Source organism: Micromonospora sp. ATLC16 (genome assembly GCF_057196645.1).
The window spans coordinates 55,938-113,322 of the sequence record NZ_JBXUOW010000008.1 but is presented as its reverse complement, the minus strand read 5'-3'; the positions used below and the strand labels follow the sequence as shown (position 1 = coordinate 113,322).

Sequence of the window (57,385 nt, the reverse complement as noted above, 5' to 3'; positions counted from 1 at the left end):
CCCGGACGGGGGGCCCCGCCCCCCCCCCCCCCCCCCCCCCCCCCCCCCCCCCCCCCCCCCCCCCCCCCCCCCCCCCCCCCCCCGGGGCGGTGGCCGGCTCTGCGGGCCACCGCCGTGGTGCCGGGCCCCGGCCCGGCCGCGGCGGTTCGCGGGCCGAGCGCTTCGCCCCTTACGTCCTGGTCGCACCCGCCATCCTGATCATCGTGGTGCTGCGGCTGTACCCGTTGCTGCTCGGGGTCGACTTCTCCTTCACCGGAGACGGCGAGCGCAACGGTCAGACGGTGGGTCTCGACAACTACCTTGAGTTGATCGAGGACCCGTTGTTCCGCACCGCGTTGGGCAACGTCGGGTTGCTGGTGCTGTTGCTCCCGGTGGCGGTGGCGATTCCCGGGCTGCTGGCGACGTTCATCTACCTTCGGGTGCCCGGCCATCGCCTCTACCGCAGCGTCTACTTCTTCCCGGCGGTGCTCTCCCCGGTCATCGTCGGCGCGATCTTCAATCTCTTGCTCGCCTTCGACGGCCCGGTCAACGCCGTGTTCGAGGCGGCCGGCATCAGCCCGGTGGACTGGCTCGGGAATCCCGACGTCGCGATGTTCGTGGTGGTCGGCGTACACATCTGGGCCACCTTCGGAATGGCGCTTGTGGTGTTCCTGGCCGGGTTCGCGACCCTGGACGCCGCGCTGTTGGACGCGGCGCGGGTCGACGGTGCCTCGCTGCCCCAGGTCATCCGGCACGTGATCATCCCGGGCCTGTCCCGCACCATCGCGTTCGTCGCCGTGACCACCATGGTCGGGATGCTGACCTCGATGTTCGGCCTGCTCTATGTGATGACCAGCGGTGGGCCGGCAGGGTCCACCTATCTCCCGGAGTACTACATCTGGATCCAGCAGGGCCAGATGAACCGGCCCGCCCTTGCCTCGGCCGCGTCGACGGTGCTCTTCGTGATCATGCTCGTCGTGGGGCTGCTCCAGGTGAAGCTGCTCCGGCGGGCGGGAGGGGAGGACTGATGTCCCGGGTACGACTCAGCCGGTGGCTGCTGGCCATCCCGATGTCGCTGCTTGCGCTGGCGACGATCTACCCGCTGCTGTTCACCGTCAACGTGGCGATGAAGACCCGGCGTGACTACATCCTCGACCGGTTCTCCCTGACCGACACCCTGCGCTGGGACAACATCAGCGCGGCGTGGAACAGCGTCGGCATGGACCGGTACTTCGTCAACTCCCTGATCGTGGTGACGTCGTCGGTCGTCCTGCTGCTGCTGCTCGGGTCGATGGCCGGCTTCGCCCTGAGCCAGCTTCGGTTCCGCGGCTCCTCGGCGCTGTTCCTGGGCTGCCTCGCGGGCCTGTTCGTGCCGTTCCAGGTGATCATGGTGCCGCTCGCCCGGATCATGGCCGACACCGCCCTCATCGACACGTACCCCGGACTGGTCCTGGTCTTCGTGGCGCAGTTCCTGCCCTTCACCGTCTTCCTGATGACGAGCTACTACAAGACCATTCCGCGGGAGGTCATCGACGCGGCCCGGATCGACGGCAACAGCGTCTACGGCGTGTACCGCCGGATCATGCTGCCGTTGGGTACCCCGGCCCTGCTGTCAGTCGGCATCCTCAACGCGCTGTTCTGCTGGAACGACGTCCTGATGTCGCTGGTGATGATGCCGTCGGCGGATCACCGCACACTCATGGTCGGCGTGACCTCGCTGCGTGGCCAGTACTCCGACGACATTCCCACCTTCGCCTCGGGAGTCCTGATCGCCGCGATACCGGTCCTGGTGGTCTACCTCTTCCTCCAGCGCCAGATCGCCGACGGCGTCGCCGCCGGCTCCACGAAGGGCTGAAATGCGCATCACCGGTTATCGGACGCTCACCACGGTCCAGGAATGGGGGCGCCCGGTCGGCGACGCCAACGGCGTCTTCGCCGACGGGAGGGTCCCGGTGCCGATCGTCGTCGTGGAGACCGACGAGGGGCTGTCGGGCGTCGGCATCGGCCCGCACGTCGAGATCGAACGGATCTTCGCGGCCATCGACGGTGAAGATCCCCGTGCGGTGACGGCGCTCTACGACCGCATGCTGCGACACACCTTCAAGGCCGGTCACGCCGGCCCGGTGTTCGGCACCATCGGCGCGCTCGACACGGCACTGTGGGACATCAAGGCGCAGGCGGCCGGCCAGCCGCTGTGGCGGTTGCTGGGCGGCCGCGACCGCCGGGTCCCGGCGTACGCGTCCGGGCTGGACATCGCCCTGAGCGACGAGGAACTCGTCTCGGCGTACACCCGTTACGCCGAGCACGGGCTGCGGGCCGCCAAGCTCAAGGGTGGTCTCGACATCGAGCATGACCGACACCGGCTCCACCTGGTCAAGGAGATCCTGGCCGAGGCCGGCCACGGACTGCGGCCGGGCCTGATGCTCGACGTCAACGAGGCGTGGACCCGCAAGCAGGCGGTCCGGCACGTCTGCGAACTCGAACGCACTCTCGACCTCATCTGGATCGAGGAGCCGGTGCGACGCTGGGACGCCGAAGGGCTCGCCGCCGTCGGCCGGGGGGTGCGCGCCTCCGTCGCCACCGGGGAGAACCTCACCGGCCTGGAGCAGTACCGTCCGCTGATCGCCGCCGGCGCGGTCGACGTCGTCCAGACGTCCGCGGTCGGGGGAGTCACCCATTTCCTGCGGGTGTCCGCCCTGGCGCACGCCTACGACCTGCCGGTCAGCCCGATCGGCAACAGCCCGCTCGGGTTGCTGCACGCCGCCACCTCGGTGCCGAACCACCTGACCAGCGAGTTGCAGGATCTCTGGTCGCCGGTCGGCGTCTCCGTCGACGTGCACGTCGAGGACGGCTTCTTCGTCCTGGGTGACTCTCCCGGACTCGGCCTCCGGGTGGACGAGCAGCGGATCCGGGCCGTGGACCGGCACCCCCAGGCGCCGGCGGTCGACGGCCCGAACGTCCGGCCGGAGCAGGCAGGGCGGCGGCTGCTGGCGGCGACGGGCGGCGTCCTTACCGCCACCGCTGGCTTCCCGCTGGCCCGGGCTGTCACCCCGGCACACAACAGCAACCAGGTGTCGCCGACCGGAAGTCACTGAACCGGAACCGACGGTGTGTGGCCGGCGGCACGAGCGGCGTGCGGCGTTGAGACGGAGGATCGATGAAGGCAGTGGTCTACCGGGGAGCACGGCATCTCGGTGTCGAGGAACGTGAGCCGGCGGCACCCGGGCCGGGCGAATTGGGGATCTCGGTGGCCTACACCGGGATCTGCGGCACCGACCTGCACATCTACCACGGGGACATGGACTCCCGGGTCGGTGCCGCCGCGATCATCGGGCACGAGATGTCCGGGCGGATCGCGGCGCTGGGCGAGGGCGTGAGCGGTTGGTCCGTCGGCCAGCCGGTGACGGTGCTGCCGACCAGATGGTGCGGGCGGTGTGCCGCCTGTCGGCGCGGCAACTCGCACATCTGCCACGCCATGAACTTCCTCGGCATCGACTCGCCCGGCGCCATGCAGTCCGCCTGGAACGTGCCGGCGGAACTGGTCCTGCCGCTGCCCGAGGAACTGCCGCTCGACCAGGGCGCACTCGTCGAACCGGTCGCCGTCGCCGTGCACGACGTACGGCGTGGCAAGGTGGCCTCGGGCGATCACGTGGTCGTCGTGGGCGGAGGGCCGATCGGGGTGCTCATCGGCACCGTCGCCCAGGGGCGCGGTGCGCAGGTGCTGCTCGTCGAGCCGGACCCGGCTCGACGTGCCGTGGCGGGCGACGTCGGCATCGAGGCGGTCGATCCGGCCGCGCTCGACGTGGCGGCGTTGGTCGCCGACCGGACCGACGGTGCGGGTGCCGACGTCGCCTTCGAGGTTTCCGGTGCCGCGGCGGGTGTCGCCACCGCAGTCGAGGTGCTGACCGCCCGAGGCCGGCTGGTGATGGTGGCGATCCATCCCAGGCCTCGGGAGGTGAACCTGCACCGGTTCTTCTGGCGCGAGTTGGAACTGCTCGGTGCCCGGCTCTACCAGCGCGACGACATGGCCGAGGCGATCAGCCTGGTCGCCTCCGGCGAGATTCCGGCACGGCAGCTGATCTCCCGGGTCGAGTCGCCCGAGGCGGCGACCGCGGCGTTCACCGCGCTGGAGGGTGGCGGTGTGATGAAGGTGCTGCTGGACTGGCGGGAGGGCAACCGGTGACGAATCCGTTCGACCTGTCCGGACGAACCGCCGTGGTGACCGGTGCCCGGCGGGGCATCGGCCTGGCCATGGCCGAGGCGCTGGCCCGGGCCGGTGCCGACGTGGTGGGTGTCTCCGCGCACCTGGAACCGCAGGAGAGCGAGGTGGAGCGTCGGGTGCGGGCCGCCGGTCGACGGTTCACCGCGCTGCGCGCCGATCTGGCCGATCGCCCGGCCGTGCGCCGGCTGGCCGGGGAGCTTGTCGCGCTCGGACCGATCGACATCCTGGTCAACAACGGCGGTACGATCGCCCGCGCCCCGGCCGTCGATCATTCCGACGAGATCTGGGACCACGTGATCCAGGTGAACCTGAACAGCCAGTTCGTGCTGAGTCGGGAGATCGGTCGGACGATGGTGGAACGCGGCCACGGAAAGATCATCTTTACCGCGTCCCTGCTCAGTTTCCAGGGCGGCATCACGGTTCCCGGGTACGCCGCCTCGAAGTCGGCCGTGGCCGGTCTCACCAAGGCCCTGGCGAACGAGTGGGCGGCGCACGGGGTGAACGTGAACGCCATCGCCCCTGGCTACATCGCCACTGACAACACCCGGGCATTGCGTGAGGACCCCGAGCGGGACAAGGCGATTCTCGCTCGGATACCGGCCGGTAGGTGGGGCGTCGCCGACGACCTCGGTGGTGCCACGGTGTTTCTGGCGTCGGCGGCCTCCGACTACGTCAACGGAATCGTACTGCCGGTCGACGGGGGATGGTTGGGCCGATGACTGACGCAGCTCCGGAGGCGGCCGGCGTCGTCGACGCCCACCACCACCTGTGGGTCCGGGCGCGGCATCCACAGCCGTGGATCGACCCGGTTACCATGGCGGCCATCGACGCCGACTTCGAAATGGCCGACCTGGCCCCGCTGGCCCAGTCGGCGGGGGTCACCAGCACCGTCGTCGTACAGTCGATCGCCTCGGCGAGGGAGACCGTGGATCTGCTCCGCGTCGCGGCCGACGACGTCCTGGTCGGCGGCGTCGTCGGCTGGGTCGACCTGACGGCCGACGACGTCGCCGACCGTCTCGACCGGCTACGCGCGTCGCCCGGCGGGCAGCGCCTGGTCGGCATCCGTCACCTCGTGCAGAGCGAGACCGACCCGGCCTACCTCGACCGCCCGGACGTCCGCCGGGGCATCGCCGCGGTGGGGGCCGCCGGACTGGTCTTCGACCTGCTCGTCCGGCAACACCAACTGCCGATGGCCGCTCGGTTGGCCCATGACCTGCCCGAGGTGCGCTTCGTCCTGGACCACCTCGGCAAGCCCGCGCTGGGCACCCCGGAATTCGACAACTGGAAGCGTGACGTGAGAGTACTGGCCGAAGCAGCCAACACGACGGCGAAGGTTTCCGGCCTGACGACCGAGGTGCCCCGGTCACCCTGGGCGCTGGCCGACCTCCGACCCGCCGTCGACCATGCACTCGACGTGTTCGGGCCGCAGCGACTGATGTTCGGCTCGGACTGGCCGGTGTCCCTGCTCGCCACCTCGTACCTCCGCTGGATCGAGGCGGTGACGGAACTGCTGGGCGACCTCGACTCGATCGACCGTGCAGCGTTCTGGGAAGGTACCGCCCGGCGTTCTTACCGACTGGGGGCGTGATGAGGTCACACGCGCTGCCGCGCCGTCCGGCGATCGGCCTCACCGAGCTGGGCTTCGGCGCGGCCCAGGGCGGCAACCTGTACCGGGCGACCACGGACGAGGAGTTCGTCGCCGCCGTCGACACCGCCTGGGCCGCTGGCGTGCGCTACTTCGACACGGCGCCGCACTACGGCCTCGGGCTGTCCGAACGTCGCCTGGGCAGCGCACTGCGGCACAGACCACGCGACGAGTACGTGGTGTCGACGAAGGTGGGGCGACTCCTGGAACCGTCGCCGCAGAACACGCACCTGCGCGACTCCGAGGGGTTCGACGTGCCCGCGAGCCATCGCCGGGTCTGGGACTTCAGCCGCGACGGGGTACGCCGAAGCATCGAGGCCAGCCTGGCGCGCACCGGCCTGGACCGGATCGACATCGCCTACCTGCACGACCCCGACGATCACTGGGAGCAGGCCGCCGCCGAGGCCGTGCCCGCCCTGGTCGAACTGCGCGAGCAGGGCGTGGTCGGTGCGATCGGGGCCGGCATGAACCAGTCGGCGATGCTCGCCCGCTTCGTCCGCGAAACCGACGTGGACGTGATGATGTGTGCCGGTCGGTACACCCTGCTCGAACAGGGCGCGGCCGGTGACCTGTTGCCGCTCGCGCAGCGCCAGGGCGTGGGCGTGGTGATCGCGGGCGTCTACAACTCGGGACTGCTGTCCCGGGACCACCCGCCCGCCGACGCGTTCTACAACTACCAGCAGGCACCGCCGGAGCTGATCGAGCGGGCGCGTCGGATCGCCGAGATCTGCGGTGGGCACCGTGTCACCCTGCCGCAGGCGGCGCTGGCCTTCGTCCGCCGGCACCCGGCCGTGGTCTCGACGGTGGTCGGTGTCCGCAACGACGCGCAGATGGCCGAGACCGCACGGCGCTCGGCCGCGGTGGTGCCCGACGAACTCTGGGAGTCGCTGGCCGCCGCCGGGCTGCTCGCCCCGACGTGAGGACCACTAGCGAGTAGGTATGACACGCCTATGAGCATCTCGCGTTGGCGGGCGTGACCGTGCCGGCGTGGGACCGGCCGGCGCACGGTGGCACCGCACGTCCCGGGTCGGGACCGGCTCCTCCCCGGAGACCGGTCCCGACCGAGACCTCACTGGCCAGCGCGATGGTCGCGACGGTCAGGCCAGGCCGAACCGCCACTGCTGGTTGGTGCCGCTGTGGCAGGTCCACTGCAACAGGCGGGCGCCGTCGGTGGTGGCACCGCCGTCGACGTCGAGGCAGAGCCCGCTCAGCACGCTCTTCACCGTGTAGACCCCGGTGGTACCGGTGGACGCGACGGTGAACTTCTGCTGGTTGCCGTTGTTGCAGGTGGCTTGCTGGAGGAAGGCACCGGGGGTGGTGGAGCCACCGGTGATCTCCGCGCACTTGTTGCTGTGCACGGCCCGGAGATAGACGGCGCCGCCGCCGGCGTCGACCGCCTGCCACTTCTGGTTGTTGCCACCGGTCGACGCCCACTGGTGGATCTGCGCGCCGTCGGCGGTGGAGACGCCGCTGACGTCCATCAGCTTGTTGCTGTGTTGTGCGGTGAGCGTCCACGTCCGGCCGGCTATCCCACCACCGGTGTCACCGACGCCCACGCCCGGACCACCGAAGGTGTGCGAGTCGAGGTCGAACCAGTTGTTGGCGCTGTTCTTGAACACCAGGTACAGGGTGTGGGTACCGGCGAGGGGGGTGACGTTCACCGGCGGCGTGGACTGGTAGTTGTCCCAGCCGCCGGTGCTCGGCACCGGGGTGGTGGCCAGCAGCGTGCCGGTCGGCGACCCGGCCCGCAGCTCGATCGATCCGCCGCCGGAGGGCGACGACAGTCGGTAGCTCACGGTGTTGATTCCGGACAGGCTCATCGGGGTGAACGCCACCCAGTCGTTGTTGGAGATGTCCCCGATGCGCTTGCCGCTCTCCGCGCCGGCCTGGTCGATGGTCCGGGTGCCGGACTGACTGCTGTAGTACTCGGCCTGCTTGTGCTTGGGTTGGAGGATCACCTGGGCACGGCCGGTGAGTGGGGCGGCGCCGCCCGCGCCACCGTTGTCGGTGTACCGCGCGTTGAGCACGTAGAACAGGTTGGCCCCGTCCGGGTGCCCGCCGAGCAGGCCGGTGGGGATGGTCCCGGAACAGCCGGCGTAGTCGGTGGTCTCGTGCGCGTGGTCGTCGTGCCCGAGCGCCGGGTTGAGCAGGACCTTGCTGCAGTCGATCGCGGCGCCGCCCGGGTCGGTGACGGTGATCTGGTACGACACCCGGTCGCCGAAGGTGAGCATGCCACCGTTGGCCGGCGTGGTGATGGTGACCACCGGAGCGGTGTTGCCGACGGTGATCTGCACGTTGGCGAAGCCGGTCTTGCCCGAGCTGTCGGTGACCTTCAACTGCGCCGTGTAGTTGCCGTTGCTGGTGTAGACCTTCGACGGGTTGGCCGCCGTCGAGGTGGTGCCGTCGCCGAACGTCCACTGGTAGCTGATCGTGTCACCGGGGTCGGGATCGGCCGACCCGGCGCTGGAGAACTGCACGGTCAACGGGGCGGTGCCGCTGGTCGGCGTGCCGGTGGCTTTGGCGATCGGGGACCGGCCGCCCTGGACGTAGTCGATCCGGTAGAGACCGGAGTCGCTGTTGCCGCCACCGAAGTTGGTGCCCCACTCCAGCAGGTAGAGCGAGCCGTCCGGGCCGAACTCGACGTCCATCGGGCTGTTGAACCGGGTGCCGGGCAGGAACGGGTTGATCCGGGTGACCGCCGACGCCGAGTCGAAGTGCATCTCCTTGATGTAGTCACGCGACCACTCGTAGAAGAAGTGCACGCCGTCGTAGTACGGCGGGAACTTGGTCGCCGACGGGTTCTCCGGGTCGTAGCGGTAGACCGGTCCGCCCATCGGCGCCGATCCACCCGAACCCACCTCCGGGAAGTTCTGGGAGGCACCGTATCCGTACCACATGTTCGGCGCGACGACCGGCCGGAGGTTGGTCAGGCCGGTGTTGTTGGGCGAGTTGTTGACCGGTGCGGCGCAGTTGAACTTGGCACCCACCGCGCCGGTGTCCGGGTTGTACGGCGCGTACGGCTGGTTGTCGCCGTGGCAGAACGGCCAGCCGTAGTTGCCGGGCGTCTTGATCACGTTCAGCTCGACCAGACCCTCCGGGCCACGGTTGGTGGTCGGTGGGTTCCGGTCCGGTCCGTAGTCGGCCAGGTAGACCCAGCCGTTGGCCGGGTCGATCGAGAAGCGGAACGGGTTGCGGAAGCCCATCGCGTAGATCTCGGGCCGGGTCTGCGCCGTCCCCTGGGGGTAGAGGTTGCCCGAGGGCACGGTGTAGCCGCCGCTGGCGGAGGGGCGGATACGCAGCAGCTTGCCGCGCAGGTCGTTGGTGTTGCCGGCGGTACGCGCCGAATCGAGCATGTGCTTGCCCGGACGCCAGTCCAGCGGGGCGTAGCCCTGCCAGTTGGGGTCGAGGTTCGGCGCGACGTCGTCGCCGGTGCCGATGTAGAGGTTGCCGTCGGGCCCGAAGGCGATGTACCCGCCGGTGTGGCCGGGCTCGGGGTACGTCCGGTCGCGGTAGGCCGGGATGTCGATGATGGTCACCCCGCTGGACATGTTGAGCGTGTCGCCGTTGAGCGTGTAGCGGGAGACCCGGTTGACGTCGGTGGAGCTGCTGGCCGGCGCGTGGTACAGGTAGACGTACCCGTTGCTGGCGAAGTTCGGGTCAAGGGCCAGCCCGGTCAGCCCGTCCTCACCTCCGGTGTAGACGCTGAGCGTGCCGGCGGTCACCGTGCTGCTGGTGCTCGGCTTGAAGATCTTGACCTGGCCGCCGCGCTGGACGTAGAGCACCCGTCCGTCGGGTGCCACGGCCAGCGCCATCGGGTCGACGGTGTTGCTGTCGAGGGTCCGCTTCTCGAAGTTGCCCCAGACGGTGCCACCACAGTCGCCCGGCTCGTTGCCGGCGGCCCACTTCACGCCGCCGAGGACGTGATTGCGGAAGTGGGTCTCGCTGTAGGACGCCGCGGCGTGCCCCATCGCGGTGGCCCAGACCCGGCCACCGCCGGTGTTGCGGCACCAGGAGATCGGGTGATCGGAGCCCATCGCCCGGGGGCCCGGGTTGTACGTGCGTTCGTCGGCGGTGACCAGGACGTGCACCTCACCGCGCGGGTTCTTGTCGAAGTTGTACCACTCCTCGCTGCGGTTCCAGCGATCCGGCAGGCTGGCCGTCGAGGGGTGCTTCTTGTCGGCGACGATGGCGGTGCCGGGCAGGACGCCGGGGGAGTGCTCCGGCATGTGGGCGCCCGCGTTGATGGTCTGGTCCCACCAGGGGTACTCGCCCTCGATCCCCATGTCGGTGGCGTTGTGGATGGCCACGATGCCCTTGCCGCTGGCGAGGTAGCCCTCCACGGCCTGGCGCTGAGTGGCCGAGGTCCACACCATGCCGGACGTCTGGAACATGATCAGGACATCGAAGGTGGCGAGATTGGCTGCGGTGAAGACGCTGGAGTCCTCACTGTGCACCAGCTCGAAGTTGTTGGCCGCGGCCTGCTGCTGAAACATCGAGACCCCGGCTGGGATCGAATCATGTCGATAGCCGGTGGTCTTGGTGAACAACAGGGCGCGGAAGGCCGGAGCCGCTGATGCCGGCTGGACCAGCGCGAGCGCCAGTAACAGACCGGTGATCAGTCCGATGATGGCTGTCGTACGACGCATGCCGTCTCCTCGTCGGGGCGGAGCAACAGGGGGCGCGACCACGAGTCCGGTCACCTCCCACGGCACGTCGGGTGGTGCCTGGTGTGGCAAGACGAGGTGCGTGCGGGGTCGTCGTCGCACGGTTCGTCGTACCTGCGTGACACTGCGAGATGTGACGCAGAGTCACGACCCGGGTGGGTTCCGGGCTCCATGGCGGCTAGGAGCCTGAGTAGTGTCAATATGGACATAAATCGATGTTAGCGACAACATGGATGGGACTGATCATCGGCGCCCACGTTCCCCAGTGGACCTGACACGGCGTCTTTGCCTGTCATGGGCACGGTCGGTAGTCCGGGAAGATCGGGGATTGCGTACCCATCCCCGAGCATCTATCTTCATACGTGTGATGTTTCGGTCATGTCAAGCGAAAGTTTGAGCACGACAACAGGAAGCTTCGCTTCCGATAAATAAAGCCAGGTGACCGGCCGGTCCCAGGGGAATTCCGAGGTGGCGCACCGATGCCCTTGGTGATTACTATCCGTAAGGATTCTTGATGTCAGATCGACCCCCGGCGCTGCTGACTCTGCGGGGCATAAGCAAGTCCTTCTTCGGGGTGCGCGTCCTCGACGGTGTCGACCTCGACGTCGCCCCGGGCGAGGTGCACGCCGTGGTGGGTGAGAACGGTGCCGGCAAATCCACTCTGATGAAGATCGTTTCGGGCGGGTACGCCCCGGACCGCGGCACCGTCGAGTTCGCCGGGCGATCACGCGTGTTCGGCGGCCCACGTGACGCTCAGCGCGCCGGCATCGGCATCATCCACCAGGAGTTCAACCTCCTGCCGGAGCGCACCGTCGCCGAGAACGTGTACCTGGGCCATGAGCCGAAGCGGCGCGGCCTGGTCGACCGGCGACAGCTGCTCAGCCGCACCGCGGAGCTGCTGGCCACCATCGGGGAGACGGAACTGCCCGCCGATGCCGTGGTCGGCCGCCTCGGGGTCGCCCAGCAGCAGGTGGTCGAGATCGCCAAGGCGCTCGCGTTGGACGCACGCCTGCTCATCATGGACGAGCCCACCGCGGCGCTGGCCGACCACGAGGTCGAACTGCTCTATGGCCTGGTACGACGGCTGCAACAGCAGGACATCGGCCTGCTGTACGTCTCGCACCGGTTGACCGAGGTCTTCGACCTGTCCGACCGGATCACGGTCCTCAAGGACGGCCGGCTGGTGCGGACGATGCGCACCGCCGACGCCACACCGGAGGACCTGGTACGCCAGATGGTCGGCCGGGAACTGTCCAGCTACTACCCGGATCGGGCCGTTGCCGGGGACGTCGGTGCGGTCCGGCTGGCCGTGCGGGGCGGCGGGAACCGGAAACTACGCGACGTCGACCTGGAGCTGCGCGCCGGTGAGGTGCTGGGGATCGGTGGCCTACAGGGCTCCGGACGCTCGGCGCTGGCCCGCGCGTTGTTCGGGGTCGAGCCGTTCACCACCGGCGTGGTCACGATCGACGGTAGGCCGATCCGGCTGCGTTCCCCGCGCGCGGCGACGCGGGCCGGCCTCGCGTACGTCACCGAGGACCGCAAGGGCGAGGGCATCGTCGCCCGGCAGTCGGTGCTCGACAACGCGCTGCTCGCGAGCCGGGCGGTCTTCCCGGCCCGCGCGGGCCGGGCCGCGCGCACCGTGCGTGTCCGTGAGCTGCTCGCCGCAGTGGAGGTCCGGGCCGCCGGTGACGACCAGGAGATCCGATTTCTGTCCGGCGGCAACCAGCAGAAGGTGGTGCTGGCCAGGTGGCTCGCGCTCGACCCGCTGATCCTGCTCTTCGACGAACCCACCAGGGGCATCGACGTGGGTGCCAAGTCGGCCATCCACGATCTCGTCCGTCGGCTCGCCCGGGCGGGCGCGGCGGTGCTGATGATCTCGTCCGAGCTGCCGGAGCTGCTCGGCATGAGTGACCGGATGCTCGTCATGCGCGACGGCCGCGTCGCCGGTGAGCTGCCCGCCGGCGCCACCGAGGAGGACGTCGTCGCCCTGGCGGTCGGGACGGTACGGGAGGCGGCGTGAGTGAGCGGAGCGAGCGAACCATCAGGTTCAGCAGTCTGGCGCCTCGCGCCGCCGGTGAGCGAAGCGAGGCGGCGGCGTGAGTCTGCTGTCGCTGCGGCCGGCGCGACGGCCGATACCTGGCGTGTTCGTGGCACTGACCATCACGCTGGCGCTCGGTTGGCTGATCGTCATGATCGACGGCGGCCAGCTGTTCAATCAGTCGACGACGGTGAGCCTGTTGCACGTCGCCGCCGGACTTGGCCTCGTCGCGGTCGGTCAGACCCTGGTCATCCTCGGTGGTTCGCTCGACCTCTCGGTGGCCTACGTGATCAGCCTGAGCACCCTGGTCGCGGCCGAGACGATGAACGGCCGCGACGGCGCACTGCTGCCCGCACTCGGTCTGGCGCTCACGGTCAGCGCCGCGGTCGGGCTGCTCAACGGGCTGCTCGTCACCCGGCTGCGGATCAACGCCTTCATCGCCACCCTCGGCGTCGGGTTGCTGCTCAAGGGGTACCTCGACAACGGGTACGACGGTCCGGCCGGCAGCACCTCACCCGGGCTCGTGCAGAGCCTCGGCTACCAACGCATCGGCCCCGTACCACTGTCGTTCGTGCTGCTGCTCGCCGTGACCGCGGCGTGCTGGTTCGCTCTGGCGCGGACCCGGTTCGGCCACCATCTGGTCGCCGTCGGCGGTGATCCGGAGGTCGCCCGGCTATCCGGCGTCCGCAACGACCGGGTCCTGGTCACCGCCCACGTGCTCTGCTCGCTCTGCGCCGGACTCGCCGGGATCTACCTGGCCAGTCGGCTCGGCTCGGGTGCCCCCCGGGTGGGCACCGAGGGCCTCTACGACCTTGAGTCGATCGCCGCCGTGGTGATCGGTGGCACCGCTCTCGCCGGTGGCAAGGGTGGCGTCGTCGGCACGCTCGGCGGCGTGCTGCTGCTCGCCAGCATCGACGCCATCTTCAACCAGCTCGAAGTGGACGCCTTCTTCAAGCAGGTCATCCGGGGGGCCATCATCATCGCCGCCGTGGCCGTCTACGCCCGTCGGGCCATGCGAAAGGCGGCCGTCTGACATGCAACTCGTCCAGCGTCGGCCGCTGCCGCCCCAGCTGACCCGGGTACGCACCGGCGGCCTGCTGCCTCTGCTCGCGATACTCGCGGTGCTGCTGGTTCTGGTCGCCGTGCGTCAGCCCAACTTCCTGGCGCCGGCCTCCCTGATGTCGTTCCTCGGCCGGTCGGCGCCGATCATCCTGCTCGCCGCCGGTCAGTACTTCGTGATCGTGTCCGGCGAGTTCGACCTGTCCGTCGGCTCGCTGGTCACCGCGCAGGTCGTGGTCGCCGCCCGGCTGATCGACAGCGACCCGTCGCGGACCTGGCCGGTGGTGCTGGTGCTGCTCGCCGGTGGGGTGCTCGTCGGGTTGGTCAACGGCCTGATCACGACGCGGCTGCGGGTGCCCTCGTTCATCACCACCCTCGGCATGTTCCTGATCCTCGTAGGAGCGGTCTATCTCTGGTCCAATGGTGCGCCAAAGGGCGGGCTCTCCGAGGAGTTCCGTCGGTTCGGCCGGCGTGCCTTCGAGGACGTGCCGGTGCTCGGCCGCATCCCGTACGCCCTGCTGGTGCTGCTGGTCGTCGCGACGCTCGCGGTGCTGCTGACGCGTTCCGACTTCGGCCGGATCCTGGTCGCGGTCGGGGACAACTCGCGCACGGCGGAGCTGAGCGGCGCCCGGGTACGCCGTACCCGGACCATCGCCTTCATGCTGAGTGGCCTCGCCGCCGCCGTCGCGGCCATCCTGATCGGCGGCTACAGCGGCGTGTCCTTCCAGGCCGGTGCCGGCCTGGAATTCGGCGCCATCACCGCAGTCGTCCTGGGCGGGGTCGCCCTCGGCGGCGGACGTGGCTCGGTCATCGGCGCGATGCTCGGCGCGCTGACCCTCGAACTGCTCTTCACGCTCATGAATTTCTACGGCGTCTCCGGCGCCCTCAGACCGACCGTCCAGGGCGCCATCATCCTGTTCGCCGTGGCGGTCTCGAGCCGACGCTCCGCGTCGAGATAAGGGAATCTCAATGAAACGACGCATGGCGGCCACGGCCGCGCTTCTCCTGGTGTCCCTCGTCGGCTGTGCCACCGACGAGCCCGTAGCGGACCCTTCGGACGGCGCTTCCGCGCCTCCTGCCGGTGCCGGCACCGGCGAGCAGTCGAAATTCTTCGTGCAGGCCGACTACGACAACGAACTCGCGCTGCTCGACGCCGCACCGACCGGCCCGGCCGACAAGCCGTGGGAACAGGTGCTCAACCCGAAGATGGTGGACACCGCCAAGTTCAAGAAGGACGGCCCCCACAAGATCTGCTTCTCGAATGCGGCGTTGAACAACCCGTGGCGGCAGGTCGGCTTCAAGACGATGCAGGCCGAGGTCGAGGCGCAGGGCGACCGGGTCAAGGAGTTCGTCCACGTCGACGCCGAAGGCAAGGACCAGAAGCAGATCGCCGACATCAACGACCTGCTGGGCAAGGGCTGTGACGCCCTCATCGTCTCACCGAACACCACCGCCACGCTCACGCCAGCCGTGACCGCGGCCTGCGACGCCGGCCTGCCGGTCATCGTCTTCGACCGCGGCGTCGACACCGACTGCCCGGTGACGTTCATCAACCCGATCGGTGGGTACGGGTTCGGTCACGTCGGCGCGGAGTTCGTCAGCCAGCAGATGAAGCCCGGCGGCAAGGTTCTCGCGCTGCGTATCCTGCCCGGCGTCGACGTGCTGGAGACCCGGTGGTCCGCCGCGAAGGTCGCGTTCGACAAGGCGCAGGTCGACGTGGTCGGGGTCGAGTTCACCGATGGCGACCCGGCCAAGACCAAGAAGATCGTCAACGACTACATCCAGCGGCACGGCACGATCGACGGCGTCTGGATGGATGCGGGCGCGGTCGCCGTCGCGGCGGTGGAGGCGTTCCAGGACGCCGGTCAGCCGGTGCCGCCGATCAACGGCGAGGACCAGCTCGACTTCCTGAAGATGTGGAAGGACGAGGGGCTCACCGCGATCGCGCCGACGTACCCGACGTACCAGTGGCGTACGCCGATCATCGCGGCGCTGCGGATCCTCGACGGCCAGCAGGTGTCCGACCCGTGGAAGCTACCCCAGCCGACGATCACCCAGGAGAACCTGGACAGCTATCTCGACCCGAACATGCCGCCGCTGCACTACGCGATGTGCGGCTGCACCGACCTGCCGGGTTACCCGCAGCGCTGGAAGTAGGCGTCCGTTGCGTGCCGTCGGTGTCAATCCCTGGGTGTGGACCTCGCCGGTCGACGACGAGGCCCTGACCGCCTTGATCCCGCGGATCGCGGCGCTCGGCTTCGACGCGGTCGAACTGCCGATCGAGCAGCCGGGTGACTGGGATCCGTACCGCGTCCGTGACCTGCTCGCCAGGTACGGACTGGACGCGGCCGGCGTCTGTGCGGTCACCCCGCCCGGGCGGGAACTCGTCAATGCCGCCCCCGCCGTGGTGGAGGGCACGGTGGCGTACCTGGACAGCTGCGTGGACAGCGCGGCGATCATCGGTGCGCCGTGCGTCGGTGGTCCGGTCTACGCGTCGGTGGGCCGGACCTGGCCGATGACGCCGACGGAACGCGCGACCTGCTACTCCGATTTCCGTCGGGCGCTGGTGCCGGTCGCCGACCGGGCCGCCGAACGGGGGGTGTCCATCGGAGTGGAGGCGCTCAACCGGTACGAGACCAGCGTGGTCAACACGATCGAACAGACCGTGGAGATGATCGACGGTCTGCCGTCGAACGTTGGCCTCATGATCGACACCTATCACATGAACATCGAGGAGGCGAACCCGTACGCGGCGCTGGCCGCGGCGGGCCCGCACATCAAGCACGTACAGGTCAGCGGCACCAACCGGGGCGCACCCGGGTCGGATCACCTGGACTGGCCCCGGCTACTCGCCGCCCTGGCCGCCACCGGCTACTGGGGTGCCATCTGCATCGAGTCGTTCACCCCGGACAACGCGACGATCGCGACCGCCGCCTCGATCTGGCGTCCGCTCGCCCCGTCACCGGACCGGCTCGCCGGGGACGGGCTGGCCTATCTCCGGAGCATCCTCGGCTGAGCTGCGCCGCCATCACGCCGGCAGCGGGTCGCCGACGTGATCTCAGTCGAAACTTACGCAGACTGAACTGTTCCACGAGGCCACTGTATCGACCGGCGCCGCGGTCGCGGCCCGGCGAAACCCGGTGTCGGCGTACGGGCCCGGGGAAATATGCTCCGCTTCGACATCCCTCGACGACAGGAGCTGAGATGCGCTTCGACCTGGTCACGGCCCCAGCTCCGGCGCGAGAGCTCACCGTGCGCTGACCCGTGCGACTCGCCGTCGGTGCACCGACGGCGCGGTGCTCCTCGCTGCGGAGCGGTCCCCTGCTGGCCGTTTCCCCTTCCAGTTCGAGGAGCAATCTTGCGTGCCCTGATATCCGCGCGTCTGGGCGCGGACTTCGCAAAACTCTGGACCGCCTCGGCGGTGTCCAACATCGGCGACGGCGTCATCATGGCGGCCGGCCCACTGCTGGTCGCCTCCATCACCGACAGCCCGGCGCTGATAGCCGGTGCAGTCTTCGTACAGCAGCTGCCCTGGTTGTTGTTCGCCCTGCTCAGCGGTGCCTACGTGGACCGGCTCGACCGGCGTCGTCTGGTGGTGGCGGTGAACCAGGTGCGGGCCGTCGCGCTCGCCACGCTGACCGTCACCATCGCCACCGACACCGTCACGGTGGTCGTCTTCTACGCGGTGCTCTTCCTGCTCGGTACGGGGGAGACGCTGGCCGACACCGCCATGGGTGCGCTGTTGCCATCCGTGGTCGCCACCGACCGGCTGCCGAGCGCGAACGCGCGGCTCTACGCCACCTTCACGATCGGCAACCAGTTCGTGGCCAAGCCGTTGGGTGCCGGGCTGTTCGTGATCGCCGCGGCGGCACCGTTCGGCCTCAACGCACTCACGTTCACCGTCGCTGCGGTGCTGCTGGCGAGGCTGCGGCCGGCCCCGGCACCGGCGGCCACGACGCACGCGTCGGTGGTCCGCTCGATCGGCGAGGGGGTGCGGTGGCTGTGGCGACACCGGCTGCTACGGACGCTGGCCCTGAGCATGGGCGTGGGCAACGTCGCCTTCTGCGCGGCGTTCGCGGTGTTCGTGCTCTACTGCCGGCAGCGGCTGGGCGTTTCCGACATCGGTTACGGCTTCCTGCTCACCGCGTTCGCGGTCGGCGGGCTGGCCGGCACGGCGGTGGCGAGCCGACTCGTCCGGACGGTGGGACGAACCGTGGTGCTGCGGGGCGGGCTGGTCATCGAGGTGCTCACGCACCTGGTTCTGGCGACCACGACCGCGGTATGGGTCGTGGTGGTCGTCCTGGTCGTGTTCAGCGCGCACGGCATGGTCTGGGGAGTCACCGTCGCGTCGCTGCGGCAACGGCTGGTGCCGTCCCGGCTGCTCGGCCGGGTCGGCAGCGCGTACGCCGTGCTCGATCTGGGTGGGGCGGCGGTCGGCTCCCTCCTCGGTGGTCTGATCGCCGGCATCTGGGGCGTCACGGCCCCGTTCTGGGTCGCCGGGGTGACGATGGCGGTTGTCGCTCTCGCCGCCTGGCGGCCGCTGAAACAGAGTCCAAACCGGTCGGAGACTATCGAAGAGAGCTGATTACCGTACCATCGGGCTGTTCTTCCCTGGGCGGGTGCGGAGGAGACCGCATGGACGATGTGACCCTCCGAGCCCTGCGGCTGCTGGAGGAGGCGCAGGCCGGTGGCGCGGCCCAGGTGCTGGCGGAGGCGGTCGTGGCGCTACGGGAACCGACCGGGGAACTGCGCGACGGCCCGGCGGCGATGCATTTCGCCCGCGTCGTGGCGCTGACCCGGCTCGGTGACCTGCGTGCCGCGATCGCCGCCGCCGATCTGATGCTTGTCGCCGCCGAGCGGGAGAACAGCGCCGGGTGGCGTTCCTGCGCGCTGTCGCTGCGCGCCGACCGGCGGCTCCGCCTCGGCGACCAGGACATCGCCGAGTACGACATCGAAGCCGTCCTGCGGGACCTCGTCCGCGCGGAGACGGCCCTGCTGGCCGGCGAACCGGATCCGGTGATCGAGGGCAACGCCCGCACCGGGCTGGCGATCGGGTACGCGAAGCTGCGCCTCTACGAGCTGGCGGCGCCACAGTTCCAGGCGGCATACGAGACGACCTGCCGACCCGGATACCCGGGCAACGGCAACCGGGCGATGTGGCTGTGCAACCTCGCGGAACTCAACCTCATGTGGGCCCTGGAGCTGTACCAGGTGGGTCAGGTGGCCGAGGCGGAGAAGCACACCACGGTGGCTGAGGAGCACGCGGCGCGGGCGATGACGGAAGCCTCCGGCCCCAAGGCGGAGGTGTGGCGGCTCTCGGCGGCGCTGTTCGCGGCGTGCGCCCGCGCCGACCGCCAGGACCCCGCCGGTGCGGCGGAGGACATCCCCCGGGTGCTGGCGTCGTTGCGGGAGCACGGCGTCGAACAGCGACACCAGGAGCAACTGCTGTGCCGGCCGTTCCACGCCGTCGCGCTCAGCCGGTCCGGACGGCCGGGTGAGGCGCTGCGGGTCATCGAGGAGGCGGTGACCGGCCTCTCTCCCGACAACGACTGGTTGATCACGGCGGCGCTGCACCGTACGCACGCGGTGCTGCTGGCCAAGACCGGGGCACGCGACGCGTTGCCGGGCCTCACCTACGGCGACGCGCTCGCGGAACTCCTGTGGCGTCAGCGACACCGCTGGCTGCACGCGGCGGTGACCATGCAGTCGTACGACGTGCTGCGGTGGCAGCACGAGCGGGCCGAACGGGCCGCGCGGATCGACCCGCTCACCGGGGTGGCCAACCGGCGTGGTCTGGACAGCTTCCTGGAGCGCCTGGCCGCTCCGACGGCGGCCGGGACGGAACCGGTGGCGGTGCTGATCGTGGACGTGGACCGGTTCAAGGACGTCAACGACTCGTTGGGGCACGCCACCGGCGACGACGTGCTGCGGGCGGTGGCGCAGGTGGTCGCGGCAAGTGTCCGCCGGGACGACTTCGTCGCGCGGCTGGGCGGTGACGAGTTCGTCGCGATCCTGCCGGGAGCGGATCTCGGCGCCGCCGAGCAGGTCGCCCAGCGGGCCGTCGACGCCGTGGCCGGGATGGCGGTGTGGCGGGTGACGGTGAGCGTCGGGGTGGCCGGCGGTTCCGCGTACACCCTCGGAGAGACCCTGGCGCACGCGGACGGTGCGATGTACGCGGCGAAGCGGGCCGGCGGAAACCGGATGAGCAGCCGTCACCCCGGTACCTGACCGCGGATCGCGCCGGGTGCCGCGGCGTCGGCCGGTCCGGCAGGATCGGTACGTGGACAGAGAGCCGGCCGACGTCGCGCCCATCCGGGGGTTCCGCCGCGCGATCCTTCGCAACGCTGGGATGACCTGATCTTCCTGCACTGGCCGGTCGAGCCGGCGCGGGTCGCACCGCTGCTGCCGGCCGGCACCCGCCCCGACACGCTCGACGGGCTGACCTACGTCGGGCTGATCGGCTTCCGGATGGTCGGTCTGGGGCTGGGATTCGGACCCGGCGTACAGCGTGCGCTAGCCCATGCTAGCATTGCTCTCATTACAGTGGGTGAGAGGAACAGCATGGCAGCCCTCAGCATCAGAGATCTCGACGACAGCGTGCGCGACAAGCTGCGCCGCCGCGCTGCGCAACACGGCCGATCCATGGAGGCCGAGATTCGCGACATACTCACTGCGGCAGTTGCCGAGGACGCGCCGGCAAACGACCTGTTCAGCGCACTCACCGATCGATTCACCAGACTCGGTGGGGTCGAGCTGGAACTACCGGCACGTTCCACGGCCCCCCGTGCGGCGGATCTGCCCGAATGATGATCGTTCTCGACACCAACGTCGTCTCCGAGCTCATGCGGGCCGAGCCCGCTCCAGTGGTGCTCGCGTGGCTCCAGCAGAGTTCGAGCACCGGCCTGTACACCACAGCCGTCACCGTCGCCGAGATCCGCTACGGCATTGCGCGGCTGCCGGATGGCCAGCGCCGGGAATCACTGCACCAGGCTGCCAGCGAGATCTTCGCCGCCTTTCCTCGCCAGGTGCTGCCCTTCGACCTCGCCGCAGCCGGCGCCTACGCCGACGTGGTCGCGGTGCGGGAGAAACTCGGCCACCCGATCGATGGGTTCGACGCCCAGATCGCTGCCATCTGCCGCGTCCAGGCCGCCACCCTCGCCACCCGGAACACTAAGGACTTCACTGACACAGGGATCAATGTCGTCGATCCCTGGCGCGGTGCGACCAGCTGAGACGCCGGCACTCCACTGCATGGTCGATCGGCATGAAGGCGCTCCAAGCGGTTGCCGGTGCCAGGAGCTGGAAGATCGGCGCGCAGGCGGCCACCGGGCGCGGACGATTGCCGTCAGTGCTAGCCGGTGGCCGCTCGGGTTGCGCGGCGGATCAGAGGTAGCTGAACAGCGGCGGGAAGAGCAGCACCACGATCCAGGCCCAACCGGCGTACACCGGTAGGTAGCCGGTCTGCCAGCGTTCCAGGGCCGCGAACGGGGTGCGCCGACGGATGAAGCCCAGCATCAACCAGGCCGACCAGGCGAGGTTGGCGAGCAGGATGACGTTCTCACCGAGGGCCGCGGCCTTGTTCGGGGTGGTGCCGTACTCGGTGATCCGCTCGGTGATCGCCCATAACACCAGCACGTCGATGATGAGCGCGCTGACCACGAGGGCGAGCTGCAACCTGTCGAACAGGCCGGGCGGAGCCAGCGGGTCGCGGGCCGAGATCGAGTAGAGCAGCAGCCCCAGCACCACGACCAGCAGCAGGTCGAACAGGATTAGCGCCTCCCGCTCGACGTCGATGCCGGCGGTGGTCCAGACGATGGCGACCAGGAAGGCCAGCAACGCGGCGGTGAACAGCGGCGTGAACAGGCGGGTGAGTACCGGGGCGATGTTCTCGACGACGCTCTGTTTGGCCTCGACGAGCCAGCCCGCCACGACCACCGCGGCCACCACGCCGCACGGCAGCAACCACTCCGAGACGAAGCCCTCCGGGTCGATCCCGATGGCTTGGAAGGTGCCGACCGTGAAGGCGGTCAGCACGCCGCCGCCGAGGGCGATGAGGACGAAGTAGACGAAGCATTCGCCGGTGAATCTGATGAAGTCCATCCGCCGTCGCGACGAGCGTAGATCGTCGGACACGTAGGCCAGGCCGACCACGAGCCACAGGGCTATCGGCAGGTGGATGGTGGTCAGCACCAGCGACTGGGAGTTCTCCGCGAGGGAGTAGATGTTGGCGGCCACCGCGCCGAGCGCGAACAGGGCGACCATCACCCCGATCACCGCCGTGCCGGCCCGGCGGCGCCAGGCCAGGTACGCGGCCAGCCAGGGCAGCGTGAACAGCGCGAAGTTGGGCGCGTAGAAGGCGCCGTCCTGTTGGAAACCCAGGCCGAACAGCGCCGGTAGCTTGATCGACACGGCCGCGCCGACGGCGCACACGATCATCGCGATCAGGTCGCGCCGGGACTGGTTGTCCGTCTCCGGGTCGTCGGTGCCGCCGGTCAGCACCAGTTGCTTCCACAGCCGCTCGGAGTGTTCCCGGGCGAACTCGCGGGACAACTCGTCCAGGCCACCCAGCCGTTTGACCGCGACCAGGAATGCCTCGTCGGGGCGCAGACCGGTGGCGATGAGCTCGTCGACCGAGCCGCGAAGGTGGTCCTCCAACTCCTCGGCGTCGGAGCGTTGCAGTTCCGGGCGGTGCCGCACGTAGTGACGCCACTGGGCGAACTGGGCCTCCAACGCTTCCTGGCCGGGCGCGGTCGTCGCGCTCTCCGGGCCGCGTGGCGCGGTCGTGCCGTCCGGGCCGGGGGACGCCGGGCTGCCGGGCGTGGTCATGCCAGACCTCCGAGGGGAGTCGTGGTCGAGCGACGTACGTCGTCAGGGCCGACCCAGATGGCCTTGAGGGCGCTCACCACGGTGTCCCACTGGCGACGTTGCTCGGCGAGCTCGGCGAGGCCGCTGTCGGTGATGCGGTAGTACTTGCGTCGTCGCTCCCCGGGAACCGACTGCCAGCTCGACTCCACATGACCGAGCCGTTCGAGCCGGTGCAGCAGGGGATAGAGCAACCCTTCGGTCCAGTCCAACTCGCCGTCGGACAGCCCGTTGATGCGTCTGAGGATCGCGTACCCGTAGCTCTCCCCGTCGGCCAGGATGCCGAGCACCATCGGCGTCGCCGAGGCGGCGACGAGATCCTTGGTGACCTTCATGAGATTCTCCCACCACCAATACCTAGAACTACTAGGCATAGTAGTTCTAGGTATTGGTGGGCGCAAGAAAAGCCCGCCGGCAGCACCGGCGGGCCTCTCGTAAGCGCAGTTCAGGGTTGGCCGGGGTGTCCCCGGGCGGCTGTGTCGCTCAGCGACCGCCGCCACGCCCACCGGGCCGGGCCCGGGCGGAGAAGGCCGCCGCACCCGACCGGGCAGCACCGGAGCGCGCCGAGGCGGACCGGCCTGAGCTGGCGGCAACGGAGTGCCCCGAGTTGGCCGCGGACCGCCCTGAGCTGGCCGCAACGGACCGCCCCGAGCTGGCCTGGGCGGGCTTGCCGCCGCGCCGGTTGCGGCCTGCGGGGGCGGGTGACGTCTCGCGTCGGGCGGTCGTTGGTCGGGCGGCCGGCGCGACCGCCAGCGTCCGTTCCCCGGGCGCGAGTTCATGCAGCAGCGCGTCCCCCGGGCGCAGTCGAGTGGTTGTCGCCGCGATGCCGGCCTTGCGGGTCAGTTCGCGTACCTCGGGGGCCTGGGTGTCGGTCATCAGGGTCACGACCGTCCCGGCCGCGCCGGCCCGGGCGGTACGCCCCGAGCGGTGCAGGTATGCCTTGTGCTCCACGGGTGGATCAGCGTGCACGACGAGGGCCACGTCGTCGACGTGGATGCCCCGGGCAGCGATGTCGGTGGCCACCAGCGTCCGCACCGTGCCGTCGGAGAACGCCTTGAGGTTCCTGGTGCGGGCGCCCTGGGCCAGATTGCCGTGCAGCTCCACCGCGGCCACCCCGGCGGCGACCAGCCGGCGGGTGAGGGTCTTGGCGCCCCGCTTGGTGCGGGTGAACACCACCGTCCGTCCGGGCGCGGCGGTCAGGTCGACCAGCACGGCGAACCGGTCCTCGGCGTGCACGTGCAGCACGTGGTGCGTCATCGCGGCGACCGGCGACCTGGTCGAGTCGACGCTGTGCACCACCGGATCGGTGAGGAAACGCCGGACGAGCACATCGACCCCGGAGTCCAGGGTGGCGGAGAAGAGCAGCCGTTGCCCGTTGCGCGGGGTCAGCTCCAGCAGCCGGCGCACCGTCGGCAGGAACCCCAGGTCGGCCATGTGGTCGGCCTCGTCGAGCACACTGATCTCGACGGCGTCCAGGTGGGCGTGTCCGGCCTGCACGTGGTCGGCGAGCCGGCCCGGGCAGGCCACCAACACGTCGACCCCGGCGCGCAACCCGGTGATCTGCGGCCGAGCGGCGACGCCACCGAAGACGGTCATCGTACGCAGCGAGAGCGCCTCGGCCAGCGGCGCCATCACGCTGTCGATCTGGGTGGCCAGCTCCCGGGTGGGCGCGAGGATGAGCGCCCGGGGGCGTCCGGGTCGGCGCGGCGCGGCGGTGGCGGCGAGCCGGGTGAGCACGGCCAGGACGAAGGCGTAGGTCTTGCCCGAACCGGTGCGGCCCCGACCGAGCACGTCGCGACCGGCCAGGGCGTCGGGCAGAGTTGCGGCCTGGATCGGGAACGGCCGGTCCACCCCGGTCGCGGCCAGCACGCGGGTCAGTGCGGCGGGCACGCCCAGCTCGGCGAAGGTCGAAACGGTGGGCGGGGTGGTCTGTTGCTGCGGGCGGCGTGCCGCCATGAAGGCTCCGAACGTAGAAGGGGATGTCCCGCCCGGCGCTGCGGCGCCGGCCGTGGCCTGGCGCGTCGAAGGCCTGGGGCCTGGGGCATCGAAATCGGACCCGCGGTCACGCGGATCGCAGGATCAGCCTACCCGACCGACGGCGGGCAGGCTGCCGGTGAGGTTCAGGAGGGCGCCACGACCCGCCAGCGGCTCTGGCCGCCCATCCACGCCCCGGCCAGGATCTCCGCCGACTTACGGCCGGGGCAGGGGTAGATCTTCGAGCGCCCGGTGCCGCCGCCGGCCCGGGCCTCGACCTCCCAGGACTCGCCGTCGGTGCGGATGTAGACGTCGCGACGTCCGCGCGGGGTGTGGTCGCCGTTCCACCAGTGACGCTCAACTCTCACCTGCTGACCGTATAGCAACCGGTCCGCGAGGGAAACGTTGATGATCTTGGCAGATGCCACCGCCACGCAGGGTGTTTGTCGCCTCGACTCGACGTGTTCGTCCGCGGCTCGGCAGGGGTGACCCGGGCCGCCCGCAGCGGGCCTCGATCGGTGGGGTTGGCGAGTTCCCACAAAATCTGTTGTCCGGAGGTGGCAGTTCCCACGTCTTCCTTACTCGCCGGTAGCGACGAAGGTTGGTTCAACGGGACCCTCGCCGCGGGAGAGTCCCTCCTGTCAGGGACGATCTTCCGGAGGCCTGCTCGGTGTTCAGCCGCATCGCCATCGTCAACCGGGGAGAGGCCGCCATGCGGCTGATCCACGCTGTTCGCGAGCTCAACGCCGAGACCGACGCTCCGCCGATCGAGACCGTCGCGCTCTACACCGAGGCGGAGCGCTCGGCCACCTTCGTCCGCGAGGCCGACCACAGTCACTGTCTCGGACCCGCGTCGGCGCGACCCTACCTGGACCACCGGGTCCTCGAACGGGCGCTGCACGACACCGACGCCGACGCTGCCTGGGTGGGCTGGGGCTTCGTGGCCGAGGATCCGGCCTTCGCCGAACTGTGCGAGAAGAACGGCGTCACCTTCATCGGCCCGAGCCCGGAGGCGATGCGCAAGCTCGGCGACAAGATCGGCGCGAAGCTGATCGCCGAGGAGGTCGGCGTCCCGGTGGCGCCGTGGAGCCGCGGCGCGGTGGAGAGCCTCGCCGCGGCTCAGCGCGCCGCCGCCGAGATCGGCTACCCGCTGATGCTGAAGGCGACCGCGGGCGGGGGTGGGCGGGGCATCCGGGTGGTGCGCAGCGACACCGAACTCGCCGAGGCGTACGAGCGCACCAGCCTGGAGGCGCAGCGCGCGTTCGGCAGCGGTGTGGTCTTCCTGGAGCGGCTGGTCACCGGCGCGCGGCACGTCGAGGTGCAGGTGATCGCCGACGGCCAGGGCACCGCGTGGGCGCTGGGCGTACGGGACTGCTCGGTGCAGCGACGCAACCAGAAGGTGATCGAGGAGTCCGCCTCGCCGGTGCTCTCCGCCGAGCAGACCCGCGAGCTGAAGGAGGCGGCCGAGCGGCTCGCGCTGGCCGTGGACTACCGCGGTGCGGGCACCGTGGAGTTCCTCTACCACCCGGGTGACCGGATGTTCGCCTTCCTGGAGGTCAACACCCGGTTGCAGGTGGAGCACCCGATCACCGAGGCCACCACCGACTTCGACCTGGTCAAGGCGCAGATCCAGGTGGCCGCCGGTGGTCGGCTCGGCGACCGGATCCCGGTCGAGGCGGGGCACGCCGTCGAGGCCCGACTCAACGCCGAGGACCCCGACCGGGACTTCGCGCCGTCGCCCGGCCGGATCGTGCGACTGGTGCTGCCCAGTGGTCCCGGCGTGCGGGTGGACACCGGGGTCAGCGAGGGTGACGTGATCCCCGCCGACTTCGACTCCATGATCGCTAAGATCATCGCGTACGGCCGCAGCCGTGACGAGGCGCTGAGCCGGCTGCGTCGCGCGGTCGCCGAGACCACGGTGATCATCGAGGGTGGTGCGAGCAACAAGAGCTTCCTGCTCGACCTGCTGGATCAGCGCGAGGTGATCGACGCCAGCGCCGACACCGGCTGGATCGACCGGGTCCGCGCTCAGGGCCGCCTGGTCTCCACCCGGCACTCCGGCGTCGCGCTGGCCGCCGCCGCCATCGAGGCGTACGAGGACGAGGCGCACGTCGAGCGGCAGCGGTTGCTCTCCACCGCGCACGGCGGCCGTCCCCAGGTCCAGCACGCCAGCGGTCGGCCGATCGACCTGAAGCTGCGCGGCGCGACGTACCGGGTCTCGGTCGCGCAGACCGGCCCGCACCGGTTCCGGGTCGGCGTCGGTGACACCTCCACGGTGGACGTCGAGCTGGAACGCTTCGACCAGCACAGTGGCCGGATCCTGGTCAACGGCCGGCGGTTCCGGCTGGTCACCGACACCCACGGACCCGTCCACCTGGTCGAGGTGGACGGCATCACGCACCGGGTCAGCCGGGACGAGGGCGGCGTACTGCGCTCCCTGTCACCCGCGCTGGTCGTCGCGACCCCGCTCGCGGTGGGCGACGAGGTCGAGGCCGGCGCGCCGGTGCTGGTCCTGGAGAGCATGAAGATGGAGACCGTGCTGCGCGCCCCGTTCGCGGCGAAGGTGCGCGAGTGCCTGGTCTCCGTCGGCAGTCAGGTGGAGACCGGCGCACCGCTGTTGCGCCTGGAACCGCTCGGTGACGGCGCCGCGAGCGAGGCCGCCGAGTCCACGGCCGTCGACCTGGAGCTGCCGCCCGAGCCCACCGGGCTCTCCGCCGGAGACCGCGTGGCACGGGGCATCGCCGAGCTGCGCAGCCTGCTGCTCGGCTACGACCTGGATCCGCGGGACGAACGCCGAGCCCTCGCCGGGTACCTGGCAGCCCGGGCCGAGCTGCCGCACCGGCCGCTGGAGGAGGAGGTCGAGCTGCTCCAGGTCTTCGCCGACCTGTCCGAGCTGAGTCGCAACCGTCCGGCCGGCGAGGAGACCAAGACCGACACCCGGGTGCACAGCCCGCGTGAGTACTTCCACAGCTACCTCCAGTGCCTCGACGTCGAGCGGGCGGCCCTGCCGGAGACGTTCCGCCAGCGCCTCGCCCGGGTGCTCGCCCACTACGGCGTCGAGGACTTCGAACGGACGCCGGAGCTGGAGGAGGCCGTCTTCCGGATCTTCCTGGCCCAGCAGCGGACCGCGGCCGATGTGAAGGTGATCGTCACCTTCCTGCAACGGTGGCTGACCGAGCCGCCGCCGGCCGCCAGCCTGCGGGAGTTGGTCGGTCAGGCGTTGGAACACCTGATCTTCGCCACCCAGCGCCGCTTCCCGGTGGTCGGCGACCTCGCCCGCAGCGTGGTGTTCCGTTGGGCGGCACAGCCGATGCTGCGCCGCAAGCGGGCGGAGGTGTACGCCGACGTTCGCGGCAACCTGCGTTATCTCGACCGTGCCCCCGGCGCGGCGGACCGGGCCGAGCGGATCGCGACGATGGTCGCCTCACCCGAGCCGCTGGTCCGGCTGCTCGCCCAGCGCATCGGCCGGCCGGGCGTCGACCACGGCCCGATGCTCGAGGTGCTCAGCCGCCGCTACTACGGCAGCCGTGGCGCGGACGGCGCCCGAGCCGTCGAGGTGGCCGGGCAGTCGTTCTTCACCGCAGGGTACGACCGGGACGGCGAGCGCTTCCGCCTGGTCGCCGCGGCCACGGATTTCGCCGGCCTGCCGGCGACCCTGACGAAGGTCGCCGAGCTGGTCGCAGCGGGTGGCGACGGTGCCGGCCCGGCGTCGCCGGTTCCCGGCCGGGATGCCGCGCCGTCAGTCGCCGACGTGTACCTGACCTGGGCCGAGCAACCCGATGTGGAGGCGATGGCCGCGACCCTGCGGGAGGTGCTCGACCAGGCCGGGCTGCTGGACCTGCTCCAGCGGGTGACGATCTCGGCGGCCGGGCGCAACGGCGCCGAGATGCACCACCACTTCACCTTCCGGCCGGAACTCGGTGAGGACCGGGTGATCCGGGGCCTGCACCCGCTGATCGCCCAGCGTCTGCAACTGCCCCGGCTACGCAACTTCGACCTGACCCGGCTGCCGTCGGCCGACGAGGAGGTGTACCTCTTCCACTGCGCCGCGCCGGACAATCCGGCCGACGAGCGGCTGGCCGCGATGGCTCAGGTACGCGACCTCACCCCGCTGCGCGACACCGACGGCCGGATCCTGGCGCTGCCCGCGGTCGAGGGCGCGCTCGACGCCTGCCTCGACGCGATCCGCAAGGTACAGGCGCAGCGCCCGGCGAAGAAGCGATTCGACACCAACCGGATCACCCTTTTCGTCTGGCCGCCCAACGACCTGAGCATCGAGGAGCTGAACACCGTCGCCCAGCGGGTGTTGCCGATCACGGCGGACGCCGGGTTGGAGGAGGTGCTGTTCCTCGGCCGCCAGCGGCACCAGGACACCGGCGAGCTGACCGACATCGCGGTGCAGATCTCCTACGACGAGGGCATGCGGATCTCCGTCACCGAGCCGACGGCGGAGCTGATCCAGCCGCTCGACGACTACCGGCAGAAGGTGCTGTCGGCTCGGCGGCGCGGCACGACCTACCCGTACGAGCTGACCGAGATGTTGGCCGGCCGCAACGGCGGTTTCGTCGAGTACGACCTGACGGACTCCGGCGAACTCGTCCCGGTACAGCGGCCGAAGGGACACAACCGGGCGGGCATCGTGGTTGGTGTGGCGAGCACGCCCACCGAGCGCTATCCGGAAGGTGTCACCCGGGTGGTGCTGCTCGGCGACCCGACCAGGGCGCTGGGCGCGCTGGCCGAGCCGGAGTGTGCCCGGGTGATCGCCGCGCTCGACCTGGCCGAGCGGATGCGCGTACCGGTCGACTGGTTCGCGCTCTCGGCCGGCGCGCGGATCTCGATGAGTTCGGGCACCGAGAACATGGACTGGGTGGCCGCCGCGCTCAGGCGGATCGTCGAGTTCACCCAGGCCGGTGGCGAGATCAACATCGTCGTCGCGGGAATCACCGTGGGCGCCCAGCCGTACTGGAACGCCGAGGCGACGATGCTCATGCACACCCGGGGCATCCTGGTGATGACGCCGGATTCGGCGATGGTGCTGACCGGCAAGCAGTCGCTGGACTTCTCCGGTGGGGTCTCCGCCGAGGACAACTTCGGCATCGGCGGCTACGACCGGGTGATGGGCCCCAACGGTCAGGCCCAGTACTGGGCGCCGAACCTGCGCGGTGCCCACCAGGTCCTGATGGCTTACCACGACCACGCCTACGTGGCGCCTGGCGAGAGCCGGCCACGTCGGGCCGTCACCACCGACCCGGTCGACCGCGACATCTCCGACTACCCGCACAGCGTGCCGGACAGCGATTTCACCACCGTCGGCGAGATCTTCTCCCGGGAGCGCAACCCCGACCGCAAGAAGGCGTTCGACATCCGTACGCTGATGCGGGCCCTGGCCGACCAGGACCATACGGTCCTGGAACGCTGGGCGGGCATGGCCGACGCCGAGACGGCGGTCGTGCAGGACGTGCACCTCGGCGGCATCCCGGTGTGCCTGCTTGGCATCGAATCCCGCTCGGTGCCCCGGCGCGGGTTCCCGCCCACCGACGGTCCGGACACCTACACCGCCGGCACGCTCTTCCCGCGCTCGTCGAAGAAGACGGCCCGAGCGATCAACGCGGCCAGCGGAAACCGGCCGCTGGTGGTGCTGGCCAACCTCTCCGGCTTCGACGGCTCGCCGGAGTCGATGCGACAGTTGCAGCTGGAGTACGGCGCGGAGATCGGCCGGGCGATCGTCAACTTCGATGGGCCGATCGTCTTCTGCGTGATCTCGCGGTACCACGGTGGCGCGTTCGTGGTCTTCTCCAAGGCGCTCAACCCGAACATGACGGTCCTCGCCGTGGAGGGTTCGTTCGCCTCCGTCATCGGCGGCGCGCCGGCCGCAGCGGTGGTGTTCGCCGCTGACGTCAACGTCCGTACCGCCAAGGATCACCGGGTGGCCGAGCTGGAGGCCCGCGTGGCGGCGGCGACCGGCGGTCAGCGGGCGGCACTGGTGACGCAGCTGATGGACGTGCGGGCGTCGGTGCGGGCGGAGAAGCTGGCCGAGGTGGCCGCCGAGTTCGACGGCGTGCACAGCATCCAGCGCGCGGTCGAGGTCGGCTCGGTGGACGCCATCATCCGGCCCGAGGAGTTGCGTCCGCAGCTCATCGCGGCCGTCGAGCGCGGCCTGGCGAAGGCGGCTCCGCCGTCCTGACCTGTCGGGCACGTCGGCGGCGGGACACGGTCCGGCCGTCGGCGTGCCACCATGGGGCGTGCCCGAGGACCGGAAGCCGCCGATCGCGTTCGAGACCACCTGCACCGTCGCGGCCCCGCCCGACGTGGTGTACACGCACCTGGCCGATCCGCGCAGCTACATCGGACTGTCGCCGCTGATCGTGGCGGTCGACGACGTGCGGCACGGTCACGACGCCGAGGGCCGCGCGACCGCCGAGTACGTCGCCGTCGAGCGGTTCCGGCTGGTCGGGCCGTTGCGGTGGGACAACCGCATCCGGGTACGCATGGTGTCGACGCCGCCGCACGGCCCGCTGGTCAGCCAGGTGCGCAGCCCGGGCTGGGTGTCCCTGCGGGCCGTGGTGGAGCTGACCCCGGTACCGGAGGGCACCCGGGTCGACGAACGGGTCACCGCCCACGCACCGGCGCCGTTGCGGCGGTTCGTGGCCGGCCAGGCCCGGCAGGTCGCGGCCCACCGGGCGGCCGAGCTGACCCGCCGCATGGCGACGTAGCCGCACCCGGCCCACTGCCGGCGCGCCCCCGACCCCGAGGGGTTCGGGGGCGGCTCCTCACCAGGCCCAGACCGTCGGTTCGGCGAACTGGAAACTGTCGGCGACGAGATGTGGCGTGGCAGCGGTGAGCAACGGCTGGCCCGCACTGTCGAGGATCCTCACCCCGGCGACTGCGCGACTGTCGACCTCGAAGGTACCGACGCCGTCGGTGAGCGGACCGTCGGTCACCGGAGACCCCCTCGCGTCGATCAGCTCGGCGCGCGTCGCCGACTCCGGCCCGGCCACCAGGACACCGGTGGTCTCGCCCTGCATCGCTACGGCGACAAGATCGGCGCTACCGACAGCTGTGCTGTCGACGGTCAGAACCGCCGGCTCCGGTCCGGCAAGCGCGACGGCGGCCGCCTTGAGCAGCGCGGCGGCCGACACCGGAGAGGCGATCGGGCCGAGACCCCGCACCTCCAGCGACAGGTGATCAGCACGAGCCGTGCGGCGCGCACTGAACGCCCCCACGCCCGGCTGCCCCAGAAGGCTCGCAAATCGGTCACGCGGCGCGGCGGAGGTCGACATGGCCGTACGGTAGCCAACCGGCCCGCGGCGCTCTACGTTGGTAGCCCGATCAGGGTGTGGACACGGGAAGCCGGTTGGGGTGGACGATGCTGGACATCGAGCGGTTCGACCTCGACGAAATCGCGTTCGCACTGTCGGACCAGAATCTCTACGACGAGCATCGGCACCTGATCAACCCGGAGACCGGCGAGATCGTCCTGTGGACTCGGGAGGGTGGCGTCGACGGCACGAACCCGATCGATCTCGACGATCTGGGTCTCCCCGCGATCCGACCTTACCGTCGTACATCTGGTACCAGGACATGGCCGACTTCACTGACCTCGTCAGCGACGACCGAGCAGCCCGCCGACTCGCCCGCGCGATCAACGGCCGCGGCGCGTTCCGCCGGTTCAGGGACGAGCTGAACGAGGAGAACCCACACCTCCTGCAGGCCTGGTAGGACTTTCGAGATACCCGAGCAGCCCGCCGGGCGGTCGAATGGCTACTCGACGAATCGCTGATCAGCCAGCAAACTGCAGAGCGCTTCTTCGCCGAGCATCCCGATCAACCAGTCCCCTGACTACGGCCCGGCACAGCGATGCGGAAGGTTCAGCCGCCTGCAAAGCCGGCATCGGCCGGCCACGCGCCGTGAACCATCGGATCCCCTGGCACGTCCGTCAGGCTGCTTCGGACAACTCCACAGCGCCGTTTGCCACCGACAGATGAAACGTCAACCCGGTGACGGCGGTCATCCGCGCCAACTCCTTCAGAGTGGGCGTCTTCTCGCCGCTCTCCAGCCGGGCGACGTTGGGCTGGTGGACCGCGAGCAGATCGGCCAACTGCTGCTGGGTCAGGCCGTGCTCGGCCCGGTAACGGACCAGAGTGATCGCCACCTGCCGGGCGAACACTCCCTCGTCCCACGCCTGGCGGAATGCCGGGTCCTGCCGCTGCTCGGCGATGACAGCATCCAGCGGCACCATGTCGGAAAGGTTCATCAGTGCCCCTCCTCATCCTGCTCGATCTTGTTGAGCCGATCCTCCGCGCTGCGGACGGCACGGACGAAATCGCGCGGCCTGACGGCCGCTTCCGGACCGATCGCCCCCACCACGAAGATCACGTCCCCCATCTGGCGGTAGAACGCCCGCCACGGACTTCGCCCGGCCCTCGGCCGCAACTCACGCAGCCGATCGGCATCCTTGATCGCACTGGAATGCGGAAACGGCAGCGTCGGCCCCAGTGCCTCCAGCTTCTGAAAGGCGTTGACGACCGCGACTCGCTCCGGAGTCGGCAACGCTGCCAGCTCCGCGACCGCCTCGGGGTGCACCACCACAGACCCCACCAGCCGACTATACCATAAATTGTATAACGCTATTCGCAAGCCTGGTCTCGAACACTCGGACCCGGGCGCCATCAACGCGAGCCGTGGCGCAATCCGCCGAGGTCGACTCGGCCGACGCCAGGAGTCGCCAGCGGGCTCGTTCCCCGACCGGCGCAGTCTCATCTCGGCCTCGAATGCCTCTTCGCGGTAGTCAAGTGTCGGAAAAAGCCAGATGCAGCAAGCCCTGCGCGGTGCGGGCCGTCCCGCGCATGCCGGCTCGGTGGTGGCGTAACTTTGACTCGCCTGCGCCATGGCAACTCTTGATCGGAGCCAACATGCGGGAGGTTCTGCGCCGCTCGGTACGGGCGATCCTGTGGGACGACCTTGACCGGCTTGTATTGATCAAGAGAACGAGGCCCGGCCAGAACCCTTACTGGACTGCGCCCGGTGGTGGCCTTGAACCTACTGATGCTTCCCTCGCTGCGGCTCTACGCCGGGAGCTGCGGGAGGAGTTGGGCGCGGAGGTAGAGCAGCGTAGTCAGGTGTTCTTGTTCAGCTCGCCGTCGGCCGATGGGGTGTCCGTACAGCACTTCATCTCCTGCCGGCTTACGCGGGTTGAAGAGAGCGCCCGCACAGGTCCGGAGTTCACCGACCCGAGCCGCGGTGGCTATGCCATGGACCGGGTGGGGGTCGACCGCCTTCCTGAGGTGGATCTGAAGCCTGAGGCCTTGAAGGATTTCATCCTCGCGAACACTGAGGCGTTGCTATCGGAGTTCAGCTGACGAGGGCAGATCCCTGGCAGTCCAAGAGTGGTTGAGGGAAGCCTTCCTGGTCGCTGGCGAGCGAGGCGGAGGAGCCCGGTATCCCGGGCTCCTCCGCCTCCTTCCGGAGCACTCAGGCCGGCTGGGGAATCAGCCGGGCGGCTTCGGTGATGAGGTCGGGAAGCTCGGCGGGTGTGCGCAGGGCCGCTATGCCCTCTACCGGTACCCACCGTGCGCCGCCAACCTCTTCGGCTTGGGCCGTCAGGTCGCCACCGGTTGCCTGGCAGACGTAGACGAAGTCGATATGTCGGTGGGGTCCGACCTTACGGTCTTCGATGTCCATCTCGATGATGGCGAACGGGCTCGGGATGCTTCGTACGGCGGGGTGCCGGAACGGCTGTGGGCCAAGGATGTCGGCGACGATCCCGGTCTCCTCGTGCACCTCGCGCAGTGCCGCTTCGGCGGGGTCCTCGTTGGGATCGACATGTCCGCCGGGGTACAGCCACAGGTCGATCTTGTTGTGGTGCACGAGCAGGACGTGGCCCTCGTCGTTGAAGACGATGGCTGAGCTGGTGAAATGACGGATCATGCTCGGGTCTCTCCCTGGGCGATCTGGGCTACGCGGTCGGCTATCCACGCTACGGTCGCGTCGGTCATTCCGGGGTGAACCGGCAACTGCACGGTGGCCGTGGCGAGGTGTTCGGCGTTGGGGCACTGGTTGGCGTAGGGCTGGAAGATGGGCTGGTGGTACAGCGGCCGGTAGCGCCACCTGATCGAGTCGGGTGGTAGTCCGGCGGCCTCGAACGCGGCGGCGACCTGCGGGATGCGGTCTTTGATGGTGAGGACGAGGTTGTAGTAGTTCGGCTTGTCCTGGACGCCGTACGGCAGTTCCCGCAGCAGACCGCCCGGCGGTAGCGCGGCGAGGATGCGTTGGGCGTTGCGACGACGTCGGTCGAGCTGGCCGTCGAGCAGCTTGAGCCGGCGCAGGCCGATGGCGGCCAGAGGGCCGGCGAGCTTGTAGTTGACGCCGTGGGTGGTGCCGCGCAGGTGGCCGAGGTGGGTGTACCAGTCGATGCGCTCACCGAGCTCCTCGTCGTCGGTCAAGACGAAGCCGCCCTCACCGGTGGATAGGAGCTTGCGGTCATGGGTGGAGAAGCAGCCGACTGCGCCGCGGGTGCCGGCGAACTGGTTGCCGACTCGGGTGCCGTGGGCTTGGCATGCGTCCTCGATGACCGGCACTCCCGCCTGGGCGAGAAGGTCTGCGCTGGCTCGCTCGTCGTTGGGGTAGCCCCAGAGCGGCAGCGTGATGGCGGCGCTGGTGCGTCCGGTGAGCTTGCGCTGGATATCGGCGGGTTCGAGGGCGAGGGATTCAGGCAGGGTGTCGACGGGGACGGGCGTGGCTCCGCAGGTGAGCACCGGCATGGCCGTCGGCAGGGGCGCGGTGGCCGGAACCAGGACCTCCGTGCCGGGCCGGACGCCAAGGACGATGAGCGCGGCGTGCAGCGCGGAGGTTCCCGAGTTGACAGCGATGGCGCGGCGGGCACCGAAGCGCTTGGCGAGCGCCTGTTCGTAGATGGCGAGAACGGGGGCGCCGCCGGAGAGGCGGCCGTCGTCGAGGGTGGCGCGGATTTCGTCGAGTTCGCCGCAGGGTGCCGGGGTGTACCGGTCGTCGACGGGGTTGAGGACGTCGTGGCTGCTACTCGTCATAGGTCAGCACCACCTTGATGGTCTCCTCGGGGCGCTGGGCGATCAGGTGGTACGCCGTGGCCGCCTCGCTGAAGGAGAAGCGGTGGGTTACCAGGCTGTCGACGTGCACCCGCCCGGTGATGACCAACTCTCGGGCGGTGGCGCTGAGTCGGGGCAGGTCCCAGGTGGGGTGGGCGCGTTGTGGGCAGCCGTTGACGGTCATGGAGGAGACCAGGGTGATGCGGTTGCGGTGGTACTCCTCGCCGAGCCGTAGGCCGTTCTGGTCGCCGTGGTAGGAGGCGACGGTCGCGACCCGGCCGCCGACCCGGACGCAGCGGATCGCCTCGTGCAGGCCGCGGTAGGAGCCGGAGGCTTCGATGGCGACGTCGGCGCCCTGCGGGCCGCAGAGCTTGCGGACCTGCACGGCGACGTCGTCAGCGGTGGCGGCGTGCACGGGTGTGATGCCGAGGGAGTGGGCGGTGTCAAGGCGCAGCGGGTAGCGGTCCACCCCGATGACCTTGGCGGCTCCGGCGAGCCGTGCGAGTTGGCCGGCGAGGAGGCCGACGGTGCCGAGCCCGACCACGACGACGGTGTCGCCGAGGCGCACCTCGGCGTCGTGGACGCCGCCGAGGGCGACGCGCGCCAGGATGAAGAAGACGGCGCGTTCGGGGTCGACACCGGCCGGCAAACGGCTGGCGACGGCAGCGTCTGCGGGAACGATGTGCGCGGTGCCGTGCGGTCGGTCGAGGGTGACATGATCGCCGATGTTGACTTTGCCGACAGCGGCCTCGCCGATGGCGGTGACCCGCGCGATGGTCTCGTAGCCGGGCGCTACCGGAAAATCCCTGCCGGCACCGTCGAGGAAGATGCGTCGCTGTGGGTCCCACGACCGGTGCAGCGCGGCGGCGTCTCCGGCTACCCAAGCCATCTCGGTGCCGTGGCTGATGCCGGAGACGACCGATTCGGCGTAGACGTCGTCGGGGCCGAGTGTGGGCAGATACTCGCGGACGATCTCGACCTGACCCGGTCCAGTGATCATGACTCTGCTGCAAGGAGGCGCGTGGGCAGTGCGTGGCTGAGCGACGTCGGTCTCGGTCATGACCTCTCCAGGGCTGGTAGGCGGGCGAGGAGCGCGTCGACGTCTTCGTCGTTGAAGGCGTCGAATGCATTGGTGTCGAGCCGGATGATTCGGCTGGCGTAGTCATGAAGCGGTGTGTCGAAGGCTCGGGCGATGTGTTCGAGGTAGGCGGTGGACAGCGCGGCTTCCATGGGTCTGCCGCGTTGCGCGATCCGGCGGGCCAGGACCGGCGCTGGCGCGGTCAGGGCGATGAGAAGGTCGGGTCGTGCGGCGGCGTCGCTCCAGGTCGCGCAGGTTTTCCTTACTCGACTGGCGTCTTCGGGCGGCAGAGTGGTGTGGGCGAAAACGACCTGCTGCGCCATGGACCAGTCCGCCACGACGGATGTGCCCTGGATGAGCAGGTCGCGGATCTCGCGAAGCTGCGCGACGCGGAGCGCCAGGAAGGTCAACTCCACCTGGAGAGTCAGGGCCACGGGACGGGTCTTTCCCGAGGCGTACAGCTTCGGGAGATAGGGGTTGTCGGCGAACGGGTCGCGCATCAGATGCGCTCCGAGGCGCTCGGCGATTCGGTGTGCGAGGGTCGTCTTGCCGGCGCCTGTCGGCCCGGCGAGTCCGATGAACATCAGCGCCTGCCCGTTGGCCGGAGCGCCCTTTGTCCGGTCGGTTCTGGCCTTGGCTGTTCCGTCATGACGGCGTGTCCTTTCATGCCAACTCCGGCGAGGAAGCTGGCGAGGAAAGGGCTCGCCGACGACCCTTCCGCCGGGAGGTGGTCCTCGGGGTCGGGGCGCCAGTGAGACACCGGGACAAGCGCGGCGCCGCCTGGGCGCGATGCTGCGCCGGGTTGGGGCGCGACCATGGCGAAGTCACCGAACAGCGCTTGGACATCGGCGAGGTGGCGGAGTTGCAGTGGGGTGGGGGTGCGCTGGTAGAGCCGCTGCACCTCCTCAGTCTGGTTGGTCGCTGCGCCGGAGGTCGCGTGGGAGATGACGAGGGCGCTGCCGGGACTCGCGGCGGCGCGAAAGGGTTCCACGATGGCGTTGACATCGCCGGGGATGAAGTGCAGGACGGAGACGAACAGGATGGCCACCGGGCGGGCGAGGTCGATCAGCCGCTGGGTGGCGGGGTTGTTGAAAATGAAGTCCGGGAAGCAGATGTCTGCCTGTATGACGTCCACTCGCGGATCGACTCCGAGCAGCGCTCTGGCGTGCGCCACGGCTACCGGCTCGACATCGACGTAGAGCACCCGCGCGTCGGCGTTGACCGAGTGAGCGATGTCGTGGACGTTGCCGACGGTCGGTATGCCCGAGCCGAGATCGATGAACTGCCGTATGCCCTGCTGCAGCGCGTATCGGACGGAACGGCGCAGAAACGCTCGGTTGGCCCGGGCAGCGTCCGCCACGTGGGGCGCGACGGCGAGGACGGCGTCGGCTGCTTGACGGTCGGCGGCGAAGTTGTGGCTGCCGCCAAGGAAGTAGTCGTACATTCGCGCGGCGTTCGGGCGGCTCAGATCAAGCTCGGAGGGTGCCCAGCTCATCGCCTCAGTTCCCATGGTCGTTCCCCTGGTGCCGGTTCGGGCGCTCGTGGTCGCCCTCGGTGGTGGTCGCTGCGCGATGCTTGTGGCGGTGTCCTGGGTGCTCATCGGTACACCGACACGGCGGTCTCGCCGATGAGGTCTTCGACGGCGCAGACGATCCTTTCGGTGGCGGGTGTGTGATGTCCGGCGCGGGCGAGCATCTGACGGAGCCGCTCGCGCAGGTCGGTGTCGAAGCCGTCGAGGTACAGCTCGGATTCGAGCCGTAGGGCCCGTAGGAGACCGGCGAGGGCGTCGGTCTGCGGGTCGGGGTCGTCGTAGCCGAGGACGCCATAGCGCAGGCGCCCGCGGACGCGGTGGATGACCGCGGGGTCTGTCGGCGGGTACGCGGTGACCCGGCCGAGCATGCGGCGTCTGGTGACCTGCTCGACCATGCCTCCGGCGATGAGCCCGGCGGTGACCTTGTCGTAGGCGTGCTCGCCGAGCAGCCGCACGGCCTCACGGACCGACAGCGCACGGTGGTGGCGGGCCAGGAACGTCAGCGCCCAGTCGGCGACCGGGTCGCCGGTGGGTTGCCGGTGCACGGCGATGGCGGCGTCGCCGACGACGCGGACCCGCTCGATCGGCGCTACCAGGTTGGCGAGGATGGCCCCAGCCAGCGCGAGCGACAGGGATGGCAGGTGAGCCAGCGGAGCGCCGCAGTCGTTGTGGGTCAGCACGAACAGCTCGACGCGCAACGGGAGGCGGACCGGCGGGGTGTCGAATGCGGCGTGGCTCATGGCGGCTCACCTGGTCGACTCAGCGAGATGGCGCAGCCGGTGATGCACCCCGCCGTAGGGACTCGCGCCCGCCAGGACAGCTTTGGTGAGGGCCGCGTGCATCGTGTACAGCGGATCGCAGACGTTGCCGGGTGCAGCGCGGCCGGCCTGGGAGACGAGCTGGTAGGCATCAAGCAACTCCAGCCCGGTCAGGTGTGCCGCCCAGGTCACCAGGTCGTGCTGGCTGATCCGGTACGCGTCCTCCAGAGGCCGGGCGGCGCCGATCGAGACGATCCGGTGGTCGGTCTCAATACGCGGCCATGGTGTAGCCATGCCTTTGATCAGGTCGACGGCGACGGTGACGTTCATGGCAGTTTCCACCGCGACGCCGCACACCTCGCCCTGGCCTTGGCGGGCGTGGCCGTCGCCAATAGCGAACAGCGCGCCGGGGACGTTGACGCCGAGGTAGACGGTGACTCCCGGACGGATCTCCGGAGTGTCGAGGTTCCCGCCGTGGGCGTCAGGCACGATCGTGGATCGCACTTCCCCACCGGCCGGAGCGACTCCCACCGTGCCGAGCATCGGCTCCAGGGGCATGACGACCGCGTGGTCGGAGCGGCGGGCGTGGAAGGTGACGGTGTCGGCGGCGGCGTCGATGGTGTAACGCCACACGCGTTCCTCGATCGGCGGGTGCAGCATCGCCGTGGTGTGGGTGCCGGTCAGCGCCCCGAAGTGCGGGAACGTGGCGGACATGCCCCAGTCGCGGGCGGGAGTGATGGCCGCGAAGTGCAGCGCGAGAGTGTCGCCGGGCTCCGCGCCTGCGACGTGGAAGGGGCCGGTGACGGGATTGAACGCCTGGCACACCTTCGAGGGCAGGTCATCGACAGTGCGGATGGCGCCACCGAAGCAGTCCTCGGTGCTGGTGACCAGGAGGCTGCCGGGCGTGATCTCGGCGACCGCCGGGTGGGTGCCGAAGGTGTGGCGCAGTTCGTTCTCGCTCGGCTGGTAGGTGACGGTGTTGGTCATGCCGAGTCCCGTCCGTCTGCGAGGCCGGACAGCTGGGGCCGGCGGCCGGCGGCGTACAAACCTGCCAGGGTCAGTAGGCCGAGGGTGAGCCAGACGAAGCCGAGGCGTTGCGCGGCCACGTTGGCGTTGACCACGACGTAAGCGAGGATCGTGAACCCGATTCCCGGAAGGATCAGGTGCGCGACGTAGTTCCGGCTGCAGCGGCGGACCAGGTAGTGCCAGACGACGGCGAGGTGCAGGACGAGGAACGCGGTCAGCGCGCCGAAGTTGATCAGGCTGGACAGCAGCGTGATGCCGTCGGTGCGCCAGTTCATGTACAGGCCGATCGCCAGCGACACCAGCGCGGTGAGAGTGATGGCGTGGGTGGGCACGCTGTGACGCACCGAGACCGTGGCCAGGAACTTCGGCAGCTGCCGGTCGCGGGCCATGGCGTACAGCAGCCGCGAGGTGGCGACCTGCGCGACGAGAGAGTTCGCCACGCCCCAGGCGACGGCGGTGGCGACCGCGCACAGGGTGGCGAGCCAGGGGCCACCGGCGATACGCGCGGCGTCGTAGAACGCTGTCCCGTCCGGGTCGCCGTTCGCCACGAGGCCGCCCGGTTCGGGCACCAGCAACGCGGCCATCCAGGTCTGGGTGATGAAGAGCAGTCCGGCCACGCCAAGCGCGGCGGCCATCGCCCGGCCGATCTGCCCCGCGCCGCCCTTGTTCTCCTCGGCCAGCATCGAGATGCCGTCGAAGCCGAGGAAGCTGAGCACAGCGATCGACACCGCGCCGAACACCAGCGCCCAGGTGAACGTGTCAGGGTTGTAGAGCGGCGTCCACGAGAAGCCCTGTCCCTTGCCCTGCGCGAGAGCACGACCGGCTGCGGCAAGGAAGGTCACCAGTACGATCACCTCGCCGATGAGCATCACGCGGGTGACGAGGGCCGTCATCCGCATTCCCCGGTAGTTGATCAGCGTGTTGAGCAGCACGAAGCCGACCAACCAAGCCCAGACGGGGACCACCGGTACGGTGGAGTGCATCGCGACCGCCGCGATCAGGTACAGCAGGCTCGGCACCAGCACGTAGTCCAGCAGGATGGCCCAGCCCGCGAGGAAGCCGACCGGTGCGCCGATTCCCCGGCCCGCGTAGTTGTAGACGCTGCCTGCCAGCGGGAACGCCTTGACCATCTGGGCGTACGAGGCAGCGGTGAACACCAGCGCCACCATGCCGACCACGTAGGCCAGCGCCACCATCCCGCCGGCGCCCGCGTAGACGGATCCGAAGATGCCCATCGGTGCGATCGGCACCATGAACACCAGCCCGTAGAAGAGCAGGTCGGCGAAGCCGAGTGAGCGGCGCAGCTCCGGTCGGTACCCGAACCGCGACGAGTCTGGCGACACCTGCGCCACGCCGATCTCCGGTGGCGGCGCTGTCTGCCTCGTGTGCATGGTGTGTCGTTCCTTCCTGTCGGTCATCGATGCCGGCGCGCTCGCGGCGGTGATGGATCTGGCCAGGCGGCGGCAGCGGCTCAGGCGGCAGACGCATAGCCAGGCACTGCTGGATCGGCTGCTAGAGGCGCCAGACGATGGACAAGTCCTGGGCGCAGCCACCGACCCGCACGGCGACGAACAAGCGGCGGAAAATGCCGCCGAGTTCCTCAGGTGCCGCGTCCGCCACCAATGCCGGCGCTGGTGCCGCCACCGCCTCCAGGACGAGCTGTTCGATGGCCTCGGCATCCACGGCGGTCAGCCGGCAACCGCAGGGTCCTCGGTAGGCGCGCTGGCCGAGCATTCGCGCGGGCTGCAGCGATGTGCCGCAACCGCGGCAGAGCAGCAGTCCTTCAAGGGTGAAGACCGTCGAGACAGGCAGTTCGGACTGCGCTGGCCGTTCACCGCTCCGGCGGGATGCGGCGCGGCGAACGCGGTCGCGCAGGACGCCGCTTCGCACGTCTATGGCCACGGGGCACCTCCACCATCACCGCTGCTCGCGAACGCGAGGGCTGTCCACGGCGGTGGAGGTCTGGCGAACTTCCGATCGCCCGATCCATCGCCGTGGTTGTCTATGCGACCAGCCTGCGGGTCCGGCCTGTCCCGTGACCACGCGTGGACGTTCTAGTGTTGTCCTAGTTTCAGCTCGTCTGCGCCCGCCGTCGTCTACTACGCTGCCGACTGCGACAATGACGCTGAGTGCACGGCCTGGGGGCAATCCCGTGGAGACAGTACGACGGTGGACCGGCCGCGAGGCGAAAGCATTACGCCTGGCTCTACGCATGAGCGTGCGCGGATTCGCCGAGCACCTGGGCGTCAATCCGGCGGCCATCTCCAACTGGGAGAAGCGCGGTGCCGCCACCCGGATGCGCTACGAGACCCAACAGATGCTCGATGTCGATCTGGCACGGTCACCAACCGAGGTCAAGCAGCGGTTCGCCCAGACCCTCAAGGCGTCAGCGACCGCGGAGCCGAGCGCCTCAACCGTGCCTGCCGGCGGCAGCCGGCCCACCAGGCAGGATCTCGGCACCCGGTCCCAAGAACGGACGGCCGCCGTCCTCGCCGCGCTCGGTGGCCAACAACCCGATGATCTCGCGTACACGCCCCCGGCCGACATCCAGCGCCTGGTGGCGGACTTCCTCGCCTCGACCGCGCGCGTCTATCTGATCATCGGGCCCCCGGGCTGCGGCAAGACCAGCTTCACCCACCACCTGGCGTCGCGGGCACCCGAAGTGGATGTTCAGTTGCTGACCGCGGACTCGTGGACCGAGGACACCGACCTGGCGCGCGAGATCCTCCGCTACGGATCCCAACCGGCCGGCGAGGATTCCCTGCTGACCCTAGAAATTGAGAGCCGGGACCTGTCCCGGCCGCTGCTCGTCATCATCGACAGCCCTCAGTCCCACGCCGTGGTGGACAAGGTCTGCCGCCAGCTCGACGCCACCCTGCGGCAGGTGCTCTCGGGCAACCTGAGGTTTCTGCTCGTACTGCGCACACCACCGGAGATCGAGCTGGCGCCCTACCCCGTCCTGTCGGCAGCGGTCATGCCCGGTCGGGGCCAGGCGCAGAGTGCCGAGCCCTCGCTGCGGCTGGACCGCTGGGACATCCCCACCGCCCGAGAGGTGTGGAACGCTCAGCGGCATGTCGATGAACCGCCGTTCGACGCCCTGCCTCCGAAGATTCGCAACCTGGCCCGCCTGCCGCTGTACATGAGCCTCATCCGAGCGGCCAAGTCGACCGAGCCGCTCGGGCAACCCAACGCCTACCGGCTCGTGGAATTCTGCGTCGCCTCGATCTTGAAGGCGGCGAGCCTGAACGTCGACCGCGCGACGGCGGACCTGACGGCACTCGCCCGCAGGCAGCTCGCTGCGGCATGGCCGCACCCGCTGCTTCCTTCGATCGAAGCCAACCCGCCGGGCGATGTCAGTGAACTTACCGCGTCTCCGATCGCGAGACTCGTGCGGTCGGGCCGGTCCGTGGATCTGACCTTCCATCACGACGTCATCCGTGAGTTTCTCTTCGCGCGGTGGCTCGCCCAGATCATCGAGGCACACGGACGGTCGACCCTCACCATCGAGTTGCTCAACGACCTGGCCGCCCGCACGAGCGCGTCGGGCGACCTGCGGGGCGTCCTGGAATTCTTGTTGCAGGGCTTGGACGCGACGTCGCCGGAGCTGCTGGCCGCCGTCGCCCAGTCACCGTCGATCAGCATCACCGAGACGCTGCCCCTGATGCTCGAACTCACCGGTGAGAGCCCGGCGTTCACCACCGCCGAGGTGCTGCGCGTGTGCGCCTCCCGGTGCCTGCACGACAATGGCCTATCGCTGGCCAGAGCCCTCCTGCACACCAACGCAGCCGCGACGGCTCTGGGCGCGGAGTACCCGCGATGGATGCTGCGGGTGCTGCGCCGCTTCGGTCCGGCAGTCTGGTCCGACATCGTGGCTTGCGTCGAGACGCAGCTGCCCCTCGCGGCCGTCCAGGACTTCGTCCGCCTCGCGCAGCTCGACACCGTAGAGGACGCGGTGTTCCTCGCCCGACACTTCTACGTCTTCCTCACCGCCGACGACAGCACTTCCCAGGAGCTGAAGACTCTTCTGGCCCACCCCGACTGGCGAGCCCGCGCCGCCCTCGCCGAGGGGATCCGCGCAGGCCACGCGATCCCCCAGCAGACGGTGGTCTCGATCATGGAGGCGTTGACCACGGACCGCGACTACAAAGTCCGCGCCGCCGCCGCCGAAACTGCCGGCCGGTCGACCGTCCCCGGTCTGGAACATCTCCCGGCCACGCTTCTCGACGACCGCAACTGGCATGTTCGCGAACGTCTCCTCCGAGGACTGTCCCTCAGAGTTGGGGACGAAGACTCGGCCGCCGATCTTGTCATTCGGAGCCAGGACGCATGGCGCCACGGCCCTCGAAACGTGCGAGTTGCCGCCCAGCGACTCCTACTGAAGTGCGGAAGGCAACCGCTGCAGGATGAGGACTCCTCCCGCAGTGCCCTGTTCGGCCTGCTCCGAGAGATCCGTACCGGTGCTCTGCGGCTGCCCACGAACGTCCAGTCGGCGCTGATCTGCCAGGGCGTCGCCTCGGCCGACTGGCTCGTACGCGCCGAAGCCAACCTGCTTGAGCAGCAGGGCACAGCCACGACCATCGCCGAAGGCATCAGTAAAGAAGCTTTCCGGCGCCTCCGAGACAGACGGGCACTTCAGATCGCACTCGACGTCCGCGACGTCGACCACGCGATCACCGTCGCCCAAGCCGCAGCCAGCGCGGGTGTGCAATTCATCGAGATCGGCGACCCGCTCATCAAAAGCGTCGGCGTCCACGCCATCAGCGCGGTCAAGCAGCGAACTCCCGATGCCTGGATCGTCGCCGAGATGATGTCCGCCGACTGGGGACGCGACCAGGTGGTCCTCGCCGCCGAGGCCGGAGCCGACGTCGTACTGCTCATCGGACCCGCCAGCATCGCCAGCGTGTCCGCGGCAGCCGAAGCGAGCAGGCGCTTGGGTATCCCCATCATGATCGACGTGCCCGAGGGCCGACTGGTCCAGGGCTGGGTCCAGGACATGGAACGCGCGGGAGTCGACGGCTTCGCCATCACCACGAACATCGACCTGGGCGTGGCCGGCTTTCACCCCCTCGACCAGGCGCAGCTCATCAGGTCCTGGACGAAGCTGCCGGTCGCAGTCTCCGGCGGCTTCGAACCCACCGACGTCGAAGCCAGCGGACGACACTCCTGGGACATCCTCGTCGTCGGTCGCGGAGTCACCGACTCCCTGGACCCCGCCCTCGCCGCGCGGGACCTCGCCGCATCGATCGAACTCATCGAAGGACACCACTCATGATCATCACCCCACTCACGGTCGACCGCATCCCCGACCTCGAAAAGCTCCTGGCGCTGGGAGAGCCGTACATCAGGCTGCGGAGCTCATCGGACTACTGGCTGTACGCCACGCTGTTCGCCGACACCTGCCCACTCGTCATCATCGACGGCCAGGTCGCCGGAAGCGTGATCGCCTTTCGAAGCCAGGTCGACCCCTCGGAGATCTACCTGCAAGACGTGATGACGCACCCCGGCCACCGCCGTGAGGGGATCACCCGGGCGCTCGTAGAGGAAGTCCACCGGCAGGGCTCTGTCTGGGGATGCCGCCGCCTCTTCCTCACGTCCGAGCCCGACAACTACGCCGCCCACAGAACGTGGCTCGCTCTGGGCTTCAGCAACGTCCCCGGCGACACGACCGAGGATGGCGTGGCCGTGATCCACGACTACAAGGGGCCGGGAAAGCACCGCGCGGTGTACGAGCGACCGATCAGCGGTTAGCGACAGGTGACCCGCCCGGGTGCCGAACCCTGGGCAGCCCTTGCCAGACGTAGAGAAACGCGGAACATCGCCGTATCTTAAAGAGACGGCGACAGACCGTGGGCAGCGCAGCAACGGACGCTGTAGCGCCGCAGTGCGCGCCCGATCGTTAGCGTACGGCTGAAGCGGGCCGCGCCCGCCCCGAGCAGGGGCAGGCGCGGTTCACGCGGCGCGTGGCGGTGCGGGTTGGTGTAGGCGGAGCAGGCGGGCGAGGGTGGCGGCTTGGTCAACGGTGGGGAGGCCGGCTTCGGCGGCCAGGGCTTGGATTTCGCTTTCGGTTGCGGGGTCGGTCAGGTAGCGGGCCATCGACAGCGTCCCTGGCAGGCGTGGAGCGTCCGCCTCGGGGTGTGCGGTCGGGGCCTCGCCGCCGGTTGTCCGCGTGGGCGCGGTCGGCGGCGACGGGTGTGGTGTGTTCGCGCGTGATTGCTGGTCACGGCGTGTGGCCATGTCCCTCCCAGGACGGCTCGTGGCGTGGGAGTGGGGTGTAGGGCCATGGGCATCTCCTCTCTCCGTTGGCAGGCTGTTCTGTAGATCGATCGGCGGATTGGGCTGGCCGGGGTCGGGCGGCGGGTCGGCGTGGTCGCCGGCCGGGTGACTTCGGGTGCGGCGAGCAACGCGTGGAGGGCCGCGGACGGTATCTCCGGTGGCCGCGGAAGTGAAGAGGTTCGCCGCTCACAGCGACTCACAGCGGTGTGCCGTCGGTGTGAGTGCGCGGGTGGGCGCGGATCTGCCTCCGAACAGCTCTGCTGACAGACCTGACGACTCCTCTCCGACGTGCGGGGTCCGCTCTCGTCGCCTCGGTGTGCGCCCGTGCGCGCACAACGGCTACCGCTGCGGCGGGTGCGAGTAGGTCCAGCGGTGTAGGGCGTTTGGGGCCGCCGTACGCACCGCGTCTTCCGCCTGGCCTCATCAGGCGGCCCGCTCGTCCGGCTCGGGTTGGTGGTGGGCGGGGTATTCGTCGTCGTGGCGGGTGTCGGTGTAGGGCAGGTCGATGAGGCGGTGACGGCCGGCGCGGCCGGGTAGCTGCCAGACCTGATGGGCGGGGCTGGCGGTGAGGGCGGTGCGTAGTTCGGCGGTGGTGGTGGCGATGACGGTCTCGAGGCCGGTGCCGGCGATCCGGTGGTGCAGGTTCGCCTCCCGGCGGGCCGAGGGGAGATGGAACAGCACTGGCCATGCCCAGGTGCTCATCGTGTACAGCCGCTCGTATTTGATGACTTTGTCGATGAGGACCTGGAGGCTTTCTCCGCTGGTGTCGTACTCGAGGAAGAACGGCACGGACCGTCCGTGCTCGGTCCACACCCCGGCGCCGTCCGGGCGGGGGAAGCCGGTCGCTCCGGCGATGATGATCTGTGGGTCGCCGCCTTTTCGGTAGAGGGTGCCGGGTTCGTGGTAGGCCGATGCGGGCTGCCAGCGGGTCAGCTCGGTGTCGGGGTGGGTGCGGGCGTGTGCGGCGAGGTCGATGAAGATCTGGTTGGCACCGAGCAGGTGTGGCAGGTCCGGGCGGCGGGTGAGGGAGTGTTTGCGTCGGCGTGCCTGGTCGCGGCGGCCTCGGGGGAGTCCGCGTTGGGCGTGGACGTGGTCGTAGCCGAGTTGGTCCAGGACGTAGTGGTAGGGGTGGGAGCCGCCGTCGGCCTTGTTGGGCCGGAATCGGTCCACTGCCCGTAGGGCGGTGAGGCGGCGTAGCCGGCGTTGGGTGAAGTCCAGGGATGGGAAGAGGGCGGCGGCGATCTGGTCGGTGGTGAGCACGCCGTGGTCGTAGAGCCAACCCAGGAGCCGGTCGTCGCGGGCGGTGACGCTGGCCTGCAGGCGCAGTAGCGGATCCGCGGTCGGCAGGTGTTTACCCACGGGCAGCCCCTGGGGGGAGACCCGAGACTGGAGGGTCTGTCTGGAGCGGTCTCGGACCGCTGACAGCGGGGTTGACCTGGGCTGTAAGCGAAGTCGGGGCGTCAGGTTGGGGGTCAGGATCAAGACGGACGGTAGAACGGAGAGCGGCGCTGACCGCTGAACCGCCGGGCACAACGGCTGCGAGGCGACGGTGCCGTGCAACCCTGCATGGGTTCAGCTGGCGACGCCGCTGAAGGTCGCTGGAGTGGGTCGTCATCGTTGCTGCTCCAAGGTCGAAGAGGCGGGTGTGCGGTGCGTAAGCCGTCCGCCGTGGCGGACGGACCCGCGCTGACAGGGCTGGTCAGGTGGTGTCAGCTGCCGCGTCTTCTGGCAGGCGTGGGTGCGGTTCTGACAGTGGCTGCTCGAGCTGACAGCAGCCGATGGTCGAAGCTCTGTCACGCGGCCTCCCTCGGTGACAGATCCGGTTCGGGCGCGGTGGTCTCGGCGCGCAGGACACGCACGAGCGCGGAGGCGGTGGCGTTGGACAACTGGTGCCCGTCCGCGCGTAGCTGGTGCGCGAGGGCCTTGCGGGACAGCGGTGTCCCCTCGGCGGTGAGAGTGCGGGCGGCGGTCCGGGCGGCCGGGACCAGCGCGGCGACCTCCGGACCGTCCTCGTCCGTCGCCATCTCGGTGTCCCGGCGGTCCAGGACCGCCAGAGGTTGGTCCGTGACGGCGGGGACCGTGGTCCCGCGGTCCGGAACCGCGCTGGCGGTGACGGGGACCGTTGCTCCGATGTCCGGGACCGTCGCGTCAACAGCGGGCGGCGGTCCGGGCTTTGTTCGCTCGGGTCGGGCGGTCTGCTTGGGCGGGGTGGGGTCGGTGCGGCTGAGAGCGATCTTGACCATCGCCAGGAACCCGAGGGCTGGGAGGGCGGCGGCGATCCAGCCGATCACCGATGCCTCCGCCTCGACCACCTGCGCGGCCAGCGACAGCAGTACCGCCACCACGAGCACCGCGGCGGGGAAGGCGACGGACGTGCCGAGGCGCCGTTTGCGGCGCAGCTGCAGACCGGCGGCGATCGACATCAGCTCGAGGACGATCGCGTCGGCCCAGGCCAGCCAGCCCGGCTGGCCGTGCGCGGCGGCGACGTCGTGCACGTGGGTGAACGACGCCGCGCCGGCCGCGCCGCCGATCAGCAGCATGATCGCCACCTGGGTGCGGTCCTCCCACCGCTGCCGCCTCGCGCCCGCCGGGTGTGGTGAGTTGAGGTGTCGCTGGTCAGGTGTCGCCAACGGCCCACCATCCAGATTCGGGCGGCGCATGCATGTCCGCGGTGGGCGTTGTCGTGGAACGGCGGTCCGCGACGGCTACCGCCATATCGGACGGGTTGGTGTGGTGCGCTATCACGTTCTGCTCCTCGATCAAGTTGTTTGGGTTACGGGTGCGGGCATGGGAAGGATCGGCCCCGGGGTAGCGACTGCCCGGCTCGGGTCAGCTTCCGGGCAGGCGCGAACCTGCCGGGTGACGCCCGGCAGGGCGGACCCTTCACGTGGGCAGGGGACGGCGAACAGTCACTATGGTCGAGTCAACGAACACGCCTCACCCCGCGCAGGGGCAGGCAGCAGGGCAGCAGGCGTCGCCACAACCGACACAACAGGGCTGCGTTTCGACGCGCGGACACAGGGGCAGGCGGCCAAGCCGAGCCACACCAGATCGGGACTCACCACCGCCAGCGCCATAGAAGCGCTCAGGTGGTGCGGCGGCTCAACTCGCCGACAGGCGATCCTTCATGTGGGGCCTCCCTACTCTCAATGCCCCCGCACGACGTCGGCACGAACAACGGCAGGCACCCCGTCCGGGGGTGCCTGCCCGCTGCGTGTGTGGCCGACCGCGCCAACCGGCGCTGCGGGAACGTCACTCCATTACGCCCCGGGAAAACCGATGGAGTCAACCCCTGTTTTGTAACGGAATGATCAAGGGGCTTGCCGTAAATCCTACGGAGTGCTACGCGGTCCGCTCTATCACTCCACAGTCCGATCCCGTCCGGCGATCGGGGCAGAAAAACCTCACGAGGCCGCCCGAACTTTGGAAGGCCGATCTCAACACGCGAACCTCGCTCAGCGGCAGACGCACCTCACCGCCAATGAGGGCTGGCTCTTCGAGGCGTACGGCGGTCAACAGACCAGCGGCAGGTCGTACGCTGCGGCCATGGACGTCACCTATGACTGGGGCGTGGACCAGCCCCCGGATCCGGCCGCCGAGCGGGCCAGCGAGGTGGACGCCGACGGGTTGACCCCCGAGCAGTTGCCGGAAGTGCGGGAGCTGACCGCGCAGGGCTGGCAGCTGGCGTCGGACGCGCCACTGCACGCGTTCCTGCCGGTAGTGTGGCCCCGCGACCTGCGGACCTGGGTGCCGGACCGGGCGACCCGCTACGAGTGGTGGTACGAGCAGGACCCGAAGACCCGCCGGGTGATCCGCGAGCAGACGGTCCGCTCCAGCTGGGAGTCGCGTAACGAGGTCGACAACGACACCGCTTGGTCGTTGGAACGTGTCGGGATCACAGGCCGGCCCCGGGGACGGTTGTGGCTGTTCAAGCCACCGACCGGATACGCAAGCGTTGAGGAGGTCCTGGACGAGGTGGGGCGCCGCGCCCAGCAGCAGGGCATCGGCGCGGAGATGAGCGAGCCGTTCGTGGAGCTGACCGCACGAACCTTGCGCAGCACTCCCTAGAGACCCGGAGCTGGCCCTCCCGATCGCTGCTGGCAGCGCGACTAGCTCAAATCGGTGCCGCCAGCATCACGTAGAGCAGTGTGGGCACGGCAGGGCGACCACCCCGTGCGCGAGCGTCGTCCGGCGTGAGACCTATTCCGAACCGCAGTCGTAGCGGGTCGGCTTCGACGGCATCGCACTCACCAGAGGCGCGGACAGAGCGGCCACCCACTGCCCGGAAGCCTCGCCCGCCGGCGCGTAGGCAGCGGGAATGGTGACGGCAACCGGAACCTCGCGGTCCAACGTCTCCCACACCGTCGCCGTCTCACGCACCTGCGCGTACCAGCAGACTCCGGAGATGATCCAGATCTTGGCCGTCGGCTCCGGTATAGCCTCCTTCGTGCCGCACTGATCGTCAGCGGAGGATCTCCGAACGCCGCATTCTGCTCGGGGCCGTCGCTTATGCGTCTGACCCCAAGCCCTCGCAGCCGCGCTGGCAACTCCGAGGTGAACGCTCGGGACTGCTCCGGGGACAGTCGCGGTGCCGCCTACAGGTGGACTGGTCCGACGAGCAGTGCCGCACCTCGCGTCTATTCGTCTGCCGTCGGGGGTGGGCGCATGAACGCCGACCCAAGGATCAGGGAGGCGGCGGCACCAAGGACGCCGGGTAGGAACCACAGGTTCCCGTACGATGCTTCCGTGCGCTGCCCCCCGCCGGACGCCGTGTAGATGGTCAATGGAATGGCCAAGGCTGCGGTCGTCAGGGGGACGGCGGTCCACCGGGCGACGATCCCCCACCTCCGGCCGGGTACCGCGCCGATGTCGACGAGTGTGCGTCTGGTCAGTGAGTGCGCGACGACCAATGCGAAGCCACCCAGGAGAAGAATTATGGTGGCCGTCGTCGCGCCGAGGAAGCTGGCGGTGTTGGCTACGGAGCGTAGCCGGTCGTAGGCTGTTGGGTCGGTCCCGCTGGCGATCTGCGCGCTCGGGGCGAGCCGGATTGCTGCCGCTCGAACGAGGAACTGGTCGCGGGGTGACAATCGGTCGAAGTCCGGAAGAAGTACCTCGCTGGTTCCGTTCGCGGTGAGCCCGAATTTCTCGGCCACGACGCTGTCCGGGGCGACCACCAAGCCGGGCAGGTTGCCGCCGAGCAGCGGGTCGGCTTCCGCGTGGGTGTCGGCGCGCATCGATGCCGTCCCGTCTCCGCTAGCGAACACCAGCAGCCCGACCTTTCCGGTCTCCAGCAGGTGTTGGTCGGCTCGTGGTGCCGACCCGGGTGCGCCGAGCATGACCCGGTTGAGTGGTGCCGCTGACTTTCGGGGGAAGCAGTCCGTCACATCATTCGGATTGAGTGTGCGCTGGCTGGACATGCATGTGAGCACCTTCGGCGCCGTCACGCGAAGCTGAGCCTTCGACTCGTCGGGGATTGCGTAGCGCACGATCTGCCGCCCACCGTGCGATCGGTAGAACGACTCCAGCGCCTGAATCGAGGTGTCCGGCATCTCGCTGACGACGAAGGAACCGGCTGGTTCGAGCGGGCTCGACAGAGCTTCACCGACGTTAGCGTCGTAGGTGCTCTGCGCCGACCAGTATCCGCTGAGCACCACGACGACCGCGCCGGTGGCCGCGACTGGCCGCAGACCCGCGAGCAGGTGCCGCATCAGAATCCTGGTAGCCGTGGGCAGTCCCCAGCAGAGGATGGGTGCGAACACTGACGGCAGTGCGAACGCGACGACACCGGCCGCCAATGGTGCGAGCGCGGCGACGCGACCTGACTGCGACCCCGGTGACACCCGCGTCAGGACCACAAGTGCGGCAAGGCCAAGACCTACGGCTACTGCCCCCGACGTGGTCGCCCAGCGACCTTGGGAGGGCCGCGTAGGGCGGCGTTGCGCCCACCGCGAGCTGAGCCGCGTCAGCGGCACGGCCGCCAGCGCCAAGATGATGGTCAGACCCAGCACAGCGATGGGTTCCTGCCACGGGATCGCGATCCCTACCCATTGCTGCCCCACCCACCCGGATACCGGGTCGCGTGCGAGGAACAGGACAGCGGACGCGGTGCAGCCGCCGAGGATCTCGCCAGCCAGCACGGTCGCGCAGACGATGGACAGCACTCTGCGCCACGCCAGCGCGGGCGCCATCCCTGCGGCGATCAGTGCTTCGGCGTCAAGCCGCCATCGACGGGACAGCACCGCACCCGCCGCGACGAGCAGGATGCCCAACAGCAGACCACAGCCGGCCGGGACGAACCGCATGGCGCTGAGGAACTGGGGTCTGTTCTGCGCGGTGGCCTCAAGGACAGAGTCCACGGACTGGTAGGTAGCCGTGCGCTGATCGAGGATGGGCTGCAGCGTGGCCACTGTGTAGAAGTCCGTATCGCTGAGCCAGATAGCGGGCCGGAACTCCGCCGACCTCGCCACGAGTTGCACCAAGGTGCTCGTCGTCCGGTTGGCCGGATCCACTGACAGGCCCACGACCCGTCCCGGTCGTTGGCCATCCCCTGTTCGCACCTGAACCGTGTCGCCGATCGAGATGCCCAGGGCCTGCGCGGTTGACTCAGACAGCAGGAGCTCGCCGGCGTCCCGGGGTCGGGTGCCCTGAGTGAGGACCCCCAGCTCCAAGGATGGCGTGGTGTAGGCACGAACCAGCACGGGTGCCGAGAGGTCACCCGCGAGCACGTCACCCGTCTGGTCCTGCACCGGCATGGCGTCCGGGACGGTCGAGATAGTCGCGCTCGCCGCGGGATCGCCGGTCTGAAGCGCGTAGCGATTGCCCCCGATATCGGCCCGAACCGAGTCCTGGATCGCCCGTTCGGCGCTGGTGCGGGCCACGGCCAGGCCGACCACGGTTCCACCCAGCATGAAGCCCAGCAGCGTGAGCACGGCCACCTGTGCCACGCGGTGACGCACGAAGGCCACGGTCAGTGCCGAGCCACCGAGGCGAGAGCTCATGCCAACTGCACCAGCTTGCCCCGGGACAGCTCGAAGCAACGATCCAGGCGCCGCGCCACGTCCGGGTCGTGGGTAGCGACTACGACCACCAGCTGTTCCTGGTGTCCGAGATCGACAAGGATGTCCGCGACCCGCTCGGTGTTGTCTACGTCAAGCGCCCCGGTCGGCTCGTCGGCGAGGATGACCGAGGTTCCCGCCATAAGTGCACGGGCGATCGCCACGCGTTGTTGCTGGCCCCCCGACAACTTCGCCGGAAGACGGTCCCGCATCGACATGGGCAGCGCAACGCGACCGAGCATCGCACCGACGTCCGCCCGTGAGCGGCTGACACCCCTCAGTTCAGCGGCCAGCAACATGTTCTGCTCGACCGTCAGGAACGGCACCAGACGGTAGTCCTGATGGATGAAGGACACCCTGGGATCGCCCGCCGAACGCCACGACGTCGTGACTACGGCAGTGCCATCGATGCTGACCCTGCCGGAGGTGGGCGCTTGCTCCCCAGCCAGGAGGCGCAATAGCGTGCTCTTGCCGCTGCCACTCGGACCCATGACCCCAGTCGTACCGGGCGGCAGAGTGAAGTCGAGCCCATCGAGCGGTATGACATCCGGATATTTGACGGTCACCTGCTCAAGCGTGATCATGGCACCCCCGGCGGACTCGCGTGGCGGGCCGGAAGTGCCGGCCCACCACGCGATCCTGCCACAAATCAGACGTGCGTGATCTCATACGCTCCGCTGCATCCGGAGTAGCAGGTGTACCAGTCGGTGTACCTCCACACATTGAGCGCGGTGAAGTAGTCACCGGTGTAGTCCGGTCCCAAGTTCCGGATCAGCTTCGGCCGCGCCTTCGAATCAGCCTGCAGCGATGAACAATTCGCCCCGCCTCGGTTGTTCAGGCCGCTCGTCTCCTTCTTCGCGGTGCAGTCGCCGCCAACCGCGAGAGCAGGTGCCGGCCCAGTGAGCACCAGAGTCGAAAGGGCGCATGTCGTGAGAATCCCCGCTGCCACGCCTCTACGGAATCGTTTGATCTATCGATCCACCTCCCCGAAAATGTGAATGATGTTGTGCACGAAACCGGTTCGTAACCCGTCCGATACTCCTCGCGCGGTTAGGTCTCCGTCAATACTTAACTCATGATTCTTCGCAGGCCGGACGCCTCCTGATGGCAACGGGCCGCGGATCTTCTCGGTAGGTGCCCAGCGCTGGCGGGAGCACCGCGCACCGAAAACTTCCCGCCGGGCATGTAGATGCACGAAGTTCCGCTGCGGCTCGGCGAGGAAGAGAGGCGCTTCGACGACATGAGATTGATGTCTGAACGTCTGCTGGTAAGTCACCGATGCTACCGAATCCGCTGCAGGACCCCTTGGGGGCACACGACCGCTCTGCAGCCCGTGCCCCCCAGGCTTCAAGCGGCGGACATGGCCATGCCCGCCAGCCGCTCTCGACCGCTGGTGGTGGCTGGGCAGTCCATCGGGGTAAACCAGCTGCGACACGACGGGGGCGCATCGCCGTCGTGCACGGCGCGACGGTGGTCCCGCCACAGCACCGGTGCCTGCCGCGTGACGACCGGACGCGCCAGCGTCATGGCGCGGCGGGCGCGGCGCGCCGCAGCACACATGCCCCGCTGGCCGAAACACTGGAGGTTGCGGCAATCACGGCGATCCACCTTCCGTCGACGGGGTCACACACCACCCGGGCCCAGCAGGTCCAGGCCCGGGCGGTGGACACGATCGACGCTCACGCCGGCCGGAAGGTCAAGTCGTCCGCCGACCCATCGCACCTGTCGCCCGCCGCGACTCAGGCCGCCTGCTGGTCCTGCGGGCCGAACTTCCACCGCCAGTCGAGGCGGTGGCGGCCGAAGGTGCGGCGTTCGCCCTTGAACCCGGCGCGCAGGAGTTTGATGTCGGCGACGAGCCGAATGATCTCCCGCTTGACCGCGATGTCATCGCCGAGGTCCTGCCACGCCTGCACCGCCTCGTCGCCGATGCGCCCGCGCAGCACGGCCGGGATCCCGGCATCGGCGGCCCGTTGCTCGTGCTCGGCGATCTGGGCGAGGAGGCCCTTCTCGGCGCGGGCGTAGGCGATCGCGGTGACCTCGCCCTCCTCGCCGAGCTTGCGCCAGTCCTCCAACTCCCCGCGCAGCCGTTGTGCTTCGGCGCGGGCGTGCGCTACGTCCTCGTCGGTGGCGCTGGCGGCGGTGAGGATGTCGTACACGTCGGGGCGCGACAGCCACGCCACCACCGTGCGCTGCACGTACTCGTCCAGGAACTCGGCCTTCACCGCGGCGCACCGCTTGTGCAGGCAGGAGTACACCTGCCCGGTCCAGCCGTGCCGGTTCACCTTCTGCGACGACAGCGGCCCGTCACATACGCCGCAGCGGACCAAGTACGACAGCAGATGCACCGCGCGGGCGGGCCGGGTCGTGGTGCGCGACGGGTCGCCCAGCATCCGCACCACCGACCAGTACGTCTCCTCGTCGACGAGTGCGGGCCAGATGCCGTCGCCGACGATCTCGCCTCGGAGCACCCGCTTGCCGATGTAGGCCGGGTTCATCATCTGCTTGCGCAGGATTCCGCGCCGCCAGATCCCACCCTGCGAGGCCGGGATCCCGAGCCGATTGAGTTCGGCTTCACGGGCGGTCAGCGGCATGCCCTCGGCGATCTTGCGGAAGTTGTCCCGCACCACCTGAGCGTGCGAATACTCCGTCACCGTCCCGTCCGCCGCCACGGCTTTGCGGATCTCGGTGTCCGGCTCCTGGCGCAGCAGCGCCTTGGTGCGCTGGTCGTAGATCCGCCGGTACCCGTAGGTGACCTTCCCGTGCGGGCGGCCTGCCTCGGCGGCGCCGACGATGCCGCGCAGCACGTTGTCGCGGATCGAGTCGGCCATCCACTCTGCCTGTACGGCCTGGAAGCCGAGCATCATCCGGTCGTTCTTGTCCCGCAGGTCATACAGCACCCCACCGACCAGCCAGAAGTTGAGACCGACCTCGTGGCACATGTCCCGGATCTTCACGAACACCGCGAGGTCCCGTTCCTTGCGGGAGATCTCCCAGACCACCAGCACGTCACCCTTGCCGGCGAGGATCTGCTCGATCAACAACTCGAACTGCTCCCGCTCCTTCGTCGCGCGCCGGCTCGCCGAGCGGTGGTTGTCCGTGAACGACCCCGCGTCCGTCCAGGACCGCTTCGTGATCTCCGCCAGGTTGAGCACACCCTGGTCGTGGACACTCTTGCCCTGCTCCTTCTTGTCCTGACTCGCACGCTGATACCGCAGCGCCCGCACCTCTACGCCACCGGCCAGCAGCGCGTCCTTGCTGTCGAACCGGCCCCGGTTCCCCGACCGGGCCTTCCGCCGTACCATCAGAACCGTCCCCCTAGATCGACGTCCGTGTCGGCAACATCGACCATAGCTTCTAACGATTCTTGACGGTGCCGACCGAGCAGCCGAGCGCCGCGGCGACCTGGCTCTCGGGGAGGTCCTCCCAGTAACGCAGCACTAGCACCGCGCGCATCTGGGGGCGGCAGGTCGTGCAACGCGGCGAGCATCTCGTCGCGGACCACGACATCCGCCTGGGCGATGTCCCGGCCGGGTTCGCTCTGGGGCCGCCAGGAATCCGTGACACCGGCGAGAAACTCCCGGGAATCGAACCGCCGCCACAGCCTGGTCCGCTCGTTGACCATGGTCCGGCGGACGTACGCCATCGGTTCGTCCACCTGCCGCCACCGGCCCGTCGCCCGCATCAGCGCGATCTGCACCAGATCCTCGGCCGCGTGCCGGGATCCGGTCAGCAGGTACGCGGTCCGGATCAGGTCCGTGTACCTGATCTCGACGAACTCGCGAAGCCGTCATCGGTCACCTGAGCCCTCCAGCCCTGTCTGGGCATCGTCCATGACAGGAAGACCCCGGGTCGCCAGGAAAGGTTGTGCGGTGTCGACGCGGAGTGGGATTTTGCACTAGTAGTGCATCTTGTTTCGGTGGCGCTGACTGCCTAGCGTCTCAGCATGGCTGCCTCCTGGACGTTCGCCGTGGCCCGTGCCGAGCTGAACCGCACCACCCTGGTGGAGCGTGCCGTGCCCGCGCTGTCCGACGGCGAGGCGCTGCTGCGCGTGGACCGCGTCGGACTGACCGCGAACAACGTCACCTATGCGGTGCTCGGCGAGTCGATGCGTTACTGGGAGTTCTTCCCGCCCGACCGGCACGGGCTGGACGGGCAGTG

General features: G+C 69.4%; 47 protein-coding genes and 2 pseudogenes (1 of these 49 running past the window's edge). 25 read left to right on the top strand and 24 right to left on the bottom strand.

All coding sequences use genetic code 11. The features are described from left to right. Nucleotides 1-203 precede the first annotated feature (203 nt). The 7 genes from AC2CHE_RS05925 to AC2CHE_RS05895 all read left to right on the top strand — a co-directional run bounded on the left by AC2CHE_RS05925 (nucleotide 204) and on the right by AC2CHE_RS05895 (nucleotide 6,766). The gene (locus AC2CHE_RS05925) at nucleotides 204-1,007 is read left to right on the top strand and encodes a carbohydrate ABC transporter permease (protein WP_484503867.1); all 804 of its coding nucleotides are present in this window, start codon (nucleotides 204-206) and stop codon (nucleotides 1,005-1,007) included. Beyond that, nucleotides 1,007-1,834 (top strand): carbohydrate ABC transporter permease, encoded by an 828-nt coding sequence (locus AC2CHE_RS05920; RefSeq protein ID WP_484503866.1) that lies wholly within the window; start codon nucleotides 1,007-1,009, stop codon nucleotides 1,832-1,834. Before AC2CHE_RS05925 ends, AC2CHE_RS05920 begins: the two co-directional genes overlap by 1 nt. A gap of 1 nt (nucleotide 1,835) precedes the next feature. Further along, nucleotides 1,836-3,074 carry a mandelate racemase/muconate lactonizing enzyme family protein gene (locus tag AC2CHE_RS05915; protein WP_484503865.1) on the top strand — a complete coding sequence of 413 codons (1,239 nt, stop codon included), beginning with the start codon at nucleotides 1,836-1,838 and terminating at the stop codon, nucleotides 3,072-3,074. Nucleotides 3,075-3,136: 62 nt separating this feature from the next. After that, nucleotides 3,137-4,162, top strand: coding sequence for a zinc-dependent alcohol dehydrogenase (locus AC2CHE_RS05910; RefSeq protein ID WP_484503864.1), 1,026 nt, complete (start codon nucleotides 3,137-3,139; stop codon nucleotides 4,160-4,162). Continuing rightward, nucleotides 4,159-4,920, top strand: a complete 762-nt coding sequence (gene kduD, locus AC2CHE_RS05905) for a 2-dehydro-3-deoxy-D-gluconate 5-dehydrogenase KduD (protein WP_484503863.1) — start codon at nucleotides 4,159-4,161, stop codon at nucleotides 4,918-4,920. Before AC2CHE_RS05910 ends, kduD begins: the two co-directional genes overlap by 4 nt. After that, entirely contained in the window at nucleotides 4,917-5,789 is an 873-nt protein-coding gene (locus AC2CHE_RS05900; RefSeq protein WP_484503862.1) for an amidohydrolase family protein, read from the top strand. The genes kduD and AC2CHE_RS05900 overlap by 4 nt, the downstream gene beginning before the upstream one ends. Continuing rightward, nucleotides 5,789-6,766 carry an aldo/keto reductase gene (locus AC2CHE_RS05895; protein ID WP_484503875.1) on the top strand — a complete coding sequence of 326 codons (978 nt, stop codon included), beginning with the start codon at nucleotides 5,789-5,791 and terminating at the stop codon, nucleotides 6,764-6,766. Before AC2CHE_RS05900 ends, AC2CHE_RS05895 begins: the two co-directional genes overlap by 1 nt. A 177-nt stretch (nucleotides 6,767-6,943) precedes the next feature. Here the strand turns inward: AC2CHE_RS05895 and AC2CHE_RS05890 are convergent, their stop codons facing one another. Next, nucleotides 6,944-10,492: a ThuA domain-containing protein gene (locus AC2CHE_RS05890; RefSeq protein WP_484503861.1), complete on the bottom strand. Its 3,549-nt coding sequence runs from the start codon at nucleotides 10,490-10,492 to the stop codon at nucleotides 6,944-6,946. A 532-nt stretch (nucleotides 10,493-11,024) separates the two neighbouring features. On the opposite strand from AC2CHE_RS05890, the gene AC2CHE_RS05885 reads away from it, so the two are divergent. The 10 genes and pseudogenes from AC2CHE_RS05885 (at nucleotide 11,025) to AC2CHE_RS05840 (ending at nucleotide 20,839) form a co-directional block, all read left to right on the top strand. Further along, a complete protein-coding gene (locus tag AC2CHE_RS05885) occupies nucleotides 11,025-12,530 on the top strand; it encodes a sugar ABC transporter ATP-binding protein (protein WP_484503860.1) in 1,506 nt (501 codons plus the stop codon). Between the two features lie 76 nt (nucleotides 12,531-12,606). Next, a complete protein-coding gene (locus tag AC2CHE_RS05880; RefSeq protein ID WP_484503859.1) occupies nucleotides 12,607-13,581 on the top strand; it encodes an ABC transporter permease in 975 nt (324 codons plus the stop codon). Between the two features lies 1 nt (nucleotide 13,582). Next, nucleotides 13,583-14,566 carry an ABC transporter permease gene (locus tag AC2CHE_RS05875; RefSeq protein ID WP_484503858.1) on the top strand — a complete coding sequence of 328 codons (984 nt, stop codon included), beginning with the start codon at nucleotides 13,583-13,585 and terminating at the stop codon, nucleotides 14,564-14,566. A 10-nt stretch (nucleotides 14,567-14,576) separates the two neighbouring features. Next, nucleotides 14,577-15,764, top strand: coding sequence for a substrate-binding domain-containing protein (locus AC2CHE_RS05870; protein ID WP_484503857.1), 1,188 nt, complete (start codon nucleotides 14,577-14,579; stop codon nucleotides 15,762-15,764). A gap of 7 nt (nucleotides 15,765-15,771) precedes the next feature. Further along, entirely contained in the window at nucleotides 15,772-16,623 is an 852-nt protein-coding gene (locus AC2CHE_RS05865) for a sugar phosphate isomerase/epimerase family protein (RefSeq protein ID WP_484503856.1), read from the top strand. A 342-nt stretch (nucleotides 16,624-16,965) separates the two neighbouring features. Beyond that, nucleotides 16,966-18,192: an MFS transporter gene (locus tag AC2CHE_RS05860; protein ID WP_484503855.1), complete on the top strand. Its 1,227-nt coding sequence runs from the start codon at nucleotides 16,966-16,968 to the stop codon at nucleotides 18,190-18,192. Nucleotides 18,193-18,242: 50 nt separating this feature from the next. Further along, on the top strand, nucleotides 18,243-19,835 hold the full coding sequence (locus AC2CHE_RS05855; RefSeq protein ID WP_484503854.1) for a GGDEF domain-containing protein: 1,593 nt from the start codon (nucleotides 18,243-18,245) through the stop codon (nucleotides 19,833-19,835). A 6-nt stretch (nucleotides 19,836-19,841) separates the two neighbouring features. Continuing rightward, nucleotides 19,842-20,054: pseudogene (locus tag AC2CHE_RS05850) on the top strand (DUF2071 domain-containing protein); the annotation flags it as partial. Nucleotides 20,055-20,168: 114 nt separating this feature from the next. Then, nucleotides 20,169-20,414 carry a FitA-like ribbon-helix-helix domain-containing protein gene (locus tag AC2CHE_RS05845; protein ID WP_484503853.1) on the top strand — a complete coding sequence of 82 codons (246 nt, stop codon included), beginning with the start codon at nucleotides 20,169-20,171 and terminating at the stop codon, nucleotides 20,412-20,414. Then, nucleotides 20,411-20,839 carry a PIN domain-containing protein gene (locus AC2CHE_RS05840; RefSeq protein WP_484503852.1) on the top strand — a complete coding sequence of 143 codons (429 nt, stop codon included), beginning with the start codon at nucleotides 20,411-20,413 and terminating at the stop codon, nucleotides 20,837-20,839. Before AC2CHE_RS05845 ends, AC2CHE_RS05840 begins: the two co-directional genes overlap by 4 nt. Before the next feature lie 151 nt (nucleotides 20,840-20,990). On the opposite strand, the gene AC2CHE_RS05835 is transcribed toward AC2CHE_RS05840, so the two are convergent. From AC2CHE_RS05835 to AC2CHE_RS05820, 4 genes are all read right to left on the bottom strand, one after another. After that, on the bottom strand, nucleotides 20,991-22,433 hold the full coding sequence (locus AC2CHE_RS05835) for a permease prefix domain 1-containing protein (RefSeq protein ID WP_484503851.1): 1,443 nt from the start codon (nucleotides 22,431-22,433) through the stop codon (nucleotides 20,991-20,993). Beyond that, nucleotides 22,430-22,804 carry a PadR family transcriptional regulator gene (locus AC2CHE_RS05830; protein ID WP_484503850.1) on the bottom strand — a complete coding sequence of 125 codons (375 nt, stop codon included), beginning with the start codon at nucleotides 22,802-22,804 and terminating at the stop codon, nucleotides 22,430-22,432. The genes AC2CHE_RS05835 and AC2CHE_RS05830 overlap by 4 nt, the downstream gene beginning before the upstream one ends. A 148-nt stretch (nucleotides 22,805-22,952) precedes the next feature. Further along, nucleotides 22,953-24,425, bottom strand: a complete 1,473-nt coding sequence (locus AC2CHE_RS05825) for a DEAD/DEAH box helicase (RefSeq protein ID WP_484503849.1) — start codon at nucleotides 24,423-24,425, stop codon at nucleotides 22,953-22,955. 164 nt (nucleotides 24,426-24,589) lie between these two features. After that, nucleotides 24,590-24,811, bottom strand: coding sequence for a hypothetical protein (locus AC2CHE_RS05820; RefSeq protein ID WP_099851929.1), 222 nt, complete (start codon nucleotides 24,809-24,811; stop codon nucleotides 24,590-24,592). A 302-nt stretch (nucleotides 24,812-25,113) separates the two neighbouring features. Here AC2CHE_RS05820 and AC2CHE_RS05815 point away from each other — a divergent pair, with 302 nt between their 5' ends. Both AC2CHE_RS05815 and AC2CHE_RS05810 read left to right on the top strand, forming a co-directional pair. Then, nucleotides 25,114-30,627, top strand: a complete 5,514-nt coding sequence (locus tag AC2CHE_RS05815) for an ATP-binding protein (protein ID WP_484503848.1) — start codon at nucleotides 25,114-25,116, stop codon at nucleotides 30,625-30,627. Nucleotides 30,628-30,685: 58 nt separating this feature from the next. After that, a complete protein-coding gene (locus tag AC2CHE_RS05810) occupies nucleotides 30,686-31,156 on the top strand; it encodes an SRPBCC family protein (protein WP_484503847.1) in 471 nt (156 codons plus the stop codon). A gap of 57 nt (nucleotides 31,157-31,213) precedes the next feature. Here the strand turns inward: AC2CHE_RS05810 and AC2CHE_RS05805 are convergent, their stop codons facing one another. Further along, on the bottom strand, nucleotides 31,214-31,723 hold the full coding sequence (locus AC2CHE_RS05805) for a hypothetical protein (RefSeq protein ID WP_484503846.1): 510 nt from the start codon (nucleotides 31,721-31,723) through the stop codon (nucleotides 31,214-31,216). A gap of 86 nt (nucleotides 31,724-31,809) precedes the next feature. On the opposite strand from AC2CHE_RS05805, the gene AC2CHE_RS05800 reads away from it, so the two are divergent. Then, nucleotides 31,810-32,127 carry a hypothetical protein gene (locus AC2CHE_RS05800; protein WP_484503845.1) on the top strand — a complete coding sequence of 106 codons (318 nt, stop codon included), beginning with the start codon at nucleotides 31,810-31,812 and terminating at the stop codon, nucleotides 32,125-32,127. 252 nt (nucleotides 32,128-32,379) lie between these two features. Here AC2CHE_RS05800 and AC2CHE_RS05795 read toward each other — a convergent pair whose 3' ends face one another. Next, nucleotides 32,380-32,697, bottom strand: a complete 318-nt coding sequence (locus AC2CHE_RS05795; RefSeq protein WP_484503844.1) for a helix-turn-helix transcriptional regulator — start codon at nucleotides 32,695-32,697, stop codon at nucleotides 32,380-32,382. After that, nucleotides 32,697-33,032 carry a type II toxin-antitoxin system RelE/ParE family toxin gene (locus AC2CHE_RS05790; protein ID WP_484503843.1) on the bottom strand — a complete coding sequence of 112 codons (336 nt, stop codon included), beginning with the start codon at nucleotides 33,030-33,032 and terminating at the stop codon, nucleotides 32,697-32,699. Before AC2CHE_RS05790 ends, AC2CHE_RS05795 begins: the two co-directional genes overlap by 1 nt. A 323-nt stretch (nucleotides 33,033-33,355) precedes the next feature. Here AC2CHE_RS05790 and AC2CHE_RS05785 point away from each other — a divergent pair, with 323 nt between their 5' ends. Further along, nucleotides 33,356-33,802, top strand: coding sequence for an NUDIX domain-containing protein (locus AC2CHE_RS05785; RefSeq protein WP_216931388.1), 447 nt, complete (start codon nucleotides 33,356-33,358; stop codon nucleotides 33,800-33,802). 112 nt (nucleotides 33,803-33,914) lie between these two features. Here the strand turns inward: AC2CHE_RS05785 and AC2CHE_RS05780 are convergent, their stop codons facing one another. From AC2CHE_RS05780 to AC2CHE_RS05740, 9 genes are all read right to left on the bottom strand, one after another. Then, on the bottom strand, nucleotides 33,915-34,370 hold the full coding sequence (locus tag AC2CHE_RS05780) for an NUDIX hydrolase (RefSeq protein WP_216931389.1): 456 nt from the start codon (nucleotides 34,368-34,370) through the stop codon (nucleotides 33,915-33,917). Next, nucleotides 34,367-35,488, bottom strand: coding sequence for a DegT/DnrJ/EryC1/StrS family aminotransferase (locus AC2CHE_RS05775; protein WP_484503842.1), 1,122 nt, complete (start codon nucleotides 35,486-35,488; stop codon nucleotides 34,367-34,369). Before AC2CHE_RS05775 ends, AC2CHE_RS05780 begins: the two co-directional genes overlap by 4 nt. Next, on the bottom strand, nucleotides 35,478-36,506 hold the full coding sequence (locus tag AC2CHE_RS05770; protein WP_484503841.1) for a zinc-dependent alcohol dehydrogenase: 1,029 nt from the start codon (nucleotides 36,504-36,506) through the stop codon (nucleotides 35,478-35,480). Before AC2CHE_RS05770 ends, AC2CHE_RS05775 begins: the two co-directional genes overlap by 11 nt. A gap of 56 nt (nucleotides 36,507-36,562) precedes the next feature. Next, nucleotides 36,563-37,168 (bottom strand): deoxynucleoside kinase, encoded by a 606-nt coding sequence (locus AC2CHE_RS05765; RefSeq protein ID WP_484503840.1) that lies wholly within the window; start codon nucleotides 37,166-37,168, stop codon nucleotides 36,563-36,565. Continuing rightward, the gene (locus AC2CHE_RS05760; protein WP_484503874.1) at nucleotides 37,168-38,079 is read right to left on the bottom strand and encodes an SAM-dependent methyltransferase; all 912 of its coding nucleotides are present in this window, start codon (nucleotides 38,077-38,079) and stop codon (nucleotides 37,168-37,170) included. Before AC2CHE_RS05760 ends, AC2CHE_RS05765 begins: the two co-directional genes overlap by 1 nt. A 101-nt stretch (nucleotides 38,080-38,180) precedes the next feature. Further along, nucleotides 38,181-38,855, bottom strand: coding sequence for a GOLPH3/VPS74 family protein (locus tag AC2CHE_RS05755; protein WP_484503839.1), 675 nt, complete (start codon nucleotides 38,853-38,855; stop codon nucleotides 38,181-38,183). Between the two features lie 6 nt (nucleotides 38,856-38,861). Further along, entirely contained in the window at nucleotides 38,862-39,860 is a 999-nt protein-coding gene (locus AC2CHE_RS05750) for an acetamidase/formamidase family protein (protein WP_484503838.1), read from the bottom strand. Further along, entirely contained in the window at nucleotides 39,857-41,290 is a 1,434-nt protein-coding gene (locus AC2CHE_RS05745) for an APC family permease (protein WP_484503837.1), read from the bottom strand. The genes AC2CHE_RS05750 and AC2CHE_RS05745 overlap by 4 nt, the downstream gene beginning before the upstream one ends. Nucleotides 41,291-41,411: 121 nt before the next feature. Then, nucleotides 41,412-41,633: a hypothetical protein gene (locus AC2CHE_RS05740; protein WP_484503836.1), complete on the bottom strand. Its 222-nt coding sequence runs from the start codon at nucleotides 41,631-41,633 to the stop codon at nucleotides 41,412-41,414. Between the two features lie 55 nt (nucleotides 41,634-41,688). Here AC2CHE_RS05740 and AC2CHE_RS05735 point away from each other — a divergent pair, with 55 nt between their 5' ends. Together AC2CHE_RS05735 and AC2CHE_RS05730 are read left to right on the top strand one after the other, a co-directional pair. Next, complete coding sequence (locus AC2CHE_RS05735; RefSeq protein ID WP_484503835.1) at nucleotides 41,689-45,171, top strand: orotidine 5'-phosphate decarboxylase / HUMPS family protein; 3,483 nt, start codon at nucleotides 41,689-41,691, stop codon at nucleotides 45,169-45,171. Then, entirely contained in the window at nucleotides 45,168-45,647 is a 480-nt protein-coding gene (locus AC2CHE_RS05730; RefSeq protein WP_484503834.1) for a GNAT family N-acetyltransferase, read from the top strand. Before AC2CHE_RS05735 ends, AC2CHE_RS05730 begins: the two co-directional genes overlap by 4 nt. Before the next feature lie 948 nt (nucleotides 45,648-46,595). On the opposite strand, the gene AC2CHE_RS05725 is transcribed toward AC2CHE_RS05730, so the two are convergent. Both AC2CHE_RS05725 and AC2CHE_RS05720 read right to left on the bottom strand, forming a co-directional pair. Further along, complete coding sequence (locus AC2CHE_RS05725; protein WP_484503833.1) at nucleotides 46,596-47,531, bottom strand: replication-relaxation family protein; 936 nt, start codon at nucleotides 47,529-47,531, stop codon at nucleotides 46,596-46,598. A 434-nt stretch (nucleotides 47,532-47,965) separates the two neighbouring features. After that, nucleotides 47,966-48,802 (bottom strand): DUF2637 domain-containing protein, encoded by an 837-nt coding sequence (locus AC2CHE_RS05720; protein WP_484503832.1) that lies wholly within the window; start codon nucleotides 48,800-48,802, stop codon nucleotides 47,966-47,968. A 916-nt stretch (nucleotides 48,803-49,718) separates the two neighbouring features. Between AC2CHE_RS05720 and AC2CHE_RS05715 the strand changes: the two genes are divergently transcribed. Continuing rightward, nucleotides 49,719-50,240, top strand: coding sequence for a DUF5956 family protein (locus AC2CHE_RS05715; RefSeq protein ID WP_484503831.1), 522 nt, complete (start codon nucleotides 49,719-49,721; stop codon nucleotides 50,238-50,240). A gap of 569 nt (nucleotides 50,241-50,809) precedes the next feature. Here the strand turns inward: AC2CHE_RS05715 and AC2CHE_RS05710 are convergent. From AC2CHE_RS05710 to AC2CHE_RS05690, 5 genes and pseudogenes are all read right to left on the bottom strand, one after another. Continuing rightward, nucleotides 50,810-53,170, bottom strand: a complete 2,361-nt coding sequence (locus AC2CHE_RS05710; RefSeq protein ID WP_484503830.1) for a hypothetical protein — start codon at nucleotides 53,168-53,170, stop codon at nucleotides 50,810-50,812. Beyond that, a complete protein-coding gene (locus AC2CHE_RS05705; RefSeq protein ID WP_484503829.1) occupies nucleotides 53,167-53,811 on the bottom strand; it encodes an ABC transporter ATP-binding protein in 645 nt (214 codons plus the stop codon). The genes AC2CHE_RS05710 and AC2CHE_RS05705 overlap by 4 nt, the downstream gene beginning before the upstream one ends. 1,155 nt (nucleotides 53,812-54,966) lie before the next feature. Continuing rightward, the gene (locus AC2CHE_RS05700) at nucleotides 54,967-56,529 is read right to left on the bottom strand and encodes a recombinase family protein (protein WP_484503828.1); all 1,563 of its coding nucleotides are present in this window, start codon (nucleotides 56,527-56,529) and stop codon (nucleotides 54,967-54,969) included. A 52-nt stretch (nucleotides 56,530-56,581) separates the two neighbouring features. Next, entirely contained in the window at nucleotides 56,582-56,680 is a 99-nt protein-coding gene (locus AC2CHE_RS05695) for a sigma factor-like helix-turn-helix DNA-binding protein (RefSeq protein WP_484503827.1), read from the bottom strand. 196 nt (nucleotides 56,681-56,876) lie between these two features. After that, a pseudogene (locus tag AC2CHE_RS05690) lies at nucleotides 56,877-56,927 on the bottom strand (hypothetical protein); the annotation flags it as partial. Between the two features lie 243 nt (nucleotides 56,928-57,170). Between AC2CHE_RS05690 and AC2CHE_RS05685 the strand changes: the two are divergent. Continuing rightward, nucleotides 57,171-57,385, top strand: partial view of a DUF2855 family protein gene (locus AC2CHE_RS05685; RefSeq protein WP_484503826.1) — the beginning only. It continues 853 nt past the right edge of the window; 215 of the gene's 1,068 nt are visible here — the first part of the coding sequence; it begins with the start codon at nucleotides 57,171-57,173; its stop codon lies beyond the right edge, outside the window.

Bases quoted from the DNA above. Each gene is read 5' to 3' on its own strand.
- AC2CHE_RS05700 (WP_484503828.1), bottom strand. From the start codon at position 56,529: ATGGTACGGCGGAAGGCCCGGTCGGGGAACCGGGGCCGGTTCGACAGC.
- AC2CHE_RS05775 (WP_484503842.1), bottom strand. From the start codon at position 35,488: ATGACGAGTAGCAGCCACGACGTCCTCAACCCCGTCGACGACCGGTAC.
- AC2CHE_RS05885 (WP_484503860.1), top strand. From the start codon at position 11,025: ATGTCAGATCGACCCCCGGCGCTGCTGACTCTGCGGGGCATAAGCAAG.
- AC2CHE_RS05745 (WP_484503837.1), bottom strand. From the start codon at position 41,290: ATGCACACGAGGCAGACAGCGCCGCCACCGGAGATCGGCGTGGCGCAG.
- AC2CHE_RS05870 (WP_484503857.1), top strand. From the start codon at position 14,577: ATGAAACGACGCATGGCGGCCACGGCCGCGCTTCTCCTGGTGTCCCTC.
- AC2CHE_RS05755 (WP_484503839.1), bottom strand. From the start codon at position 38,855: ATGAGCCACGCCGCATTCGACACCCCGCCGGTCCGCCTCCCGTTGCGC.
- AC2CHE_RS05750 (WP_484503838.1), bottom strand. From the start codon at position 39,860: ATGACCAACACCGTCACCTACCAGCCGAGCGAGAACGAACTGCGCCAC.
- AC2CHE_RS05765 (WP_484503840.1), bottom strand. From the start codon at position 37,168: ATGTTCATCGGACTCGCCGGGCCGACAGGCGCCGGCAAGACGACCCTC.
- AC2CHE_RS05875 (WP_484503858.1), top strand. From the start codon at position 13,583: ATGCAACTCGTCCAGCGTCGGCCGCTGCCGCCCCAGCTGACCCGGGTA.
- AC2CHE_RS05695 (WP_484503827.1), bottom strand. From the start codon at position 56,680: ATGCGCGCGGTGCTAGTGCTGCGTTACTGGGAGGACCTCCCCGAGAGC.
- AC2CHE_RS05915 (WP_484503865.1), top strand. From the start codon at position 1,836: ATGCGCATCACCGGTTATCGGACGCTCACCACGGTCCAGGAATGGGGG.
- AC2CHE_RS05895 (WP_484503875.1), top strand. From the start codon at position 5,789: ATGAGGTCACACGCGCTGCCGCGCCGTCCGGCGATCGGCCTCACCGAG.
- AC2CHE_RS05830 (WP_484503850.1), bottom strand. From the start codon at position 22,804: ATGAAGGTCACCAAGGATCTCGTCGCCGCCTCGGCGACGCCGATGGTG.
- AC2CHE_RS05890 (WP_484503861.1), bottom strand. From the start codon at position 10,492: ATGCGTCGTACGACAGCCATCATCGGACTGATCACCGGTCTGTTACTG.
- AC2CHE_RS05855 (WP_484503854.1), top strand. From the start codon at position 18,243: ATGGACGATGTGACCCTCCGAGCCCTGCGGCTGCTGGAGGAGGCGCAG.
- AC2CHE_RS05760 (WP_484503874.1), bottom strand. From the start codon at position 38,079: ATGAGCTGGGCACCCTCCGAGCTTGATCTGAGCCGCCCGAACGCCGCG.
- AC2CHE_RS05705 (WP_484503829.1), bottom strand. From the start codon at position 53,811: ATGATCACGCTTGAGCAGGTGACCGTCAAATATCCGGATGTCATACCG.
- AC2CHE_RS05825 (WP_484503849.1), bottom strand. From the start codon at position 24,425: ATGGCGGCACGCCGCCCGCAGCAACAGACCACCCCGCCCACCGTTTCG.
- AC2CHE_RS05780 (WP_216931389.1), bottom strand. From the start codon at position 34,370: ATGATCCGTCATTTCACCAGCTCAGCCATCGTCTTCAACGACGAGGGC.
- AC2CHE_RS05910 (WP_484503864.1), top strand. From the start codon at position 3,137: ATGAAGGCAGTGGTCTACCGGGGAGCACGGCATCTCGGTGTCGAGGAA.
- AC2CHE_RS05840 (WP_484503852.1), top strand. From the start codon at position 20,411: ATGATGATCGTTCTCGACACCAACGTCGTCTCCGAGCTCATGCGGGCC.
- AC2CHE_RS05920 (WP_484503866.1), top strand. From the start codon at position 1,007: ATGTCCCGGGTACGACTCAGCCGGTGGCTGCTGGCCATCCCGATGTCG.
- AC2CHE_RS05770 (WP_484503841.1), bottom strand. From the start codon at position 36,506: ATGATCACTGGACCGGGTCAGGTCGAGATCGTCCGCGAGTATCTGCCC.
- AC2CHE_RS05715 (WP_484503831.1), top strand. From the start codon at position 49,719: ATGGACGTCACCTATGACTGGGGCGTGGACCAGCCCCCGGATCCGGCC.
- AC2CHE_RS05805 (WP_484503846.1), bottom strand. From the start codon at position 31,723: ATGTCGACCTCCGCCGCGCCGCGTGACCGATTTGCGAGCCTTCTGGGG.
- AC2CHE_RS05730 (WP_484503834.1), top strand. From the start codon at position 45,168: ATGATCATCACCCCACTCACGGTCGACCGCATCCCCGACCTCGAAAAG.
- AC2CHE_RS05800 (WP_484503845.1), top strand. From the start codon at position 31,810: ATGCTGGACATCGAGCGGTTCGACCTCGACGAAATCGCGTTCGCACTG.
- AC2CHE_RS05900 (WP_484503862.1), top strand. From the start codon at position 4,917: ATGACTGACGCAGCTCCGGAGGCGGCCGGCGTCGTCGACGCCCACCAC.
- AC2CHE_RS05845 (WP_484503853.1), top strand. From the start codon at position 20,169: ATGGCAGCCCTCAGCATCAGAGATCTCGACGACAGCGTGCGCGACAAG.
- AC2CHE_RS05785 (WP_216931388.1), top strand. From the start codon at position 33,356: ATGCGGGAGGTTCTGCGCCGCTCGGTACGGGCGATCCTGTGGGACGAC.
- AC2CHE_RS05710 (WP_484503830.1), bottom strand. From the start codon at position 53,170: ATGAGCTCTCGCCTCGGTGGCTCGGCACTGACCGTGGCCTTCGTGCGT.
- AC2CHE_RS05795 (WP_484503844.1), bottom strand. From the start codon at position 32,697: ATGAACCTTTCCGACATGGTGCCGCTGGATGCTGTCATCGCCGAGCAG.
- AC2CHE_RS05740 (WP_484503836.1), bottom strand. From the start codon at position 41,633: ATGCTCGGCCAGCGCGCCTACCGAGGACCCTGCGGTTGCCGGCTGACC.
- AC2CHE_RS05835 (WP_484503851.1), bottom strand. From the start codon at position 22,433: ATGACCACGCCCGGCAGCCCGGCGTCCCCCGGCCCGGACGGCACGACC.